The sequence below is a fragment of the Pseudomonas sp. FSL W5-0203 genome (assembly GCF_001896155.1).
In the GTDB taxonomy this organism is placed as follows: domain Bacteria; phylum Pseudomonadota; class Gammaproteobacteria; order Pseudomonadales; family Pseudomonadaceae; genus Aquipseudomonas; species Aquipseudomonas paracarnis.
In genome coordinates, this window is the sequence record NZ_MPOR01000002.1 from 1 (window position 1) to 57,671 (window position 57,671).

At 60.9% G+C, this 57,671-nt stretch carries 52 protein-coding genes, 1 tRNA gene and 1 pseudogene (1 of these 54 running past the window's edge); 28 read left to right on the forward strand and 26 right to left on the reverse strand.

All coding sequences use genetic code 11. The features are described from left to right. The first annotated feature begins 609 nt into the window (after positions 1–609). The 10 genes from BOP96_RS30010 (at position 610) to pqqE (ending at position 9,757) form a co-directional block, all read left to right on the forward strand. A tRNA-Ser gene (locus BOP96_RS30010) sits at positions 610–743 on the forward strand. 112 nt (positions 744–855) lie between these two features. Then, on the forward strand, positions 856–1,302 hold the full coding sequence (locus tag BOP96_RS02225) for an Lrp/AsnC family transcriptional regulator (protein ID WP_003194755.1): 447 nt from the start codon (positions 856–858) through the stop codon (positions 1,300–1,302). 147 nt (positions 1,303–1,449) lie between these two features. After that, the gene (locus BOP96_RS02230; protein ID WP_014720191.1) at positions 1,450–3,153 is read left to right on the forward strand and encodes a flavin monoamine oxidase family protein; all 1,704 of its coding nucleotides are present in this window, start codon (positions 1,450–1,452) and stop codon (positions 3,151–3,153) included. A gap of 10 nt (positions 3,154–3,163) precedes the next feature. Further along, positions 3,164–3,958 (forward strand): carbon-nitrogen hydrolase family protein, encoded by a 795-nt coding sequence (locus tag BOP96_RS02235; protein WP_072435431.1) that lies wholly within the window; start codon positions 3,164–3,166, stop codon positions 3,956–3,958. A gap of 48 nt (positions 3,959–4,006) precedes the next feature. Next, the gene (gene pqqF / locus BOP96_RS02240) at positions 4,007–6,382 is read left to right on the forward strand and encodes a pyrroloquinoline quinone biosynthesis protein PqqF (protein WP_073451736.1); all 2,376 of its coding nucleotides are present in this window, start codon (positions 4,007–4,009) and stop codon (positions 6,380–6,382) included. A gap of 158 nt (positions 6,383–6,540) precedes the next feature. Further along, on the forward strand, positions 6,541–6,615 hold the full coding sequence (gene pqqA, locus BOP96_RS02245; RefSeq protein ID WP_003194766.1) for a pyrroloquinoline quinone precursor peptide PqqA: 75 nt from the start codon (positions 6,541–6,543) through the stop codon (positions 6,613–6,615). 71 nt (positions 6,616–6,686) lie between these two features. Further along, positions 6,687–7,598, forward strand: coding sequence for a pyrroloquinoline quinone biosynthesis protein PqqB (gene pqqB / locus BOP96_RS02250; RefSeq protein ID WP_014720194.1), 912 nt, complete (start codon positions 6,687–6,689; stop codon positions 7,596–7,598). Between the two features lie 11 nt (positions 7,599–7,609). Beyond that, positions 7,610–8,362, forward strand: a complete 753-nt coding sequence (gene pqqC, locus BOP96_RS02255) for a pyrroloquinoline-quinone synthase PqqC (protein ID WP_019817401.1) — start codon at positions 7,610–7,612, stop codon at positions 8,360–8,362. Continuing rightward, a complete protein-coding gene (gene pqqD, locus BOP96_RS02260) occupies positions 8,359–8,634 on the forward strand; it encodes a pyrroloquinoline quinone biosynthesis peptide chaperone PqqD (RefSeq protein ID WP_003194772.1) in 276 nt (91 codons plus the stop codon). Before pqqC ends, pqqD begins: the two co-directional genes overlap by 4 nt. Further along, positions 8,627–9,757 carry a pyrroloquinoline quinone biosynthesis protein PqqE gene (pqqE, locus tag BOP96_RS02265; protein WP_073451738.1) on the forward strand — a complete coding sequence of 377 codons (1,131 nt, stop codon included), beginning with the start codon at positions 8,627–8,629 and terminating at the stop codon, positions 9,755–9,757. The genes pqqD and pqqE overlap by 8 nt, the downstream gene beginning before the upstream one ends. Before the next feature lie 5 nt (positions 9,758–9,762). Here the strand turns inward: pqqE and BOP96_RS02270 are convergent, their stop codons facing one another. The 4 genes from BOP96_RS02270 to BOP96_RS02285 all read right to left on the reverse strand — a co-directional run bounded on the left by BOP96_RS02270 (position 9,763) and on the right by BOP96_RS02285 (position 12,169). Beyond that, on the reverse strand, positions 9,763–9,921 hold the full coding sequence (locus tag BOP96_RS02270) for a YqaE/Pmp3 family membrane protein (protein ID WP_003194776.1): 159 nt from the start codon (positions 9,919–9,921) through the stop codon (positions 9,763–9,765). A 93-nt stretch (positions 9,922–10,014) separates the two neighbouring features. After that, positions 10,015–10,332 (reverse strand): helix-turn-helix domain-containing protein, encoded by a 318-nt coding sequence (locus BOP96_RS02275; protein ID WP_014720197.1) that lies wholly within the window; start codon positions 10,330–10,332, stop codon positions 10,015–10,017. Then, on the reverse strand, positions 10,316–10,681 hold the full coding sequence (locus BOP96_RS02280) for a type II toxin-antitoxin system RelE/ParE family toxin (protein WP_073451740.1): 366 nt from the start codon (positions 10,679–10,681) through the stop codon (positions 10,316–10,318). Before BOP96_RS02280 ends, BOP96_RS02275 begins: the two co-directional genes overlap by 17 nt. A gap of 225 nt (positions 10,682–10,906) precedes the next feature. Further along, positions 10,907–12,169 (reverse strand): aspartate aminotransferase family protein, encoded by a 1,263-nt coding sequence (locus tag BOP96_RS02285; protein WP_073451742.1) that lies wholly within the window; start codon positions 12,167–12,169, stop codon positions 10,907–10,909. A gap of 209 nt (positions 12,170–12,378) precedes the next feature. Between BOP96_RS02285 and BOP96_RS02290 the strand changes: the two genes are divergently transcribed. Continuing rightward, entirely contained in the window at positions 12,379–13,278 is a 900-nt protein-coding gene (locus BOP96_RS02290) for a LysR family transcriptional regulator (RefSeq protein WP_073451744.1), read from the forward strand. Positions 13,279–13,504: 226 nt separating this feature from the next. Here the strand turns inward: BOP96_RS02290 and BOP96_RS02295 are convergent, their stop codons facing one another. From BOP96_RS02295 to bioB, 10 genes are all read right to left on the reverse strand, one after another. After that, positions 13,505–15,283, reverse strand: coding sequence for an acyl-CoA dehydrogenase C-terminal domain-containing protein (locus BOP96_RS02295; RefSeq protein ID WP_069868798.1), 1,779 nt, complete (start codon positions 15,281–15,283; stop codon positions 13,505–13,507). Between the two features lie 249 nt (positions 15,284–15,532). After that, entirely contained in the window at positions 15,533–17,302 is a 1,770-nt protein-coding gene (locus tag BOP96_RS02300; RefSeq protein WP_073451747.1) for an acyl-CoA dehydrogenase C-terminal domain-containing protein, read from the reverse strand. A gap of 90 nt (positions 17,303–17,392) precedes the next feature. Further along, a complete protein-coding gene (locus BOP96_RS02305; protein WP_014720203.1) occupies positions 17,393–18,682 on the reverse strand; it encodes a GGDEF domain-containing protein in 1,290 nt (429 codons plus the stop codon). Between the two features lie 220 nt (positions 18,683–18,902). Then, positions 18,903–20,708 (reverse strand): phenylacyl-CoA dehydrogenase, encoded by a 1,806-nt coding sequence (locus BOP96_RS02310; protein WP_014720204.1) that lies wholly within the window; start codon positions 20,706–20,708, stop codon positions 18,903–18,905. A gap of 326 nt (positions 20,709–21,034) precedes the next feature. Further along, positions 21,035–21,316 carry a hypothetical protein gene (locus BOP96_RS02315; protein WP_003194792.1) on the reverse strand — a complete coding sequence of 94 codons (282 nt, stop codon included), beginning with the start codon at positions 21,314–21,316 and terminating at the stop codon, positions 21,035–21,037. A gap of 106 nt (positions 21,317–21,422) precedes the next feature. Further along, entirely contained in the window at positions 21,423–22,103 is a 681-nt protein-coding gene (bioD, locus tag BOP96_RS02320; protein WP_014720205.1) for a dethiobiotin synthase, read from the reverse strand. Next, the gene (gene bioC, locus BOP96_RS02325) at positions 22,100–22,912 is read right to left on the reverse strand and encodes a malonyl-ACP O-methyltransferase BioC (RefSeq protein ID WP_020302161.1); all 813 of its coding nucleotides are present in this window, start codon (positions 22,910–22,912) and stop codon (positions 22,100–22,102) included. The genes bioD and bioC overlap by 4 nt, the downstream gene beginning before the upstream one ends. Beyond that, positions 22,905–23,636 carry an alpha/beta fold hydrolase gene (locus tag BOP96_RS02330; protein WP_073451749.1) on the reverse strand — a complete coding sequence of 244 codons (732 nt, stop codon included), beginning with the start codon at positions 23,634–23,636 and terminating at the stop codon, positions 22,905–22,907. Before BOP96_RS02330 ends, bioC begins: the two co-directional genes overlap by 8 nt. Further along, positions 23,629–24,810 (reverse strand): 8-amino-7-oxononanoate synthase, encoded by a 1,182-nt coding sequence (bioF, locus tag BOP96_RS02335; RefSeq protein WP_020302160.1) that lies wholly within the window; start codon positions 24,808–24,810, stop codon positions 23,629–23,631. The genes BOP96_RS02330 and bioF overlap by 8 nt, the downstream gene beginning before the upstream one ends. 65 nt (positions 24,811–24,875) lie before the next feature. Beyond that, on the reverse strand, positions 24,876–25,931 hold the full coding sequence (gene bioB, locus BOP96_RS02340; protein ID WP_014720209.1) for a biotin synthase BioB: 1,056 nt from the start codon (positions 25,929–25,931) through the stop codon (positions 24,876–24,878). A 92-nt stretch (positions 25,932–26,023) separates the two neighbouring features. Here bioB and BOP96_RS02345 point away from each other — a divergent pair, with 92 nt between their 5' ends. The 5 genes from BOP96_RS02345 to rarD all read left to right on the forward strand — a co-directional run bounded on the left by BOP96_RS02345 (position 26,024) and on the right by rarD (position 31,784). Then, positions 26,024–26,761, forward strand: coding sequence for a ComF family protein (locus BOP96_RS02345; RefSeq protein WP_073451751.1), 738 nt, complete (start codon positions 26,024–26,026; stop codon positions 26,759–26,761). A 58-nt stretch (positions 26,762–26,819) separates the two neighbouring features. After that, entirely contained in the window at positions 26,820–27,584 is a 765-nt protein-coding gene (locus tag BOP96_RS02350) for a TOBE domain-containing protein (RefSeq protein ID WP_073451753.1), read from the forward strand. A gap of 79 nt (positions 27,585–27,663) precedes the next feature. Then, entirely contained in the window at positions 27,664–29,562 is a 1,899-nt protein-coding gene (locus BOP96_RS02355) for a PhoX family protein (protein ID WP_073451755.1), read from the forward strand. 161 nt (positions 29,563–29,723) lie between these two features. After that, a complete protein-coding gene (locus tag BOP96_RS02360) occupies positions 29,724–30,698 on the forward strand; it encodes a serine/threonine protein kinase (RefSeq protein ID WP_003194811.1) in 975 nt (324 codons plus the stop codon). Positions 30,699–30,899: 201 nt separating this feature from the next. After that, a complete protein-coding gene (rarD, locus tag BOP96_RS02365; protein WP_020302157.1) occupies positions 30,900–31,784 on the forward strand; it encodes an EamA family transporter RarD in 885 nt (294 codons plus the stop codon). Positions 31,785–32,006: 222 nt separating this feature from the next. On the opposite strand, the gene BOP96_RS02370 is transcribed toward rarD, so the two are convergent. Continuing rightward, positions 32,007–32,519 (reverse strand): glycine cleavage system protein R, encoded by a 513-nt coding sequence (locus BOP96_RS02370; RefSeq protein WP_003194815.1) that lies wholly within the window; start codon positions 32,517–32,519, stop codon positions 32,007–32,009. 320 nt (positions 32,520–32,839) lie between these two features. On the opposite strand from BOP96_RS02370, the gene BOP96_RS02375 reads away from it, so the two are divergent. Next, entirely contained in the window at positions 32,840–35,017 is a 2,178-nt protein-coding gene (locus tag BOP96_RS02375) for a malate synthase G (RefSeq protein WP_073451757.1), read from the forward strand. 159 nt (positions 35,018–35,176) lie between these two features. Here BOP96_RS02375 and BOP96_RS02380 read toward each other — a convergent pair whose 3' ends face one another. Continuing rightward, the gene (locus tag BOP96_RS02380; protein ID WP_019817416.1) at positions 35,177–35,623 is read right to left on the reverse strand and encodes a response regulator; all 447 of its coding nucleotides are present in this window, start codon (positions 35,621–35,623) and stop codon (positions 35,177–35,179) included. Between the two features lie 246 nt (positions 35,624–35,869). On the opposite strand from BOP96_RS02380, the gene BOP96_RS02385 reads away from it, so the two are divergent. The 9 genes and pseudogenes from BOP96_RS02385 to BOP96_RS30380 all read left to right on the forward strand — a co-directional run. Continuing rightward, a complete protein-coding gene (locus tag BOP96_RS02385; protein WP_073451876.1) occupies positions 35,870–37,792 on the forward strand; it encodes a putative nucleotidyltransferase substrate binding domain-containing protein in 1,923 nt (640 codons plus the stop codon). Further along, positions 37,789–38,496: a 3'-5' exonuclease gene (locus BOP96_RS02390; protein WP_014720216.1), complete on the forward strand. Its 708-nt coding sequence runs from the start codon at positions 37,789–37,791 to the stop codon at positions 38,494–38,496. The genes BOP96_RS02385 and BOP96_RS02390 overlap by 4 nt, the downstream gene beginning before the upstream one ends. 154 nt (positions 38,497–38,650) lie before the next feature. Beyond that, entirely contained in the window at positions 38,651–39,169 is a 519-nt protein-coding gene (locus BOP96_RS02395; protein WP_019817419.1) for an RNA polymerase sigma factor, read from the forward strand. Beyond that, positions 39,166–40,134, forward strand: coding sequence for a FecR domain-containing protein (locus BOP96_RS02400; RefSeq protein ID WP_072435419.1), 969 nt, complete (start codon positions 39,166–39,168; stop codon positions 40,132–40,134). Before BOP96_RS02395 ends, BOP96_RS02400 begins: the two co-directional genes overlap by 4 nt. A gap of 207 nt (positions 40,135–40,341) precedes the next feature. Continuing rightward, a complete protein-coding gene (locus BOP96_RS02405) occupies positions 40,342–42,771 on the forward strand; it encodes a TonB-dependent siderophore receptor (RefSeq protein WP_073451759.1) in 2,430 nt (809 codons plus the stop codon). 62 nt (positions 42,772–42,833) lie between these two features. Then, on the forward strand, positions 42,834–43,937 hold the full coding sequence (locus BOP96_RS02410) for a PepSY-associated TM helix domain-containing protein (protein WP_032902316.1): 1,104 nt from the start codon (positions 42,834–42,836) through the stop codon (positions 43,935–43,937). After that, a complete protein-coding gene (locus BOP96_RS02415) occupies positions 43,934–44,116 on the forward strand; it encodes a hypothetical protein (protein ID WP_014720221.1) in 183 nt (60 codons plus the stop codon). The genes BOP96_RS02410 and BOP96_RS02415 overlap by 4 nt, the downstream gene beginning before the upstream one ends. A gap of 161 nt (positions 44,117–44,277) precedes the next feature. Next, positions 44,278–44,907, forward strand: coding sequence for a glutathione S-transferase (locus BOP96_RS02420; protein ID WP_014720222.1), 630 nt, complete (start codon positions 44,278–44,280; stop codon positions 44,905–44,907). Positions 44,908–44,929: 22 nt separating this feature from the next. Next, positions 44,930–45,019: pseudogene (locus tag BOP96_RS30380) on the forward strand (outer membrane lipoprotein carrier protein LolA); the annotation flags it as partial. Positions 45,020–45,084: 65 nt separating this feature from the next. On the opposite strand, the gene creD reads toward BOP96_RS30380, so the two are convergent. The 4 genes from creD to rloA2 are packed head-to-tail and all read right to left on the reverse strand — an operon-like array spanning position 45,085 to position 49,102. Then, positions 45,085–46,434 (reverse strand): cell envelope integrity protein CreD, encoded by a 1,350-nt coding sequence (gene creD / locus BOP96_RS02425; RefSeq protein WP_073451761.1) that lies wholly within the window; start codon positions 46,432–46,434, stop codon positions 45,085–45,087. Between the two features lie 51 nt (positions 46,435–46,485). After that, the gene (creC, locus tag BOP96_RS02430) at positions 46,486–47,925 is read right to left on the reverse strand and encodes a two-component system sensor histidine kinase CreC (protein ID WP_020302150.1); all 1,440 of its coding nucleotides are present in this window, start codon (positions 47,923–47,925) and stop codon (positions 46,486–46,488) included. Continuing rightward, positions 47,925–48,593: a two-component system response regulator CreB gene (gene creB, locus BOP96_RS02435; protein WP_019817425.1), complete on the reverse strand. Its 669-nt coding sequence runs from the start codon at positions 48,591–48,593 to the stop codon at positions 47,925–47,927. The genes creC and creB overlap by 1 nt, the downstream gene beginning before the upstream one ends. Before the next feature lie 8 nt (positions 48,594–48,601). Then, positions 48,602–49,102 (reverse strand): retropepsin-like aspartic peptidase RloA2, encoded by a 501-nt coding sequence (rloA2, locus tag BOP96_RS02440; protein ID WP_014720226.1) that lies wholly within the window; start codon positions 49,100–49,102, stop codon positions 48,602–48,604. A 171-nt stretch (positions 49,103–49,273) separates the two neighbouring features. Between rloA2 and BOP96_RS02445 the strand changes: the two genes are divergently transcribed. Next, positions 49,274–50,170 (forward strand): acyltransferase, encoded by an 897-nt coding sequence (locus tag BOP96_RS02445; protein ID WP_014720227.1) that lies wholly within the window; start codon positions 49,274–49,276, stop codon positions 50,168–50,170. Positions 50,171–50,203: 33 nt separating this feature from the next. Here the strand turns inward: BOP96_RS02445 and BOP96_RS29385 are convergent, their stop codons facing one another. Together BOP96_RS29385 and BOP96_RS02450 are read right to left on the reverse strand one after the other, a co-directional pair. After that, positions 50,204–50,482 carry a hypothetical protein gene (locus BOP96_RS29385; RefSeq protein ID WP_130175537.1) on the reverse strand — a complete coding sequence of 93 codons (279 nt, stop codon included), beginning with the start codon at positions 50,480–50,482 and terminating at the stop codon, positions 50,204–50,206. Positions 50,483–50,655: 173 nt separating this feature from the next. Then, positions 50,656–51,228, reverse strand: coding sequence for a DUF2780 domain-containing protein (locus tag BOP96_RS02450; RefSeq protein WP_020302147.1), 573 nt, complete (start codon positions 51,226–51,228; stop codon positions 50,656–50,658). Between the two features lie 136 nt (positions 51,229–51,364). Between BOP96_RS02450 and BOP96_RS02455 the strand changes: the two genes are divergently transcribed. Then, positions 51,365–51,823 (forward strand): anti-sigma factor domain-containing protein, encoded by a 459-nt coding sequence (locus BOP96_RS02455; protein ID WP_019817428.1) that lies wholly within the window; start codon positions 51,365–51,367, stop codon positions 51,821–51,823. A 195-nt stretch (positions 51,824–52,018) separates the two neighbouring features. On the opposite strand, the gene fdhA is transcribed toward BOP96_RS02455, so the two are convergent. From fdhA to BOP96_RS02475, 4 genes are all read right to left on the reverse strand, one after another. Next, entirely contained in the window at positions 52,019–53,218 is a 1,200-nt protein-coding gene (gene fdhA, locus BOP96_RS02460) for a formaldehyde dehydrogenase, glutathione-independent (protein WP_014720230.1), read from the reverse strand. A gap of 183 nt (positions 53,219–53,401) precedes the next feature. Next, positions 53,402–54,259, reverse strand: coding sequence for a formyltetrahydrofolate deformylase (gene purU, locus BOP96_RS02465; RefSeq protein WP_073451763.1), 858 nt, complete (start codon positions 54,257–54,259; stop codon positions 53,402–53,404). 125 nt (positions 54,260–54,384) lie between these two features. Then, complete coding sequence (locus BOP96_RS02470) at positions 54,385–55,017, reverse strand: sarcosine oxidase subunit gamma (RefSeq protein WP_019817430.1); 633 nt, start codon at positions 55,015–55,017, stop codon at positions 54,385–54,387. Positions 55,018–55,153: 136 nt separating this feature from the next. Then, positions 55,154–57,671, reverse strand: partial view of a sarcosine oxidase subunit alpha gene (locus BOP96_RS02475; protein WP_014720233.1) — the 3' portion only. Its footprint extends 500 nt past the window's final position; the window shows 2,518 of its 3,018 coding nt (coding positions 501–3,018); its start codon lies off the right edge, out of view; the stop codon is at positions 55,154–55,156.

Genomic DNA, 57,671 nt, shown 5'->3' on the forward strand with positions numbered 1-57,671 from the left:
GCGTTAAAGCGTTAAAGCGTTAAAGCGTTAAAGCGTTAAAGCGTTAAAGCGTTAAAGCGTTAAAGCGTTAAAGCGTTAAAGCGTTAAAAGGTTATTTCATTATTTCGTTACGACGCCATCCACTAATCCGAATCAGCAAAAAACTAACGAAATTAAAATAGCGATTTGCCAATGATCAGAAATCAGCACTAAAGAAAAAATCAGGAGGCAAAAGCACTTTTCCCCCTCCCGCCAACGGGCATTAGGTGTTTTTTTTGTGCAAAAGGTCGACTGATGAAATACGCGGGCAAGGGCACCGTGACTGCGGCCTACGCCCTCATCTGGGTCATTTCAACATTTGGGATATTTGGAAAGGACTGGAAAGTCAGCCAAGAGAGATACCCGTTAAAACCAGGTGTATCCGATGACGCCATAGCCTTATATACCGCTTCCTCAGATGCGAAAACTTGCATATGAGGGCGTTTTGGATGTTGGACGGAGCCTACTCATCTAAGGAGTAATGCCCCGTGGCTTGAACCAACTGGACCACTACCGGACATTTTGACCAAACCGCTCCCCTATCAGGGAGAGCGCCTTATGATAGGTGTCCAAAAAGTGTCCATTTTAGGCGGATATATTGGTGAACATCGCAGCTCTAATCATCCTGAAAGCCCTGATTATATTGACCGTATCCAGCAAACACACGACCATAATGTGGACTCATAATCCCTTGGTCGTAGGTTCGAGTCCTACTGGGCCCACCACACAAAAAAAGCCGCGCATTGCGCGGCTTTTGCGTATCTGGCATCACGGTTCTTTCAGCCAGGCCAAGCCTGTACCATGCTTGCTCATTGCCCCCGCACTGGAGCCCCCCCCTTGCCCGCCCTAGACGAAATCGACCGCCAACTGATCGCCGCCCTGCAGCTCAACGCCCGTGAAAGCGTGGCCATGCTCGCCAGGCAGTTGGGCATCGCGCGCACCACCGTCACGTCGCGTCTGGCCCGCCTGGAGAAAACCCAGGTCATCACCGGTTACGGCGTGCGCCTGGGCCAGCGCGTTGCGGATGGGGGGTTGCAAGCTTATGTGGGCATTACCGTGCAACCCCGTTCGGGCAAAGAGGTGTTGCGCAGGCTGAGCGCCATGGCGCAAGTGCAGCAGTTGTGCGCGGTAAGTGGAGAGTTCGATTACGTGGCTTGGCTGCGCACCGATTCGCCAGAGCAACTGGACCAATTGCTGGACCAGATCGGCAGTGTCGACGGCGTGGAGAAAACCACCACCTCGATCATCCTCAGTAACAAATTGGATCGCGGACAACCAATCTGATCACTACCTTCGTCATATTGACTAAAACCAGTACAATCCGACGACACATTGCGTCTTATTAACGAGCGCAACGCTCCCTAAACTGGCTGCCATCTTTTCCTATACTCAACGGGCCCTCCTCCCGCCGAGCCGTCAGTAAGGTCAGCCATGAGCATTCCGTCCAGCACCCTCAGCAAGCCCAATCGCCACCCGGGCGACGGTAAGAAACCCATCACCATCTTCGGCCCGGACTTCCCGTTTGCCTTTGATGACTGGATCGAACACCCCGCCGGGCTGGGCAGTATTCCTGCGGCCAATCATGGCGCCGAAGTGGCGATCGTCGGCGCCGGGATCGCGGGCCTGGTTGCGGCCTACGAGCTGATGAAACTCGGGCTCAAGCCCGTTGTGTATGAAGCCTCGAAGATGGGTGGCCGCTTGCGCTCGCAGGCCTTTGAAGGCGCCGAAGGCATCATCGCCGAGTTGGGCGGCATGCGGTTCCCGGTATCGTCCACGGCGTTCTACCATTACGTGGACAAACTTGGACTGGAGACCAAGCCCTTTCCCAACCCGCTGACACCGGCGTCCGGCAGCACCGTGATCGATCTGGAAGGCCAGACTCACTATGCGCAAAAACTCTCCGATTTACCGGCACTGTTCCAGGAAGTCGCCGATGCCTGGGCCGACGCCTTGGAGGCCGGTTCGCAGTTCGGCGATATCCAGCAGGCAATCCGCGACCGCGACGTGCCACGGCTCAAGGAACTGTGGAACAAGCTCGTGCCGCTGTGGGATGACCGTACCTTCTACGACTTCGTCGCCACCTCCAAAGCCTTCGCCAAATTGTCCTTCCACCACCGCGAGGTGTTTGGCCAGGTCGGTTTCGGCACCGGCGGTTGGGACTCTGACTTTCCCAACTCCATGCTGGAAATCTTCCGTGTGGTAATGACCAACTGCGATGATCATCAACACCTGATCGTCGGTGGCGTGGCACAAGTGCCCATGGGCATCTGGCGCCATGTGCCAGAGCGCTGCGCCCATTGGCCGGCCGGCACCAGCCTGAGCTCGTTGCATAGAGGCGCACCACGGGCAGGCGTGAAGCGCATTGCCCACGCCGCCGATGGCCGCTTCGCCGTTACCGACAACTATGGCGACACCCGTGAATACGCAGCGGTGCTGACCACCTGCCAAAGCTGGTTGCTGACCACCCAGATCGAATGCGACGAAACCCTGTTCTCACAAAAAATGTGGATGGCCCTGGATCGCACTCGCTACATGCAGTCATCGAAAACCTTCGTGATGGTTGATCGCCCATTCTGGAAAGACAAAGACCCGCAAACCGGCCGCGACCTGATGAGCATGACCCTCACCGACCGCCTGACCCGGGGCACCTACCTGTTCGATAACGGTGACGACAAGCCGGGGGTGATCTGCCTGTCCTACTCGTGGATGAGCGACGCACTGAAGATGCTGCCCCAGCCTATCGACAAGCGGGTGAAACTGGCCCTCGATGCGCTGAAGAAGATCTACCCCAACGTTGATATCAAGGCGCGCATCATCGGCGACCCGATCACCGTGTCCTGGGAGGCCGATCCGCATTTCCTCGGGGCCTTCAAAGGCGCCTTGCCCGGTCACTATCGCTATAACCAGCGGATGTATGCGCACTTCATGCAGAAGGATATGCCCGCCGAACAACGCGGGATCTTCATCGCGGGTGATGATGTATCGTGGACGCCCGCCTGGGTCGAAGGCGCGGTACAAACCTCGCTCAACGCGGTATGGGGCATCATGAATCACTTCGGTGGCAGCACCCACCCGGAGAACCCAGGCCCAGGCGACGTGTTCGATGAAATAGGGCCAATCGCCCTGGCAGAATAAGGAGTTGAGCATGCGTGTCGCCCTGTACCAATGCCCGCCGCTGCCGCTGGATGTGGCCGCTAACCTGCAGCGCCTGCACCAGTTGGCCCATGAAGCACACGGCGCCGATGTGCTGGTGCTGCCAGAGATGTTTCTCAGCGGCTATAACATTGGCGCCGAAGCCGTTGGCGCACTGGCCGAGGCACAGGATGGGCCATCGGCGCAGGCGATTGCCCAACTGGCGCAAAGTGCCGGGCTGGCGATCCTGTATGGCTACCCGGAGCGGGCCGAAGACGGCCAGGTCTACAACGCCGTGCAGTTGATCGACGCCCAGGGCAAGCGCCTGTGCAACTACCGCAAGACCCACTTGTTTGGCGATCTTGACCACTCAATGTTCAGCGCCGGCCCCGATGATTTCCCGGTGGTGGAATTGAACGGGTGGAAGGTGGGCATGCTGATTTGCTACGACCTGGAGTTTCCGGAAAACACCCGGCGCCTGGCCCTCGCCGGTGCCGAACTGATTCTGGTGCCCACCGCTAATATGGTGCCGTTCGACTTCGTTGCCGACGTCACCGTGCGGGCGCGAGCCTTTGAAAACCAATGCTTCGTGGCCTATGCCAACTATTGCGGGCACGAAGGCGAGATTCACTACTGCGGGCAAAGCAGCATTGCCGCGCCGGACGGCCAGCGAATTGCCCAGGCCGGCCTGGATGAAGCCTTGATCGTCGGCACCCTGGATCGCCAATCTATTGTCGACGCCCGCGCCGCCAACCACTACCTGCAAGACCGTCGCGCCGAACTCTACGGCGCACTGCACAAGCCCTGACCCATTGGGTTTGCTAGCATAGGCACTTCCCACGCCTCGGAAGTGCCCATGCCTGCGCCGGTTCACCCTCATCCCCTTCACCTGACTCTCGCTAATGGCCTGCGGGTTTGCCTGCGCCATGCGCCACGCTTGAAGCGCTGCGCCGCCGTTTTACACGTGGCTGCCGGCAGCCATGACGTGCCATTGGCCTGGCCTGGCCTGGCGCATTTTCTTGAGCACTTGTTGTTTCTCGGTACCGAACGTTTCCCAGTCGGCGAAGGGCTGATGGCCTACGTGCAGCGCCACGGTGGGCAGGTCAACGCCAGCACCCGTGAGCGCACCACCGAGTTCTTCTTTGAACTGCCGGTGCCGGCTTTTGCAGACGGGCTGGCGCGTTTGGCGGATATGCTGGCTCACCCGCGCCTGGCCCTCGACGATCAACAACGTGAACGCGAAGTGCTGGAGGCGGAGTTCATCGCCTGGTCCCAGGATGCCAAGGCCCAACAGCAAGTGGCGCTGCTGCAAGGCTTGGCGGCGGATCATCCTCTACGAGGTTTTCATGCCGGCAACCGCGACAGCCTGCCGGTGGAAAGCGACGAGTTTCAGCACGCCTTGCGAGGGTTCCACGCACGCTTTTATCAAAGCGGGCAGATGACCCTGAGCCTCGCCGGTCCACAATCGCTGGCCGACCTGCAGGCCTTGGCCCAGCAGTTCAGTGACCAACTGACGCCCGGCCCATTGCACCCGCAGGCCGCTCCACCGGCCTTGATGCATGGCCCGGCACGCAGCTATCAACACGTCGCCGGCCAACACCTGCATCAGGTTATTACGTGTAACGCGCCACGGGAAGCGCTGGCGTTTCTCTGCACCTGGCTCAACGCCTCGGCCCCCGGCGGGTTGCTCGCTGAACTGCAAGCGCGACGACTGGCCACCGCGCTGCAGGCGTCCGTGCTGTACCAATTCGCGGATCAAGCCGTGCTGGATATAGACTTCACCCTCGCCAGCGAACGCGAACCGGCTACGCAGATTGAAGAGTTGCTGCACGACTGGCTGGGTTTCTTCGCACACAGCGACTGGACAGCGTTACGCGAAGAGTTCGCCTTGCTCAATGCTCGCCAGCAACAGGTCCAAGGCGCCCTGGCGTTGGCGCGCAACGATGCCCAAGACCTGTCGGAACAAGGCGTCGTAGCCCTCAAGGCCATACTCGATTCACTGCACCTGCCCGCCTCCCGGCACCCTTGGCAACTGCCGCCCAATAACCCCTTGCTTCGTGCGCCCGCCAAGGAAGAACGCGCTGGCCTGATTCGTGGCCAAACCAGCGCCCACCGTGGCTTGCGCACCTTTGCCCAGGATCGCTCACGGGGCCGACGGGAGCTGTCAGCGTTGACCTTCAGCCAGGCGTTGGCGGATGACACTGGCGAAGGCGCGCTGTACCTGCACTGGCGGTTTGACTCGGCGGTACCCACCTGGCTGGAAAGCCTGTTGCAGCCGTTGCGCGAACAGGCACGCCAGGCCGGCGTCGAGTTGTCTTGCGAAACCTGCGCCACGGATTGGCAGGTGAAGATGCACGGCCTCCACGAGCCCATGCCGGCGGTGCTCGAAGCGTTGGCGCGGTGTCTGAGTGACTCGGATGAACCTTTGCCACCGACCGCTCCCGTGCCGATGATCGCCATCCGGGAACTGCTCAAGGCGTTGCCCGCTTGCTGCGCGGGTGTTCAGCCCCAGCCTCAGGAGACGACAGCATCATGGGCTACCGCGCGCTGGCAGGCGCTGGGCGCAGGCCTGCCACCCGCCTGTGAAGCCGCGATCAAAGCCGCAGCGGTCCGGTTGCCTGGGCAACCGGCAAGCGTGCCTTCTACACCTCAGTCCCTTGACGGACGAAAGCGCTGGCACGCAGTCAGCACCGAATCCAGCGAAGCAGCGCTACTGCTATTTTGCCCAACGCCGACTCAATCCCTCGCCGATGAAGCCCACTGGCGGTTGCTCGGGCACGTGCTCCAGGGGCCGTTCTACCAGCGTTTGAGAGTCGAACTGCAAATCGGCTACGCCGTGTTCAGCGGCATCCGACATATCAACGGCCAAACCGGCCTGCTGTTTGGGGTGCAATCGCCGAGCGCCTCCCTGGACGGCATCGTCCAACAGTTGCAGGCCTTCCTAGGGCAACTGCCGTCGTTGATCGAACGCAGCCCCGACTTGGGTAACCAGGCCCTCGCACAGCAGTTCGCGGCCCAGACGCTGCCCATCAACGAAGCTGCCGACTTGCTGTGGCATGCGCACCTGGCAGGTCATTCGTCGGGTTATCTGGATCAGCTTCAACAGTTGATCCAAGCGTGCACACGCGAGGATGTGCAGCGCGCCGCGCAACAACTCAATGACGCCGCAGGCGGCTGGCAATGCGTGGCCAACGGGCCGCGTATCAGCGACGACTGGCAAGCAGCGCCGTGATCATTGCCAACCCTGCAACAGGCTTTCTCCACCGAGACAGCGCTAACTTGAATAAAATTGCGTAACATTGCGCAGCAATATCTGAACATCTCCAACAGGAGGTGGACTATATGTATTACTTGGTAGTGAACGTCCCATCCCTTGATAGGAGTAAGAATATGACCTGGTCCAAACCTGCTTACACTGATCTGCGTATTGGTTTCGAAGTCACCATGTACTTCGCCAGCCGTTGATTGGCTGAGTGATACAACGCCTCGGTTCGCCCGGGGCGTTTTTGTTTTGAGCTGTGCTTGATGGAGCGATCATGTTTGTCCAGATTCTAGGTTCCGCCGCCGGCGGTGGCTTCCCTCAGTGGAACTGCAACTGCGTGAACTGCGCAGGTTTTCGCGATGGCAGCCTGCGGGCCCACGCGCGTACCCAGTCGTCCATCGCGATCTCCGACGATGGCGTGAATTGGGTGCTCTGCAATGCCTCGCCGGATATCCGCGCGCAACTCCAGGGCTTTGCGCCCATGCAACCGGGCCGCGCCCTGCGCGATACCGGCATCAGCGCAATCATCCTGATGGACAGCCAGATCGACCACACCACTGGCCTGCTGAGCCTGCGCGAAGGCTGCCCGCACCAGGTGTGGTGCACCGACATGGTCCACGAAGACCTGAGCACCGGTTTCCCGTTGTTCACCATGCTGACCCACTGGAACGGTGGCCTGGCCTGGAACCGCATCGAGTTGGACGCTAGCTTCACCATCCCGGCCTGCCCCAACCTGCGCTTCACCCCGCTGCCGTTGCGCAGCGCCGCACCGCCCTATTCGCCGCACCGTTTCGACCCGCACCCCGGTGACAACATTGGCCTGATCGTCGAAGACCTGCGCACCGGCGGCAAATTGTTCTACGCCCCGGGCCTGGGCAAGGTCGACGCACCGCTGCTGGACATCATGGCCGGCAGTGACTGCCTGCTGGTGGACGGCACGATGTGGGACGACGATGAAATGCAGCGCCGTGGCGTCGGCACCCGCACCGGGCGTGAGATGGGCCACCTGGCACAGAACGGCCCCGGCGGCATGCTTGAAGTGCTCGAGCAACTGCCCAAACAGCGCAAAGTGCTTATCCACATCAACAACACCAACCCGATCCTCGATGAAGACTCCCCCGAGCGAGCGGAGCTGGTGCGGCGCAATGTCGAAGTGGCTTACGACGGCATGAGCATTGAATTGTAGGAGCGATCGAAATGACCGACACACCGTTGAGCAAGGCTGAGTTCGAAGCCGCCCTGCGCGCCAAGGGCGCCTTCTACCATATCCATCACCCCTACCATGTGGCGATGTACGAAGGCCGTGCCAGCCGTGAGCAGATCCAGGGCTGGGTCGCCAATCGCTTCTACTATCAAGTGAATATCCCGCTGAAAGACGCGGCGATCCTGGCCAACTGCCCAGACCGTGAAATCCGTCGCGAATGGATCCAGCGCCTGCTCGACCACGACGGCGCGCCCGGTGAAGACGGCGGTATCGAAGCCTGGCTGCGCCTGGGCCAGGCTGTGGGCCTGGACCCCGATCAACTGCGCTCCCAAGAGTTGGTGCTGCCCGGCGTACGCTTCGCCGTGGACGCCTATGTCAACTTCGCCCGCCGCGCCAGCTGGCAGGAAGCCGCCAGCAGCTCGCTGACCGAGCTGTTCGCGCCGCAAATCCACCAGTCGCGCCTCGATAGTTGGCCGCAGCACTACCCGTGGATCGACCCGGCCGGTTACGAGTACTTCCGCACCCGCCTGGGCCAGGCCCGGCGCGATGTGGAACACGGCTTGGCGATCACCCTGCAGCACTACACCACCCGCGAGGGGCAGGAGCGCATGCTGGACATTCTCCAGTTCAAACTGGACATCCTCTGGAGCATGCTGGACGCCATGAGCATGGCCTACGAACTCAAACGCCCGCCGTATCACAGCGTGACCGAACAGCGGGTATGGCATAAAGGGATTACCCTATGAGCTTTGATCGCAGCAAAAAACCGACCTGGCGCCAGGGCTATCGCTACCAGTACGAGCCTGCACAGAAAGGCCACGTGTTGCTCTACCCCGAAGGCATGATCAAGCTCAACGACAGCGCCGCATTGATCGGCGGCCTAATCGACGGCGAGCGCGACGTGGCGGCCATCATTGCCGAGCTGGACAAGCAGTTCCCCGGAGTACCGGAGCTGGGTGACGACATCGAGCAATTCATGGAGGTCGCCCGTGCTGAGCACTGGATCACCCTTGCCTGAAAAGCCAGCCATCGGCCTACCGCTGTGGCTGCTGGCCGAGCTGACCTATCGCTGCCCGTTGCAGTGCCCGTATTGCTCCAACCCGCTGGATTTCGCCGAGCAGGGCAAGGAGTTGAGCACCGAACAATGGATCAAGGTATTTCGCGAAGCCCGTGAAATGGGTGCTGCGCAGCTGGGGTTTTCCGGCGGTGAGCCGCTGGTGCGCCAGGACTTGGCCGAACTGATCGGCGAGGCTCGCAAGCTGGGTTTCTACACCAACCTGATCACCTCTGGCATCGGCCTCACCGAACAAAAAATCAGCGACTTCAAGAAAGCCGGCCTGGACCATATCCAGATCAGCTTCCAGGCCAGTGACGAACAGGTGAACAACCTGCTGGCCGGCTCCAAAAAAGCCTTCGCGCAAAAACTGGAAATGGCCCGAGCCGTGAAAGCCCACGGCTACCCGATGGTGCTGAACTTCGTCACCCATCGGCACAATATCGACAAGATCGACCGCATCATCGAGCTGTGCATTGCGCTGGAAGCAGATTTCGTCGAGCTCGCCACTTGCCAGTTCTACGGCTGGGCACAGCTCAATCGCGTGGGTTTGCTGCCCACCCGCGAGCAACTGGTGCGCGCCGAACGCATCACCAATGAGTACCGCGCCAAACTGGAAGCCGAAGACCACCCGTGCAAGCTGATCTTCGTGACACCGGATTATTACGAGGAGCGCCCCAAAGCGTGCATGAACGGCTGGGGCAGCATCTTCCTGACAGTCACACCCGACGGCACCGCCCTGCCTTGTCACGGCGCAAGGCAAATGCCCGTGCAGTTTCCCAATGTGCGCGACCACAGCATGCAGCACATCTGGTACGACTCGTTTGGCTTCAATCGCTTTCGTGGCTACGACTGGATGCCCGAGCCGTGCCGATCATGCGACGAAAAAGAAAAGGATTTCGGCGGCTGCCGTTGCCAGGCCTTCATGCTCACCGGTGACGCCAGCAACGCCGACCCGGTATGCAGCAAATCCGAGCAGCACGGCATCATCCTTCAGGCGCGGGAAGAAGCCGAACAGGCCACCCAGACCATCGAGCAACTGGCCTTTCGCAATGAGCGCAACTCAAGGCTCATTGCAAAAGGCTGAGCGCCTCAACGCTTGGCGATGATGTACACCGCGTGGATGATGCCCGGGAAGTAACCGCACAGGGTCAGCAGGATATTCAGCCAGAAGGCACCGCCGAAACCAACTTGCAGGAACACACCCAATGGCGGCAGCAGAATGGCGATGATGATACGAATAATGTCCATGGGTCAGCTCCAGAAAATCGGCTCGCGTGAGCCGTGTAGCTAATCGACCTTGGCGGTTCGTGAGGGTTCAGTGGATTCTGGCATTGGGCCATCTCAGGCCAGAATCTGCAGGCCATGTTTTTGCACGATACTCAATAACTTGAGCGCCATGCCACTAGGCCGTTTCTCTCCCGACTCCCATTTTTTGACGGTAGACGCGCTGGTGTTCAGGTAGCGGGCGAACACAGGTTGGCTGACATGGCTGCTTTCACGTAGTTGCTTGATCTGTTCGGCAGGTATTTGGTCTGGCATGGATAAGCACGCCTCATCATATTCTCGCAGAGTGGTTTTGCTGATGGCGCCGACAGCATGAAGTGCCTTGGCTGACTGGTGAATGGACTCAAACGCCTCGCTTTTATACTTCTTGGTCATGATGTATCTCCACAAACTCCTTGAGATCCAGCATTTGCTGAATCTGTGCTTCGTTTAACCTTTCATAAGTTTTGGCCAGTGATCGAAACCAAACAAGTTCGCTCTGCGTAATGTTGCCTTGATCCTTCTTCGCGAACAGCAACTGATAAACCCAATAGTGCCTACCCTTGGCCAATATGATTGAACGATGTCGATTTTGATTGAGGCGTTTTTTCCAGACACCACCGCCCAGATTATCTGCCTGCCCCCTCAGTATTTCGCCAAACGCCTCCCTCAACTCCGAATCGCAGATCCAGGCTTTGTTGGCCGCCTCGGCAAATCGCCGTGTTTTAAACAACCTGAGCTTCATGGAGGTCCCTTCCCAAAAACATACCACCCAGTGGTATAGATTAAAAGTCGAGCACGCTGTGCCCCATCGGCGGTCCTTGCCGACGTCCGCTAAGAAACCACTGTTCCCAGGGAGGCTCAATCAACGTTTTCACACCAGAAATTACCCAGACAAAAAAACGCCCCCAGCCAAAAGAATCAGGCTGGAGGCGCCGCGTATGCCGCGAGACGGTTCAGGAAACTGGGGTCAAACGGCGATGCCCTTGCGGCATTGCACTTGAGCGGTGCGCACCCGAGAAAAGGCGCGGGCAAGCCGCAGCAGCATTTCGTCGATGTGGGTTTTGCTGATGTTCAGCGCAGGGGTAAAGCGCAGGCAGTCAGGTTGTGAGGCAGTGAGAATCAGGCCTTCGTGCAGCGCGGCCTTGACCACTGCTGCGGCGCAATCGTCCGACAGTGTCAGGCCCCAAAGCAGCCCGTTGCCGCGCAAGGGCCCATGGTCGTAACGGTAGGCAAGCCGGGCAAGGCCTTCTGCGAGGTACAAGCCGGATTCGCGTAGGTGCTCGAGAAAGCCGTTCTCCAATAGAGCGTCGAGTACGGCGATACCCGCAGATGCCATCAGTGCATTGCCGTGATGTGTACCGTCCAGCTCGCCCGGTTCGAAGCAACAGGCATTACCACGCGCCACCAGCGCCGCCAAGGGCACACCGCCGCCCAGGCCTTTGCCCAGGGCAATGATGTCGGCGCGCACGCCGTATTGCTGTTCGGCGAGCAGGCTGCCGCAGCGGCCGATACCGGTTTGCACTTCGTCGAAGATCAGCAGGATCCCGAGCTCACGACACAGGCGTTCGACGCCTTTGAGGTAATGTTCTGTCGCAGGGACGACACCGCCGCCGCTTTGTATCGGCTCCAGCATGATGGCGACGGTCTGCGCATCGACCGCTGCATGCAGGGCCGGCAGATCGTTAAACGGCACTTGGCTGAAACCTGGCAACTGCGGTTCGAACCGGTTTTCGCAGGCCATGGCCGACGCCGACATAGCCCCAAGGCTCCGGCCGTGGCAGCCATTGCTTACCGTGATGATGTGGTAAGCGCCGCCACGATGCAGCTGGCCCCACTTGCGTGCCAACTTGATGGCCGCTTCACAGGCTTCGGCACCCGTGTTGAGCAAGTAGGCCTGATCACTGCCGGTGTGGTGGCACAGACGGTCGACGAGGTCCAGTTGCGCGCGGTTGTGCAAACCCAGGCCAGGGTTGATCACGGTGTGCATCTGTTCGGCAATGGCGTCGCGCACGGCCTGAGGACTGTGGCCCAGGCTGTTGGCGCCGCCGCCTTGACTGAAATCCAGATAGGCGCGGTCGTCAGCGTCCGAAAGCCAGGAGCCCTGCCCCTGCACAAACACCTGGGGCGGGCGCGCCACAGTGGGCATCAGGCACTGGCTGGAAACCTCTGCACGCGGGGCATGCACAAGCAGGTCATCCAGACTCGGCGCGAAGCGACGGAACAAGTTCACACTTCACCTCCGCTGGCAACCTGACCTTGGTCGATGCCGCCTGCCAATAAGGCCTTCAGATTTTTTGCGTTGCCTATGTAAACGCTATCAACAAAAACGCTGTTCATTGTCCGATCCGGCCCTGTAAGCCCTGCGAATAGGCGCTAGACTAGGCGCCTCGGGGGCCAGCGGCCATTTCGATTTTCCAGCTTTTTCGATAAGCAAACCTTATGGATTTCAAGCAACTGCGTTATTTCGTCGCGGTGTATGAGGAAGGCCATGTAGGCCGTGCCGCGGAGCGTCTGTCGATCTCCCAGCCAGCGTTGTCGCAACAAATTCGCCAACTGGAACAGAACCTCGACGTCGGCCTGTTCGAACGTAGCAGCAAGCGTCTGCTGCCAACGCTGGCGGCGCACACTTTATACAACCACGCGTTGCCGCTCATTGATGGGATGCAGCAAGCCGTGGAGGCACTGCGCAACTTCAAGGGCCAGGCCATGCGCACCCTGGCCATCGGCGTGCTGCAAACCGTGCACACCAGCCTGGTACCGCAGATGCTTGAGCGCGTGCGCAAAGCCCAGCCCCATCTGGTGGTGCAGATCTACGAGCTGACCGGGCTTGAGATTGAGCGGCGGTTGCTCAATGGCTCACTCGATATCGGCATCAGCTACCTGCCACCCCGTCAGCCGGGCCTGCACGGCGTGTTGCTGTATGAAGACGAGCTGAAGGTGGTGATACCCGAAGATCATCCGTTGCGCGAGTTCAAGAAAGTCTCGCTCAAACAAGCCGCCGAATTACCGATGTTGCTGCTGGGGGAAGAGTTTCAGGTTCGGCAGATCTGGCAAGGCCAACTGTCCAACCTCGGGCGGCGTCCGCAAGTGCAGGCGGAACTCAATACCATGGTGGGCATTCTCGACAGCCTGCCTCACACCCGTTTGGCGACCGTGCTGCCTGGGCGGTCCCAGGATGAACACAACAGCAAGGCGCTGCTGTGGAAACCCTTGAGCGAGCCCAGGGTACCGCTGAAAGTAGGATTGGTATGCCGCGATGTGCAACGCCAGCAGGCGACGGTGGCGTTGCTGCGCACCCTGCTGGAAGACGTGATGAATGCCCCGTCGACAACCGCCTGACTTTTTCGCGGGCAAAAGAAAACCCCGCCGAAGCGGGGCTTTGCAGACTGTTTCCCTGACATCCATTTCACTCCGCCGTCCTGGCAGAATCCTACGTGTCCGTGTTGTTGCTTTGCGCTTCCTGCGCGACGTCCATGTGAAGTAGATTATCCGTGGATCCAATGTGGCGATAGAGGACGATTAGCAGCACGTCATGTAAGAGAATGCTTACACGCCCTCCTCGCCCTTAAAACAGGGCTTCATCCATCAGGAACAGTGATTCGCTGCCAGCTTTTACCGATGCACTCAACGAGTGGATACGCGGCAACAGTCGGGCAAAGTAGAAACGCGCAGTTCCCAGTTTGCTGGCGTAGAAATCCTCTTCGCCTTCTTTGCCCAACGCCGCCTTGGCCATGCGCGCCCACATATAGGCATAGGCCATGTAGCCGAACGCATGCAGGTATTCCACCGAGGCCGCACCGATTTCATTGGCATTGCTCTTGGCGCGGTCCAGCACCCAGGCCGTCAACTCATCCAGGTTATCCACTGCCGCACTTAGCGGTTTGGTGAATTCGGCCAACTCAGGGCCCGATGCGGCGATGAACTGGCGGATCTCATCAGCGAACAAGGTATAGAACGCACCGCCGCTGCCAACGATCTTGCGGCCCATCAGATCCAGGGCCTGAATGCCGTTGGTGCCTTCGTAGATCTGAGTGATGCGCACGTCACGCACCAATTGCTCCTGGCCCCACTCGCGGATGTAACCGTGGCCACCAAACACCTGCTGGCCAAGTACGGTGGTTTCCAGGCCCAGATCGGTGAGGAACGCCTTGGCCACCGGCGTCAGCAACGCCACCAGGTTATCGGCACGCTCGCGCGCCTGGGCATCGTCGCTGAACTTGGCGATGTCCAACTGCGTCGCCACGTAGGTGGAGAACGCCCGGCCGCCTTCGTTCGCCGCCTTCATGGTCAGCAACATGCGGCGGACATCCGGATGCACGATGATCGGGTCTGCCGGCTTGTCCTTGGCCTGCGCGCCCAGCGGGGAACGGCTCTGCAGACGGTCGCGGGCATATTCAATCGCGTTCTGATAGGACCGCTCACCCGACGCCAAGCCCTGAATGCCAACACCCAGGCGCTCATAGTTCATCATGGTGAACATCGCCGCCAAGCCACGGTTGGGCTCACCGACCAGGTAACCCACGGCTTCGTCGAAGTTCATCACACAGGTAGCGGAGGCCTGGATGCCCATCTTGTGTTCAATGGAGCCGCAATTTACCGGGTTACGCGCGCCCAGGCTGCCATCGGCATTTACCAGGAACTTCGGCACCAGAAACAGCGAGATGCCCTTGGGCCCGGCCGGTGCGTCCGGCAGTTTGGCCAGCACCAGGTGGATGATGTTTTCGGTGAGGTCGTGCTCGCCACCGGTAATGAAGATCTTGGTGCCGCTGACCTTGTAGGAGCCGTCCGCCTGAGGCTCGGCCTTGGTGCGGATCATGCCCAGGTCGGTACCGGCATGGGCTTCCGTCAGGCACATGGAACCGGCCCACTCACCGGAATACATCTTCGGCAGGTAGGTAGCCTTGAGTTCTTCACTGGCGTGGGTGTTGATCGATACACAGGCGCCGGAGGTCAACATCGGGTACAGGCCGAAAGCCAGGCTCGACGAGTTGATCATCTCTTCAACCTGCGCCGACACGGCCTTGGGCATGCCCATACCGCCGTAGGTCGGGTCGCCGCCCACACCGACCCAGCCGCCTTCGGCGTAGGTGCTGTAGGCCTGGGGGAAACCGTCGGGAGTCGTCACGGCGCCGTCCGCCCAGTGGCAGCCTTGCTCATCGCCGCCGCGGCTGAGCGGGGCAATGGATTTGGCGGTGACCTTGCCCGCCTCTTCCAAAATCGCCTCGACGGTTTCGGCGTCAACGCTGTCTGCCAATGCCGGTAACTGGGCCCAAGTATCAGCGACCTCAAACACTTCGTTGAGGACGAAGCGCATATCACGCAACGGCGCTTTGTAATCAGCCATGGCAAACCTCGTGAGAACGTGAAAAGTAATTCGATAGGATCGGTTTTACAGACCCCGAGTGTACCCGAACAACTTTTCAGACACATAGGGTCCATTCGTGACCATTAAGTATTTATAAGTCACATACAAAGCATTGTGGGAACGGGCTTGCTCGCGAATGCGGCGTGTCAGTCCCTACATCTTTGACTGCACTAGCGCATTCGCGAGCAAGCCCGCTCCCACATTTTGACCCCGAGCAATCAGTGACCTCTAAAGTGCAAAGGCCTGCGCCGGTAAGCTCATCAGGCATTCGCTCCCCGCCTCCACCGCAGCACGGTGCATGGACGTACGCGGCAACAAGCGCTTGAAATAAAAGTCGCAGGTCGCAAGCTTCGCCTGGGCAAACCCTTCGTCATCCTGCGCGTGCGCCGCGATCGCCATGCGCAGCCACAGGTAGGCAAGGATGATGTAACCGCTGTACATCAGGTAATCCATCGCCGCCGCGCCCACTTCGTCAGGGTTTTTCATCGCTGCCGTGCCGACCTTCAGGGTCAGTTCGCCCCATTGCTGGTTCAGTTCATTGAGTTGCGCCACATGGGCCTTGAGTTGCGCATGCTCGGCATTGGCCGCGCAGAACTTATGCACAATCTTGGTAAACCCACGCAGCAACTTGCCCTGGCTGCCCAGGACCTTGCGCCCAAGCAAGTCGAGGGCCTGGATGCCGTTGGTGCCTTCATAGATCGGCGCAATCCGTGCGTCACGGGCCAGTTGCTCCATGCCCCACTCTCGAATATAACCATGGCCACCGAATACCTGCATGCCGTGGTTGGTCACCTCCAGGCCGGTTTCGGTCATGAAGGCTTTACAGATCGGCGTGAGGAAGGCTAACAGGTCCTCGGCTTCCTGGCGTTGGCCAGCGTCGCTGCCCAGGTGCGCGGTATCGAGCAGTTGCGCGGTGAAATAGGTCAACGCGCGGTTGCCCTCGTTGAAGGCTTTCATGGTCAGCAGCATGCGGCGTACATCGGCGTGCACGATGATCGGGTCGGCAGCTTTCTCCGGAGCCTTGGCGCCGGTCAGCGAGCGCATCTGCAAACGGTCATTGGCGTACTTGATCGCGCCCTGGAAGCTCGCCTCGCCGTTGCACAGGCCCTGCATGCCGGTGCCCAGGCGTGCGTGGTTCATCATGGTGAACATGCAGTTGAGGCCCTTGTTCGCCTCGCCAATCAAATAGCCTTTGGCGCCATCGAAGTTCAACACGCAGGTGGCCGAGGCCTTGATGCCCATCTTGTGTTCGATGGAGCCGCAGTGCACCGCATTGCGCTCGCCGGAGTCGGCATGGAACTTGGGCACGATAAACAACGAAATGCCCTTGGTGCCCGCCGGCGCATCCGGCAGTTTGGCCAGCACCAGGTGGATGATATTGGCGCTCATGTCGTGCTCGCCGGCCGAGATGAAGATCTTGCTGCCGGTGACCGCGTAACTGCCGTCTGCCTGCGGTACGGCGCGGGTCTTGATCAAGCCCAGGTCGGTGCCGCAGTGGGCTTCGGTCAGGCACATGGTACCGGTCCATTCGCCGGCGGTGAGTTTGCTCAGGTAAGTGGCTTTCTGTTCGTCGGTGCCGTGGGCGTGGATGGCGGACATCGCACCGTGGGTCAGGCCCGGGTACATGCCCCAGGAGGTGTTGCTGGAGCCGATCATCTCGCTCAACACCAGGCCGAGGGAATGAGGCAGGCCCTGGCCACCGTAGGCCGGGTCTGCCGCCACGCCGTGCCAGCCGCCTTCCACATACTGGGCAAAGGCTTGCTTGAAGCCTTTGGGCGTGGTCACCACGCCATTATCGAAATGGCAGCCCTCTTCATCGCCGCTGCGATTGAGCGGCGCGAGTACGTTTTCGCAGAATTTGGCGCCTTCTTCGAGGATCGCACTGACCATGTCCGGGCTGGCATCCGTGGCGCCCAGGGCCGCGTAGTGGCCGTGGAAATCGAATACGTTGTCGATCAGAAAGCGCATGTCGCGCAGGGGAGCTTTGTACTCAGGCATGGCAATGTCTCCGGCAGCAGATAGGGTTAACCTACTGCCGGCCATGGCCGTGGACAATCACTGTAGCGCTGCTGAATACAGCGCCATTACTCAACCGGCAGCGCTCTCCATGCGCACCGCGCCACGGCGGGTTTGCCCGGCTGCGACCACACAGTTACGCCCCGCGCCCTTGGCGGTGTAAAGCGCCTGGTCGGCGGATTTGAGTACCTCGTCGGGGCTGCGTTGCTCGGCCTGGCGCTCGGCCACGCCGATGCTTACCGTCACCGACACGCTGGACGCGCCGCTGCCCGCACGGCGCTGGCGGCCTTGATGATCGTCCTGGGGGCGGTCCGGGTTGCGCAACTTGATGTCGTAGCTGGCGATGATCTCGCGGATCTCCTCCAGGTGCGGCATGCACTCATCCAGGGTCTTGCCGGCAAACACCACGGCAAACTCTTCACCGCCGTAACGGTAGGCCCGCCCGCCTCCATTGACCTTGGACAACTTGCTCGCCACCAGGCGCAGCACCTGGTCGCCCACGTCGTGGCCGTGGGTGTCATTGAAACGCTTGAAGTGATCGACGTCGCTCATCGCCAGCACATAGTTGCGACCTAGCCGCTGCATGCGCTCGTTGAGGGCACGGCGCCCCGGCAAGCCGGTGAGTTCATCACGGAACGCCATTTGATACGCCTCGTGCGCCACGCCCGCAGCGATCATCAGCATCACTTGGCTGCACATGATGTTGAGGGTGAACGGCAGGATGAAAGTTTGCGGCAACATCCAGAACATGCCCAGCAGCCCCACCAGTTGTGCGGCGTGCAGCGGGCGCGGCTGGTACCAGTATTGAGCGGCCAGGGTGAGAAAGCCGATCAGGAACATTGGGTACGAGAGTTGGATCAGGCTCATCCAGGCGCCATGCAGCATCGGCCAGCGAATCTCCGCTAGCCAGCCCAGCAAGGCTTGGGGGAAGCTTTGTTCCAGGGCCAGCGCCACACTGCCCACCGCCAGCAGCACCGCGCAGCGGGCGACGAAGTCACGAAACAGATGGGTTTTTTCCTGCCACAGCGCATAAATGCTGAACAGCAAGGGCAACAGCAGGCAACACAGGTGGAACACCACCGCAGCGTCTTCACGCACGCGGCCATTGTCGCGGTAGAAGTCGGTCTGGGTGTCCAGCAGGAAATAGGCGACGTACACCGTGACCATCAGGAACAGTTCACGTTGGCGTCGATACACCGCGCAGTAAGCGCCACCGAGCAGCAGAACCAGGGTGGGCAGTACGTTGAACAGCGAGGTGAAGAAGACGCTGAGGTCCTTGACGTACGCAGCCGAGAGCCCGGCCAGCAACAGCAGCAGCGACGGTAGGAAATGGCTGAAACGTACAGCGGACACGCGTGACAAGGGTAAAACTCCGACCCGCAAACAAATAATGGCACTGTGCTTCTAGGCGGTCAGTTAAGCACAACCGACCGGGCATGTATCACATTGCCATCACTGTAACGGCAGCTCATCGCAATCCCTGAGTGCATTGCTGTGGTTTTTTAGACTCGCGCCTACACACGTACAAAAAAACCGCCGCGTCCCGAAGGAGGCGGCGGTTTTCAGAAGAACCCGGTAAGGCTTAGTAAGCCAGGCCGAAGTCTTCTTCTTTCATGTCCATCAGGTTGTTGGCGCCCGACAGCATGGTTGCCACGTGGGTGCGGGTACGAGGCAGGATGCGCTGGAAGTAGAAGCGCGCAGTCTGCAACTTGGCGGTGTAGAACGCCTCTTCGCTGGTGCCAGCGGCCAGTTTCTCGGCGGCCAGGCGTGCCATGTCGGCCCAGAAGTAAGCCAGGCAGGCGTAGCCGGAGTACATCAGGTAGTCCACCGAGGCAGCACCGACTTCTTCACGGTCTTTCATCGCGGCCATGCCGACCTTCATGGTCAACTCGCCCCACTCTTTGTTCAGTGCCGCCAGCGGTGCAACGAATTCTTTAACCGCGTCGTTACCTTCGTTGGCCTGGCAGAACTTGTGCACGATCTTGGTGAAGCCCTTGAGCGCTTCGCCTTGGGTCATCAGCACTTTACGGCCGAGCAGGTCCAGCGCCTGGATGCCGGTGGTGCCTTCGTACAGCATAGAAATGCGGCTGTCGCGAACGTTCTGCTCCATGCCCCACTCAGCGATAAAGCCGTGGCCACCGTAGATCTGCACGCCGTGGTTGGCCGATTCAAAACCGACTTCGGTCATGAACGCCTTGGCGATCGGGGTCATGAAGGCCAGCAGGGCATCTGCCTGTTTCTTGGCTTCGTCGTCGGTACCGTACTTGACGATGTCCACTTGCTTGGCAGTGAAGTACACCATCGCACGGTTACCTTCGGCGAAGGCTTTCATGGTCAGCAGCATGCGGCGTACGTCAGGGTGCACGATGATCGGGTCAGCAGCTTTATCTGGCGCTTTCGGGCCGGTCAGGGAGCGCATTTGCAGGCGATCACGCGCATATTTCAAGCCGCCCTGGAAGCCGATCTCGGCGTGAGCCAGGCCTTGCAGCGCGGTGCCCAGGCGAGCGGTGTTCATAAAGGTGAACATGCAGTTCAGGCCTTTGTTCGCCGGGCCGATCAGGAAACCGGTGGCCGCGTCGAAGTTCATCACGCAGGTGGCGTTGCCGTGGATGCCCATCTTGTGTTCCAGGGAACCACAGGTGACCGCGTTGCGCTCGCCCACCGAGCCATCGGCGTTGGGCAGGAACTTGGGCACGATAAACAGCGAGATGCCTTTGGTGCCAGCCGGTGCATCCGGCAGGCGGGCCAGTACGATGTGGACGATGTTGTCGGCCATGTCGTGTTCACCGGCCGAGATGAAGATCTTGGTACCGGAGACTTTGTAGGAACCGTCAGCCTGAGGCTCGGCCTTGGTGCGCAGCATGCCCAGGTCGGTGCCGCAGTGTGGCTCGGTCAGGCACATGGTGCCGGTCCATTCGCCCGACACCAGCTTGGTCAGGTAAGCGTCTTGCTGCTCGGGAGTGCCGTGCTCGGAAATGGTATTCATCGCGCCATGGGACAGGCCAGGGTACATGCCCCACGACCAGTTGGCCTCGCCGACCATTTCACTCACAGCCAGGCCCAGGGATTCCGGCAGGCCTTGGCCACCGTGCTCCACGTCGTGGGCCAGGCTTGGCCAGCCGCCTTCGACGAATTGTTTGTAGGCCTCTTTGAAACCCGCAGGGGTCTTAACGCCTGACTCACTCCAGGTACACCCTTCGATGTCGCCCACGCGGTTCAACGGTGCCAGTACTTGCTCACAGAACTTGGCGCCTTCTTCGAGGATGGCGTCGACCATGTCCGGGGTAGCGTCCTGGCAAGCCGGCAGGCTCTGATAGTGCGCTTCATAACCGAGCAGTTCGTCACGAACGAAGCGAATATCACGCAAGGGGGCCTTGTAGTCAGGCATAGCGATAAACCTCTGCTGATGTAACTGGGATGAACAACCGCGTGGATTTGTTATGGCGGTCAAACAGGTGTTTGAAACATACGTTTACCACCCAGGGTTGTCAAGCGTCGGCCAGATGCCGTTTGTCTTGACGCGGGTCAGCCAGGCACGGCGAGGCCTGCGGCGGGATGCCTCATGATTTAAGGAAAGCAGAATGTCGCGGAACGACTGTGGGAGCTGGCTTGCCTGCGATGCAGACGCCAGGGTGTATCTATCAGGCAGTATGCGTTGATGCTATCGCAGGCAAGCCAGCTCCCACAGAGAGGAGCGGGCAAGCGATAGAGAAGTTAAGCGTAGGTATCGATCAAGGTACCGAGCATTTCGTCCGAAGCCTTGGCGACTTTCGCCCCCAGCTCGACTTGAAACTTGCCCTGGGCCATTTCCACCATGTTGCTCGCCGAATTGGACGCTTGGGCGCGGTCATTGGCTTGCAGACGGTCGCTTTGCGCGGCCGATGGCTGGGTGGTTCCGGCGCTGGCAATCTTGCCGGCCGCCTGGTCGACACGGTTCTGCCCGGTCTGAATAGTGCTCAGGCCCGAATAAAACGCGCTGCTTCCAGAGATGTCCATGGCGTAAGCCTGCCTTTAGAGAATCGTGAAGCCCGATTGAACCAGACATCCTGGCAAAAGGCCCGTCAAAAACACTAATGGCATATTGCCTTAGCGATAGCCAAAATCAGTCAAGCAGGTCCAGCTCCAAGTACTCGGCCACCGCGGCAGCCCCGGCATGCTTGAGTTTAGGCACTCGCCCCAGGCAAGGCGCGGGCAGGCGCTCAGCCAGGGTGGCGAGGTTTTCTTCCAGACGAGAGGTCTTGGGGTCGATGATATTTGCCACCCAGCCCGCCAGCGGCAAGCCATCCCGTGCGATGGCTTCGGCGGTGAGCAACGCGTGGCTGATGCACCCAAGGCGCACGCCTACCACCAAGATCACCGGCAGCTTGAGCGCCATGGCCAGGTCCGACAGGTTGGCCTGGTCGGCCAAGGGCACGCGCCAACCGCCTGCCCCTTCGATCAAGGTGAAGTCCGCGCCCCGTGCCAAGATCTGCTGCATCGGTTTGAGCAGCGATTGCACCGTGAGCCCGACGCCCGCCTCGCGCGCTGCCAGATGCGGCGCGATAGCTGGCTCGAAGGCCACCGGGTTGACCTCGGCATAACTGAGCGGCACGGAACACTCGGCCAGCAACGCCAACGCATCGGCATTGCGCAGGCCCTGGGCCGTCAGTTGGCAGCCCGACGCCACCGGCTTTCCGGCGGCCGTGCTTTTGCCGCAAAGCCTGGCCGCATGCAACAGGCCGGCGGCGATGGTGGTCTTGCCAACATCGGTGTCTGTACCGGTGATGAAGTAAGCGGCGCTCATAACGGTTTCTCCAGTACGGCATACACCACCTGGTACGTGGCGGGCAGGCCCTGGGCCTGGCGGAACTGCTCGTAGGCCTCTACCAGCGCGACAATCCGCGCACGGCCCGTCAACCCTCCCGGGCGGCCTGGGTTGAGGTTATGGGCGCCCAGTGCCTTGAGTTCATGGGTCAGGCTGCGCACATCCGGGTAATGCAACACATGGGGCTTTCGCTCCAGGCTGATCACGCGCAAACCACTGGCCGCACACAGTTGCTGATAAGCCTCGAAGGTGCGGAAGCGATTGACGTGGACCAGGCCATCCGCCGCCCGCCAACTCTCGCGCAACTCATCCAGGGTGCCTACGCACAGGCTGGCAAAGGCCAGCACGCCACCTGGTCGCAGCACGCGCCGGGCTTCGCTGAGCACCGCATCAAAATGGGCACACCACTGTACCGCGAGGCTGGAGAAGAGCAGCTCAACGCTGTCAGCTGCAAGCGGCAAGCGTTCTGCATCACCGGCTATAAAGTGCGCGGCGCCGCCCAGCGGACGCGCGTGGTTGAGCATGCCCTCGGCAATGTCCAACGCCACACCTTGGCTGCCGGGCAAACGCTTGCCCAATACGCGGCTGAAGTAACCCGTGCCACAGCCCATGTCCAACCAACGCTGGGGCACCAGGCCGTGCGGCAAGCGGCTGAGCAGTTCATGCCCGACCGCACGCTGCAACTCGGCCACGCTGTCGTAACTGGCCGCCGCACGGGAGAACGAGGCTGCGACCTGGCGCTTGTCCGGCAAGCCCCCAGGCAAGGGCGGGTGGGATAGGTCAGTCATCGACACACTCATGCAAAAAAGCCTGGATAGCCCCGGCTACTCCGTGAGGGTCTTCCAGAAGAAACGCGTGACCGGCCTGTTCAATCAGGCCGATTTCTACATCGGGGAGCATGGCCAGCAGATCACTGGCGGCTTCGGCAGGCACCAACCCGTCCAGGCCGGCAAACAGGTGCAACTGCGGCCCGCGAAAAGCCTGCAAGGCCGCCCGCGTATCCAGTTGGGCCAGCAGCTCCAGGCCGGGCATCAAGACGCTGGGGGAGGTATTCGGCGCACCGCTGACCAACAACCGCGACAAGCCGCGCGGGTCTTCGGCACCCTTGGCGCACAACAGGCCAAAACGCTTGAGCGTGACCTGGGAGTCGGCGTGGCAGCCGGCCAGAAATGCATCGAAGGTTTCAGCAGGCATCCCATGGGGCCAGCCGTCATGGGCGACGAAACACGGGTTGCTCGCCAGGGTCAGCAAGCCGCAGCACCGCTCGCCACGGCGCGCCGCCAACTCGGACGCGAGCATGCCGCCCAGCGACCAGCCCCCGAGCCAGGCATTGTCCGGCAGCGTCGCATCGAGTTCATCGAGCCACTCACCGAGTTCGCTGGCTTGCAGCGCCGGCAAGGGTTCGATCTGTACCTGCAAATGCTCGTTCAGGCCGTGCAGCGCAGCGGCCAACGGCTCCAGCGGGGACACACCCAGGCCCCAGCCCGGTAGCAATATCAGTCGATTACGCATGGCCGGGCTCCGAGGCGTCTAACAAGCGAAAACACGCTTGCAACCCATCTAACAATAGCTGCACCTGCGCCTCGCTGTGGGCCGCCGTCAATGTCACCCGTAGACGGGCACTGCCGGCGGGCACGGTCGGTGGGCGAATGGCAGTCACCATCAGGCCACGCTCGCGCAGCATCTGCGACAGGCGCAGTGCCCGGGCGCTGTCGCCAATCAGGATCGGTTGGATCGGCGTAAAGCTGTCCATCAAGCCCAGGCCGATCTGCTCGGCGCCATGACGGAACTGGCGGATCAACGCGTTGAGGTGCTCGCGTCGCCAATGTTCGCTGCGCAGCAGTTCCAGGCTTTTGAGGGTGGCGCAGGCCAGTGCCGGTGGTTGGCTGGTGGTGTAGATATACGGGCGGGCGAATTGGATCAGGCTCTCGATCAAGTCCTCACTGCCGGCCACGAAGGCCCCGGCGGTGCCGAACGCTTTGCCCAAGGTGCCAACCAGCACGGGCACGTCGTCCTGGCTCAAACCGAAATGCTCGACGATACCGCCGCCATTGGCGCCCAGCGGGCCGAAGCCATGGGCGTCATCCACCATCAGCCAGGCACCTTTGGCCCGGGTTTCACGGGCCAGCGCGGGCAGGTCGGCGAGGTCGCCATCCATGCTGAACACACCGTCGGTGACCACCAAGGTATTGCCGGTGGCTTTCTCCAGGCGCTTGGCCAGGCTGCCTGCGTCGTTATGCAGGTAGCGGTTGAAACGCGCACCGGACAGCAAACCAGCATCCAGCAAGGACGCGTGGTTAAGCCGGTCTTCCAATACCGTATCGCCCTGCCCCACCAGCGCCGTGACCGCGCCAAGGTTGGCCATGTAGCCGGTGGTGAACAGCAAGGCACGCGGGCGACCGGTCAAGTCAGCCAGACCTTCTTCCAGCTCATGGTGCGGTGTGGCGTGGCCCACCACCAAATGCGAAGCGCCACCGCCCACGCCCCAGCGGGACGCACCGGCGCGCCAGGCTTCGATCACTTGCGGGTGATTGGCAAGGCCCAGGTAATCGTTATTGCAGAAGGCCAACAACGGTTGCCCGTCCACCACCACATGCGGGCCTTGGGGGCTCTGCAGCAAGGGGCGCTGGCGGTAAAGATGGTCGGCACGGCGAACAGCGAGGCGCGCGGCGAGATCGAAAGACATGCTGGCCTCGATTTAACAGGTTCAACTCAATCCACTGGAGGAGCTGGAATGCATTCCAAAGGTGGTTACACCACAGCGTTGTAGAACTGCTCGCTGCTCTTTTGCTCCACCAACGCCTGCTCGATCGCCGCCTGGTGCACTTCATCGGCATGCTCTTCACGGGCTTCGGGCAGGATGCCCAGGCGTGCGAAGAGTTGCATGTCCTTGTCAGCCTGGGGGTTAGCGGTGGTCAGCAGTTTGTCGCCGTAGAAGATCGAGTTGGCGCCGGCAAAAAACGCCAGGGCCTGCATCTGCTCGTTCATGGCTTCGCGGCCGGCCGACAGGCGCACGTGGGACTGCGGCATCAGGATGCGCGCCACCGCCAGCATACGGATGAAATCGAAGGGGTCGATGTCATCGGCGTTTTCCAACGGCGTGCCCGCTACCTTCACCAGCATGTTGATCGGCACCGACTCCGGATGCTCCGGCAGGTTGGCCAGTTGGATCAGCAAGTTGGCACGGTCGTCGAGGGACTCGCCCATGCCGAGGATACCGCCCGAGCAGATCTTCATCCCCGAATCACGCACATAGGCCAGGGTTTGCAGGCGCTCGCTGTAGGTGCGGGTGGTGATGATCGAGCCGTAGAACTCCGGCGAGGTGTCGAGGTTGTGGTTGTAGTAGTCAAGGCCGGCCTGGGCCAGGGCTTCGGTCTGGTCCTGGTCGAGGCGTCCGAGGGTCATGCAGGTTTCCAGGCCCATGGCCTTCACGCCTTTGACCATTTCCAGCACGTAGGGCATGTCTTTGGCCGACGGATGTTTCCATGCCGCGCCCATGCAGAAACGCGTCGAACCGATGGCCTTGGCACGAGCGGCCTCCTCGAGGACCTTCTGCACCTCCATCAACTTCTCTTTTTCCAGGCCAGTGTTGTAGTGGCCCGACTGCGGACAATATTTGCAATCTTCCGGGCAGGCGCCGGTCTTGATCGACAGCAGGGTCGAGACCTGCACGCGGTTGGCGTCGAAATGCGCGCGGTGCACGGTCTGCGCCTGGAACAACAGGTCGTTGAAGGGCTGCACGAACAGGGCTTTGACTTCAGCTAAAGACCAATCGTGACGCAGGGTGGCAGAGGTGCTGGCGCTCATGGGCGATTCCTTGATTATGCTTTGGCAAGCGCTGTGGGAACGGCAATATCCACAGGCACGACACGGATGCTCGGCATATTTAAGGAAGATTCATGCACTGTCAACCTGAGCACAAACACCAAGTTTACATCTGGTTAAAAAGCATACAGACCTGTTTGATTTGCGATGAGTGCACCGACTCGGCCGAGGCCGTGTGCAACGCCTGCGAAACAGAATTGCCATGGCTGATGGAACAATGCGAGCGCTGCGCACTGCCCTTGCCCATGGATGGGTTGATCTGCGGCCAGTGCCAAAAACAGCCTCCGGCCTTTCACCAAGTGATCGCGCCATGGACCTATAGCTTTCCAGTGGACACCCTGATCAGCCGCTTCAAGCATCAGGCGCGTTGGCCGCTGGGGCATCTGTTGGCGCGCCTGCTGGGGCAGCACTTGCAGCATCGCTTCGATAACGCCGAACTGGAGCGCCCCGACTGCCTGCTGCCCGTGCCCATGGCGCGTAAACGCCTGCGCGAACGCGGCTTTAATCAAGCGTTGATGCTGGCCCGCTGGCTCAGTCACGCCTTCGACATTCCCTTTGATGAGCATGCGCTGTTGCGCCCCCATGAAACCGTGGCGCAGCAAGACCTCGATGCCAAGACCCGCAAACGCAACCTGCTCAACGCCTTCGCACTGGCCCCCGGCATCGGAGTTGCCGGGCAACATGTGGCGCTGGTAGACGACGTCCTCACCACCGGCGCCACCGCCCACAGCCTTGCGCGCTTGTTGATAAATGCCGGCGCACGCCAGGTGGACGTGTATTGCCTGGCCCGTACGCCCAAACCCGGCAGCTGACTTGACTCCCCTGCGCCAGCGCGGCAACGTCGGCGCATCTCACCCAAGCGTATCTGCCATGTCTGTGCCCAGCCCTCTCAGCCAACACATCATCCGCCGCCCCCAGCGTATTGCCTTGCTGGGGCATATCGCCGAGCAGGGCTCCATCACCCGTGCGGCCAAGAGTGCCGGGTTGAGTTACAAGGCCGCCTGGGACGCCATTGATGAGCTGAACAACCTGGCGCAAAAACCGCTGGTGCAACGCAGCGTCGGTGGCAAGGGTGGTGGCGGCGCCAAACTGACGCAGGAAGGGGAACGGGTCCTGCGCCTTTATCAGCGCCTGCAACTGCTTCAGGCCGAGATCCTTGGCTCGGACGAAGCGGCCAGCGACTTCAGCCTGCTGGGCCGCTTGATGCTGCGCACCAGCGCACGCAACCAATTGCACGGCCAGGTCAGCACCATAGAGAGCCATGGCCACAACGACATGATCCGCCTGCAATTGGCCGGCGGCCTGCACCTCGACGCACAGATCACCCACGACAGCACCCTGCGCCTGGAACTGCAGACCGGCGTGGAAGTAGTGGCCCTGATCAAGGCCGGGTGGCTTGAATTACTGGTGGACGGGCAAGCTGAAACACTTGGACACAATTGCCTGGAAGGCAGGATCGAGACCATTCTCGCCGCCGAAGACGGCCCCAGCGAGGTGCGTATTGCCCTGCCCAACGGCCAAGTGTTGTGCGCGCTGGCGCCGCCCGTCGCGCTCAAGGCCATTGATGCAGCGCAAGGCCAGCCGATCCGCGTGCAGTTTGCACCCAGCCATGTATTGCTTGGCACCCCGGTGTAACGGGCGCGCGTCTTCAAGCTGCAACAATTCGGTCACAAGCGCTGCTTAAGGTGTCTGCAAAAACCTTAAGGAGCCTGTGATGAGCCTATTAGAAGAAAACCAAGCCACCGACCTTGAACAGATGGTGGGGCTGACCCGCCGTCGTTTTATCGGCGCAGGCGCCCTGTGCGGCGCCGCGATGTTCCTCGGCGGCAACCTGCTGAGCCGCAGCGCCCTGGCCGTGAATGCCGCTACCGCCAGCCCGTTGCTGGGGTTCACCAGCATCGCCGCCGCCACCAGCGACACCATCACCCTGCCACCGGGCTACAGTGCTTCGGTGTTGATCAGTTGGGGCCAGCCCCTGCACAAGAACGCCCCGGCTTTCGACCCGTCCGGCCATGGCACCGCCAAGGCTCAGGAACAACAGTTCGGCGACAACAACGACGGCATGAGCCTGTTTCCATTCCCCGGTGACGACAACCGCGCGCTGATGGCGATCAACAACGAATACACCAACTATCGCTACCTCTACGCCCACGGCGGCGCGCCACAATCGGCCGAAGACGTGCGCAAGGCGCTGGCCAGCGAAGGCGTGTCGGTGATCGAAGTACGCCGCAAAGGCGACACCTGGCAGTTCGTCCAGGATTCACGCTACAACCGGCGCATCCACGGCAATTCACCGATCCGTTTGAGTGGCCCTGCCGCCGGCCATGACTGGCTGAAAACCACCGCCGACAAGACCGGCAAAAAAGTCCTCGGCACGTTCCAGAACTGCGCCAACGGCAAGACGCCGTGGGGCACCTACCTGACCTGCGAAGAAAACTTCACCGACTGCTTCGGCAGCAGCAACCCGCAGCAAACCTTCGACGCAGGGCAGAAGCGCTACGGCGTGGTGGCCGCCAGCAAGGACATTAACTGGCATCAGTACGACCCGCGCTTTGATATGGCCAAGAACCCCAACGAACTCAATCGCCATGGTTGGGTGGTGGAAATCGACCCGTTCGATCCGCAATCCACCCCGGTAAAACGCACGGCCTTGGGCCGCTTCAAGCACGAGAACGCGGCCCTCGCCGAAACCCGTGACGGCCGCGCCGTGGTGTACATGGGCGACGATGAACGCGGTGAATTCATCTACAAGTTCGTCAGCCGCGATCAGATCAACCACAACAACCCGAAGGCCAACAAAGACCTGCTCGACCACGGCACCTTGTACGTGGCGATCTTCGACGCGGGCGACGGCAACGCCGACCACCCCAAGGGCAAAGGCCAGTGGGTCGAACTCACCCATGGCAAAAACGGCATTGACGCCAGCAGCGGTTTCGCTAACCAGGCCGAGGTGCTGATTCATGCGCGCCTGGCCGCCAGCGTGGTGAAAGCCACACGCATGGACCGCCCGGAATGGATCGTGGTCAGCCCTACCGATGGCCAGGTCTATTGCACCCTGACCAACAACGCCAAGCGCGGCGAAGAGGGCCAGCCGGTGGGCGGCCCCAACCCACGGGAGAAAAACGTCTACGGTCAGATCCTGCGCTGGAAAGCCGAAGCCGATAACCACGGTGCCACGGACTTCACCTGGGACCTGTTCGTGGTGGCCGGCAACCCCGGCGTACATGCCGGCAACCCCAAGGGCGGCTCGTCCAACATCAACCCGCAAAACATGTTCAACAGCCCCGACGGCCTGGGCTTCGACAAAGCCGGGCGCCTGTGGATCCTGACCGATGGCGACTACAGCAACGCCGGCGACTTTGCGGGCATGGGCAATAACCAGATGCTGTGCGCCGACCCGAGCACGGGTGAAATCCGTCGCTTCATGGTGGGGCCGGTGGCGTGTGAAGTGACGGGGATCAGCTTTTCGCCGGACCAGAAAACCTTGTTCGTGGGCATTCAGCACCCAGGGGAAACCGGTGGTTCGACCTGGCCGGAACACCTGCCCAATGGCAAACCCCGGTCTTCGGTGATGGCGATTCGGCGGGATGATGGCGGGATCGTAGGCGCCTGATAGACCGCTATCGCAGGCAAGCCAGCACCCACATTTCGATGTGTAAATACATGCCAGTGTGGGAGCTGGCTTGCCTGCGAAGGCATCCGCACAGCCACCGGCTATCTATGCTGTTACCATACCCGGCCGGACGCGGCGCCCTGCTGCGCGCAGGAGTTCGCATGGCCCACCCGTTTGAAACACTCACCCCAGACCTGGTGCTCGACGCCGTCGAAAGCATCGGTTTCCTCAGCGACGCGCGGGTTCTGGCGCTCAACAGCTACGAAAACCGCGTGTACCAAGTGGGCATCGAAGACGCCGAACCGCTGATCGCCAAGTTCTATCGCCCCCAGCGCTGGACCAACGAGGCGATCCTGGAAGAACACCGCTTCACCTTCGAACTGGCCGAGTGCGATGTACCGGTGGTCGCCCCCTTGGTCCACAACGGCGAGAGCCTGTTCGAACATGCAGGTTTCCGCTTCACCCTATTCCCCCGCCGTGGCGGCCGCGCGCCGGAGCCGGGCAACCTCGATCAGCTTTACCGGCTCGGGCAACTGCTGGGGCGTTTGCACGCGGTGGGCTCCACCCGCCCGTTCGAACACCGCGAAGCCCTGGGGGTGAAGAATTTCGGTCACGACTCCCTCACCACCTTGCTTGAAGGCAACTTCATTCCCAAAAGCCTGTTGCCGGCCTACGAGTCCGTGGCCCGCGACTTGCTCAAGCGTGTGGAAGAGGTTTACAAGGCCACGCCGCACAAGAACATCCGTATGCACGGTGACTGCCACCCCGGCAACATGATGTGCCGCGACGAGATGTTCCATATCGTCGACCTGGATGACTGCCGCATGGGCCCAGCGGTGCAAGACCTGTGGATGATGCTGGCTGGCGACCGCCAGGAATGCCTCGGCCAGCTCTCGGAGCTGATGGATGGCTACCAGGAATTCCACGACTTCGACCCGCGCGAACTGGCGCTGATCGAGCCGCTGCGCGCCCTGCGCTTGATGCACTACAGTGCCTGGCTCGCACGACGCTGGGACGACCCGGCGTTTCCCCATAGCTTTCCGTGGTTTGGCAGCGAACGGTATTGGGGTGACCAGGTGCTGGCGTTGCGCGAGCAACTGTCGGCGCTCAATGAAGAACCGCTGAAGCTCTTCTGACCTGGCCCTGCCTCCTGTGGGAGCTGGCTGTCCATGCTCGCCCCCACGCTCTGCGTGGGCGCTGTGACGCTCCGCGTCACGATTTAAGAGCAGACGCAGAGCGTCCAAGGCGGCGTTACCACGCAGAGCGTGGGAACGAGCGTTGTCTGACAAATATCCTTACAATTGCGCTTTGTTAGCTGCCTGAGCAAGGATTCTGCAATGCAAGCCGCCAACCCCCGCAAGGGGTACATCCTGGGCCTGAGCGCCTATGTCATCTGGGGTCTGTTCCCGCTCTACTTCAAAGCCATCGCCAGCGTGCCCGCCGCCGAGATCATCGTGCACCGCGTGTTGTGGTCGGCCCTGTTCGGTGGGCTGTTGCTGATGGTGTGGAAACATCCCGGCTGGTTTCGCGAACTGCGCGACAACCCCAAGCGCCTGGCGATCCTGGCCCTCAGCGGTTCGTTGATCGCCGCTAACTGGCTGACCTATGTGTGGTCGGTGAACACCGGGCGCATGCTTGAAGCGAGCCTGGGTTACTACATCAACCCGCTGGTGAATGTGCTGCTGGGCATGCTGATCCTCGGCGAGCGCTTGCGCCGTTTGCAATGGGTAGCGGTGGGGTTGGCAGCGATAGGTGTGGCGCAGCAGGTGTGGCAAGTCGGTAGCCTGCCGTGGGTGTCGCTGGCGCTGGCGCTGACGTTCGGCTTCTACGGTTTGATCCGCAAGCAGGCGCCGGTCAAGGCGCTGCCAGGGCTGGTGGTGGAAACCTGGATGCTGGTACCCATTGCCGTCGCCTGGTTGTTGTTCAACCCGACCGCCCACAGCGCGCAACTGGCGTTCTGGAGCACCTCAGAGGCCTGGTGGCTGGTGGCCGCAGGCCCGGTGACGCTGATTCCCCTAGTGTGCTTCAACGCCGCTGCACGGCATTTGCCCTACACCGCCCTGGGCTTTTTGCAGTATGTGGCGCCGACGCTGGTGTTGCTCGAAGCCGTGCTGTTGTTCGGTGAACACCTGGCGCCGAGCACGCTGATCGCCTTCGCCTTTATCTGGGCCGGGTTGGTGGTGTACAGCCTGGATGCCTGGCTGACCGTGCGTAAACGCTGATCAAATAACGTACAAACCTCTACAAGCCACGGCTTTCGTGGCTTGTAGCGTTCGACCCCAAGGTTATCCACAACCTGATCCCCGCCATTTGTGCACAAGCCCTTGAAACTGCTCGTTTTTTGCTCAACTTGCGCAGAAGGCCGGCGGACGTGGCCTGGCGTCGGGTCTCTACAGGTTATCCACAGGCCCATGCAAGATTTCCCTGCATAACCTTGTGGATCGTTATTCCTCCTGACGCAACTCCACCATCAAGTCATCGGCCAAGGTTTCCAAAGCCTCTTGCAGGGTTTCCAGCGAAAGCGTGGCCGGCACTTGCAACAACGCCTCGGCGTTGAACAGCGGATCACCGCTCATGGGCGCCGGGCGCACATCGGTGCTCAGGCGTTCCAGGTTGACGCCCTGCTGGCTCAGCAGCGCGGTGATCTCACGCACGATGCCCGAGCGGTCATTGCCCACCAGGGTCATCAGGATCGGCTTGGACGCCGATGCCTGGCCGCTGCTGCCCTCACCCACCAACACGCGAATGCCATGGGTGGATAAATCCTCCAATGCCCCCACCAATGCCTGGCGCTGCTCGCTCGGCACGCTGACCCGCAGGATCCCGGCAAACTGCCCGGCCATGTGCGCCATGCGGCTTTCCAGCCAGTTACCACCATGACTGGCAATGTTCTGCGCGATGCGTTCAACCAGGCCGGGTTTGTCGGCGGCGATAATAGTGAGTACAAGATGGTCCATGGCGCAGTCCCTCGGTTGGTTGATCCTCGATTATAGACATGCCGCGTTTATCCAGAAGGGACGCGTGATCGTTAACGTCCATAGCAGGCAAACCAGCTCCCCCAGACAAATCGTGTACCATTTTTATATTTATCTGGAACAATCCAATAGTTTTTTGAGAACATCCGGTTCTCCGCTGTGACCGTACGACCAAAGTGGGTCGCTAAACGACGTATTTAGTCTAATTTTCACAACCGCAAGTCATCATGTAGTATGCCCAACCGTGCACTACATAATGAAAATCTGATAAAGCGCATAAGCTCCGCAGAGTGAGGCAAGCAATGACTGAACACGTTCAAGTCGGTGGCCTGCAGGTCGCCAAAGTCCTGTTCGACTTCGTGAACAACGAAGCCATTCCCGGTACCGGCATCACTGCCGACCAGTTCTGGGCCGGTGCCGACAAGGTCATCCATGACCTGGCCCCGAAGAACAAAGCCCTACTCGCCAAACGCGACGACTTCCAGGCGCGGATCGATACCTGGCACCAGACCCACCCCGGCCAGGCCCATGACCCGGTGGCCTACAAAGCCTTCCTGCAAGACATCGGCTACCTGTTGCCAGAAGCCGCAGACTTTGAGGCCTCGACCCAAAACGTCGATGATGAGATCGCACGCATGGCCGGCCCACAGCTGGTCGTGCCGGTGATGAACGCCCGCTTCGCCCTCAATGCCTCGAATGCGCGCTGGGGCTCGCTGTACGACGCGCTCTATGGCACCGACGCCATCAGCGAAGCCAACGGCGCCGAGAAGGGCAAGGGCTATAACAAAGTGCGTGGCGACAAGGTGATTGCCTTCGCCCGCGCTTTCCTCGACGAGGCCGCACCGCTCAGCGCCGGCAGCCATGTCGATTCCACCGGCTACAAAATCGTCGATGGCAAGCTGATCGTCAGCCTCAAAGGCGGCAGCAACAGCGGCCTGCGTGACGATGCCCAGTTGATCGGTTTCCAGGGCCCTGCGGCCGAGCCGATTGCGATCCTGCTCAAGCACAATGGCCTGCACTTCGAAATCCAGATCGACGCCAGCACCCCAGTCGGCCAAACCGACGCCGCAGGCGTCAAAGACGTGCTGATGGAAGCCGCGCTGACCACCATCATGGACTGCGAAGACTCTGTGGCCGCCGTCGACGCCGATGACAAATTGGTGATCTACCGCAACTGGCTCGGCCTGATGAAGGGCGACCTGGCCGAAGAAGTGGCCAAGGGCGGCCAGACCTTCACCCGCACCATGAACCCTGACCGCGTCTACACCGGCGTGGATGGCAGCGACGTGACCCTGCACGGCCGTTCGCTGTTGTTCGTGCGCAACGTTGGCCACTTGATGACCATCGACGCGATCCTCGATAAAGACGGCAACGAAGTACCCGAAGGCATCCTCGACGGCCTGATCACCAGCCTGGCGGCGATCCACAGCCTCAACGGCAACAACACCCGCAAGAACAGCCGTACCGGTTCTGTGTACATCGTGAAACCGAAGATGCACGGCCCGGAAGAAGCCGCGTTCACCAACGAACTGTTCGGTCGCATCGAAGAGGTGCTGAACCTGGCGCGCAATACCCTCAAGGTCGGGATCATGGACGAGGAGCGCCGCACCACGGTCAACCTCAAGGCCTGCATCAAGGCGGCCAGCGAGCGCGTGGTGTTTATCAACACCGGTTTCCTCGACCGCACTGGTGATGAAATCCACACCTCCATGGAAGCCGGCGCGATGGTGCGCAAGGCGGCCATGAAGGCGGAAAAATGGATCGGCGCCTATGAGAACTGGAACGTCGATATCGGCCTGAGCACCGGCCTGCAAGGGCGTGCACAAATCGGTAAAGGCATGTGGGCCATGCCCGACCTGATGGCTTTGATGCTTGAGCAGAAAATCGCCCACCCGTTGGCCGGTGCCAACACCGCCTGGGTACCGTCGCCGACCGCTGCGGCCCTGCATGCGTTGCACTACCACAAGGTTGATGTGTTTGCCCGCCAGGCCGAACTGGCCAAGCGCGAGCGCGCTTCGGTGGACGATATCCTCACCATTCCTCTGGCCAGCAACACCGATTGGTCCGAAGAAGAGATCCGCAACGAACTGGACAACAACGCCCAGGGCATCCTCGGCTATGTGGTGCGTTGGATCGACCAGGGTGTGGGCTGCTCCAAGGTGCCGGACATCAACGATGTCGGCCTGATGGAAGACCGCGCCACCCTGCGCATTTCCAGCCAGCACATCGCCAACTGGCTGCGCCACGGCATCGTCAACGAAGCTCAAGTGATGGACAGCCTCAAGCGCATGGCGCCGGTGGTGGACCGCCAGAATGCCGGGGATGCGTTGTACCGCCCACTGGCTCCGGACTTCGACAGCAACATCGCGTTCCAGGCAGCGGTGGAGTTGGTGATTGAAGGGACCAAGCAGCCCAATGGCTATACCGAGCCGGTGTTGCATCGCAGGCGTCGGGAGTTCAAGGCCAAGAACGGCCTGTAATGGAAAAAAGCCCTGATCGAAAGATCGGGGCTTTTTTATCAGGTGTGTCAGTTAGACCGCGTTGCCTGAATCGCAGGCAAGCCAGCTCCCACAGGGGGATGCATTTCAAATGTGGGAGCCGGGCTTGCCCGCGAAGAGGCCAGGCCAGTCACCCCACATTCAGGGCACCATCCCCAACTCCCGCTTTACCAACTTCGCCAACTTCACGCTATCAATCGGCTTGAGCAAGAAATCCACCACGCTCAAATGCATCGCATCAATCACATCCGGCGCTTCCGCGTCTCCAGACATGATGATGATCGGCAACGCCGCACGGGTGGACTCACGCACCTGGCGGATCAATTCCAGGCCATTGCTGGGCGCCATGCGCAGGTCGGTGATCAGCAAACCGATGGAACTGCTCGTCTTCAACAAATCCCACGCAGCCTCGCCACTTTCGGCAGTCATGCAGCGAATACCATCGAGCCCAAGGATTTCCGCCAGCAATTCACGCGCGTCCTTGTCGTCGTCCACGATCAAAACGCGTTGGGGGGGTAAATCGGGCTCCAGCATCACGGCGCTCAGCGCCTCGCGCTCGGCATCACTCAAAATATCGTGGTCGGACATACGTTTCTCAGCAGTTCTCATCAATCTCCCAGCACACTCGTCAGACATCTGCGGAAGGGCGAACAATGTGCACTTCGTCGGAAAGTTTGCCTAGTGGGCTTTCTACGGGTTTTGGACGATTGTCATGTAAGGTTTTTCCCTAGTTTTGCGCGGTATTCCTCGACCTAGACTTACGTCCAATGGGCACCCACTGCGCAGGAGTCGACCATGCAGCACGATAACGACAAAAACACCGCGGTCACTGTTATGAGTAAAGCTGATGCATTCGCACAGGCGGGTAAAACCGCTGTGTTGCAGAACATCCACGGCACCCTGCAATTCCTGCAACGCTTCCCGCCGTTCAACCAGATGGAACAGGCGCACCTGGCCTTCCTGGTGGAACAGTGCCAACTGCGTTTCTACGGCCCCGGCGACAGCATCCTCAAACCGTCGGGCGGCCCGGTCGAGCACTTTTATATCGTCAAGCAGGGGCGGGTCGTGGGTGAACGGCCAGACTCGGCAGACACCACCTTTGAAATCGCCACCGGCGAATGCTTCCCCCTCGCCGCCTTGCTGGGTGAACGCGCGACCCGTACAGAACACAAAGCCGCTGAAGACACCTTTTGCCTGCAATTGAACAAACCGGCCTTTATCAAGCTGTTCGCCCTGTCCAGCCCGTTTCGTGATTTCGCCTTGCGCGGGGTCAGCAGCCTGCTCGACCAGGTCAACCAGCAGGTACAGCAAAAAGCCGTGGAAACCCTCGGCACCCAATATTCCTTGAATACCCGCCTGGGTGAATTGGCCATGCGCCACCCGGTCACCTGCAGCCCGCACACAGCGTTGCGCGAAGCGGTGACCTTGATGCACGAACAGCAAGTCGGCAGCATTGTGATCGTCAACGAACACAAGGCGCCCCTGGGCATCTTCACCCTGCGCGATCTGCGCCAGGTGGTCGCCGATGGCACCAGCGACTTCAGCCAGAGCATTGCCGGGCACATGACCCAGGCGCCGTTTTACTTGAGCCCGGAGCACAGCGCGTTCGACGCGGCCATCGCCATGACCGAACGGCATATCGCCCATGTGTGCCTGGTACAAGACCAGCGCCTGTGTGGCGTGGTCTCCGAGCGTGACTTGTTTTCCTTGCAGCGTGTGGACCTGGTGCACCTGGCCCGTACCATCCGCAACGCGCCCCGGGTGGAAAACCTGGTGGCGATTCGCGGTGAAATCGGCCAGTTGGTAGAGCGCATGCTCGCCCATGGCGCCTCATCCACCCAGATCACCCACATCATTACGCTGCTCAACGACCACACCGTGTGCCGGGTGATCGAGCTGACCCTCGCGGAAAAAGGCGACCCCGGCGTGCCCTTCAGTTGGCTGTGTTTTGGCAGCGAAGGCCGCCGCGAACAAACGCTGTACACCGACCAGGACAACGGCATCCTGTTCGAGGCCAAGGACGCCGTCGAAGCCGCCGAAAGGCGTGAGCTCTTGCTACCGCTGGCGCAGCACATCAACCAAAGCCTGGCGCTGTGCGGCTTCAGCCTGTGCAAGGGCAATATCATGGCCGGCAACCCCGAGCTGTGCTTGTCCCGCGTGGAGTGGGCGCGGCGCTTCGGCGCGTTCATTCGTGAGGCGACGCCGGAAAACCTGCTGGGCTCAAGCATCTATTTTGACTTGCGCGTGGTGTGGGGCGAAGAGCGCGGTTGCGAGCAACTGCGCCAGGGCATTCTCGATCAGGTGGCGGATAACCGCTTGTTCCAACGCATGCTGGCCGAAAACGCGCTACTACGACGCCCGCCGGTAGGGCGTTTTCGCGAGTTCGTGCTGACCCGCAAAAATGGCGAAAAGGCCACCCTCGACCTCAAGGTGCAGGGCCTTACGCCTTTTGTAGATGGCGCGCGCCTGTTGGCCCTGGCCAATGGCATCCACGCCAACAACACCCTGGAACGCCTGCGCCAGTTGGTGGACAAGGCCGTGATCGACCCCCTGGATGGCGCCGCCTATGAAGAGGCCTACCACTTTATCCAGCAGACCCGCATGCAGCAGCACCAATTGCAGACCCGCGAGAACCTGCCCTATTCCAACCGCGTCGACCCCGACAGCCTCAACCACCTGGACCGGCGCATCCTGCGTGAGTCCCTGCGCCAGGCCCAACGCCTGCAAAGCAGCCTGAGCTTGCGGTATCAGCTATGAGTTTGTTTGGCTGGCTGCGCGCGAAAAAGCCCGGGCTCAACGCTGCGCAACAGCAGCGCCTGGAGCATTTACCCAAGCCCGCCGAACTGGGCAACGGCCCATTGCGCAGCCAGCGCTGGGTAGTGGTGGACCTGGAAACCAGCGGCCTGAACCTTCACCGCGACCAGGTGCTGTCCATCGGCGCCGTGGTCATCGAAGACGGTGCGGTGGATTTCTCCCAACTGTTCGAACGCACCCTGCAGCGCACCGACACCAAGCTCAGCCCCAGTGTGCTGATCCACGGGTTGGGGCCCAGTGCAATTGCCGCCGGCAGCGACCCGGCCGAGGCGTTGCTGGATTTCATGGCGTTCGTGGGCGACAGCCCTCTGCTGGCTTTTCATGCGCCGTTTGATCAACACATGCTGTGCCGGGCGCTCAAGGACAGCCTGGGGTATCGCCTGGCCCATCCATTCCTGGATGTGGCAGACCTGGCTCCGCTGTTGTGCCCTGAGGCGCATATCCGCGAGGCCGGGCTGGATGATTGGCTCAACCACTTCAGGCTACAGGCTGGCGAACGCCACCATGCCAGCGCCGATGCACTGGCGACGGCAGAGCTGATGCTGATCCTGTTCAGCCGTGCGCGGCAGCAACAGATAGACACGCCCCAGACGCTGCAAGAGCGTTTGGCCCAATGGAAACGGCGCAAACAGTCCCCTTCCCTTTAACGCTTCGCGCCCGACGCGGAGCATCGCGGGATGCATTCCCACGCCGAGCGTGGGAACGATCACCCGACAGACGCCAATTGCGCCCACCCCACGCCTCTGCGACAATCGCGAATAATTCTCGTTAGTTTAAACCTCTTGTTTATTCGGTGATGCCTTGTCGTCGGTCCAGACCCCACGCAGTGAGCTTGTTGGTGCGTTATATCGCGACCACCGTGGCTGGCTGTTGGCTTGGCTGCGACGCAACGTGGGGTGCCCAAGCCGCGCCGAAGACCTGAGCCAGGACACCTTCATGCGCCTGCTGGGCCGTGACGAGTTGCGCGAGCCCCGCGAACCGCGGGCGTTCCTGGTGGCCATCGCCAAGGGTTTGCTGTTCGACTATTTCCGACGTGCGGCCCTGGAACAGGCCTACCTCACCGAATTGATGCTGATCCCGGAAAGCGAACAGCCTTCGCCGGAAGCCCAGCAACTGATCCTCGAAGACCTCAAGGCCATCGACCGCCTGCTCGGCAAACTGTCGAGCAAGGCCCGCGCCGCGTTCCTCTATAACCGCCTCGACGGCCTGGGCCATGCCGAAATCGCCCAGCGCCTGGGCGTGTCGGTGCCCCGCGTGCGCCAATACCTGGCCCAGGGCATTCGCCAGTGCTACATCGCACTGTATGGCGAGCCGTCGTGACCGCGATCGGCTCCAAACCGGTGTCGTCGCGCGTGCTGGATGCCGCGATTGCCTGGCAGCTGTCCCTCGACTCGGGCGACGGCAGCGCGGTGGAACAGGAAGAGTTCAGCAAGTGGCTGGCCAGTGATGAGGAACACGCCCGCGCCTGGCGCCAGTTGGGCATGCTCGACCAGCGTTTCAGTGTGGCCTCGGGCCCGGCTCGGGCGGCGCTGCTGCAGTCGCGCCACGGCATTCGCCAGCGCGTGCGCAAACTGGGCCGGGGCTTGGCCAGTATCGTGCTGGTGTGCGGCCTGGCGCTGTTTGCCGGTGAGCGTTACGTGCCTATTCACTATTGGCTGGCCGACCAGCGCACCGCCACCGGTGAACAGCGCACGCTGAAGCTGGCGGACGGCACGCGGATCAACCTCAACACCCACAGCGCCATTGATGTGCGCTTCGACGAAACACGCCGCTTGATCGTGTTGCAGGCAGGCGAAATTCTCGTCGAAACCGGCCACGACGATTCACGCCCTTTCTACGTGCAAACCCGCGACGGCAGCCTGCGGGCGCTGGGTACTCGGTTTATCGTCAAGCGCGAAGACGACGCTACGCGCCTGAGTGTGTTGCAGTCAGCCGTGGCCGCCCAGCCCGAGGCGTTGCACCACGAACAGGTGTTCAAGGCGGGCCAGCAGGTGCTGATGCGCAGCGACGGCCTTGGCCCGTTGCTGGCCGTCACCCCGGCCACCGATGCCTGGACGCGCGGCATGCTGGTAGTGGACAACGCTCGGCTGGGGGATGTGATCGAGGAGTTGGCGCGCTATCGCACCGGCTACCTGGGGGTGGATAACAACGTGGCCGACCTGCGCATCACCGGCAGTTTCCCGCTGCATGACACCACGTTGGCATTGAATGCGCTGTTGCCGACTTTGCCGGTGCAGATCGAGCAGCACACGCCGTGGTGGGTGACCGTCAAGGGTAAGCCTTAGGTCCTGCAGCGCCTGGGCGATTGCTATCGCAGGCAAGCCAGCTCCCACATTTCGAATTGCGAACACCTTCAACTGTAGGAGCTGGCTTGCCTGCGATGAGGCCCTCAAGCACACCTGCGAAAAATATTTTCACTCACCCCTATCACTTTTCGATTCTCGCTCGGCACCTAGGCAATTGAGAAATATTTCCATTCAGGAGCCGCCCTTATGTCCCGCACGCTAGACACCTTGTTGCGCCCCAGCCTGTTAGCCATGGCGATCGCCCTCAGCGCCCCGCTCGCCAGCACCCCGCTGATCGCCGCCGAACAAGCCTCCAGCGTGCGCGCCTATAACCTGCCCGCTGCGCCCCTGGCCACCACCCTGAACCAGATCGCCAGCCAGGCCGGCCTGGCGCTGACCCTCAACCCCGCACTCGCCGCCGGCAAGACCTCGGCACCGGTCAAAGGCCAGTTCGATGCGCAGGGCGCGTTGCGGGAAGCCTTGCGGGGGACGGGGTTGCAGTTGGAGCAGAGCAGTGCGGGCACTTACACCCTGATGCCGGTCCCGGAGGGCGTCGTTGCCTTGCCGACCACCAACATCACCGGCCAAGGCAGCTATGAAAGCGCTTGGGGGCCGGTGGAGGGATATGTTGCAAAGCGCACCGCCGCCGGCACCAAAACCGATACTGCGCTGGTCGAGGCACCACGCTCGATCTCGGTAGCCACCCGCGAGCAAATGCAGGACCGTAACGTGCAGAACCTCGACGATGCGGTCAAATACATGCCCGGTATCGTGTCTGCCAGCTACGGCAGCGACACCCGTTACGACTGGATGCGCGTACGCGGCTTCGAGCCGACGCAATTCCTCGATGGCCTGCCACTGCCCCGTGGCGTGTACGCCAACCCGAAAGCCGAAACCTGGAACCTCGACCGCCTCGCCCTGCTGCGCGGTCCGGCTTCATCGGTTTATGGTCAAACTCCACCTGGTGGCTTGCTGGACATGGTCAGCCGCCGTCCCAGCGCCGAACAGAGCAGTGCTATCCAGGTGCAATACGGCAGTGACAACCACCGCCAGATCAATTTCGAAAGCACTGGCAAGATCGATGATGAGGGCCAGTTTCTCTACAGCGTTGGCGGCGTGGTGCGCGATGCCGGTACCCAGGTCGATCACATTGACAACAAGCGGTACAACATCGCACCGAGCTTGACCTGGAATATCGACACCGATACCAAGTTGACCTTGCTGTCGCAGTTCACCCGCGACGATACCGGGGCGACCAGCCAGTTCCTGCCGATAGTCGGCACCAAGATCAAGTCGCCACTGGGTGACGTTTCGCATCATAAAAACCTGGGCGATCCGGACTACGAGTTCTACGACCGTACCTATTACGCACTCGGCTACGCATTCGAGCACCGCTTCAACGATACCTGGCAGTTCAAACAGAATCTGCGTTACACCAAATCAGAATTGTCGTTCCAACAATTGACCGTGGGCGCCTTTGCCTGGGCACCGGTCGACGCCGAAGGCAATATGGACCGTTCTTCGACCAACGTGGACGAGAACATCGGACAATTGGCGGTAGATAACAACTTTCAGGCCGACTTCTCCACCGGCGACGTCACCCACACCCTTCTACTCGGGCTTGACCACCAGCGTACCGATACCTCGTACCTGTCGATTTACGGGCAGGCCGGACGAGTCAACATCTTCAACCCGGTCAACACCACGCCAGTTGAACGCCCCGCACGCTCCGGCGCTTTCTACGACTACAATCAGAAAACCGTCCAGACCGGCCTCTACGTCCAAGACCAGATGGCTCTTGATAACTGGCGCTTGACCCTGGGTGGCCGTGAAGACTGGGTGCACCAAGGCACTACGTACCTCAACAAAAACGACGCGACCAATACTGACCGCAGCAAGAATTTCAGCGGTAACGCGGCACTGAGCTATGTGTTCGACTCGGGCTTCGTACCGTATATCTCCTACGCCGAATCTTTCCAGCCGGCGAGCAACGCCAGCGCCTCTCCTACAGAATCCTATAAGCCCACCGAAGGCAAGCAGTGGGAATTGGGGATCAAGTACCAACCGCCGGGTTCGAACACGCTACTCAGTGCCGCGCTGTATGACCTGACCCAGAAGAACGTTCTGGTCAGCAGCTTCCAGTCCGGTGGTGTTTCTGTCACCGACCAGACCGGCGTAGTGAAAGTCAAAGGCCTGGAGCTGGAAGCCGTATCTGACGTGACCGAAAACCTCAAAGTGATCGCTGCCTACACGTTGGCCAAATCCGAAGTGCAAAAAGGCGAGTTCAAAGGCAACCGCCTGCAACTGATGCCTAACCAACAAGCATCCTTGTGGACCGACTACACCTGGCACACCGGCGCCCTCGACGGTTTCGGTATCGGCTTCGGCGCCCGCTACACCGGCAACACCTATGGCGACCAGGCCAATACCTGGGCCGGCAAGGCCAACGCCTACACCGTGTTCGACGGCGCGGTGCATTACGACCTCGGTCGCCTGGACAACAGCCTCAAGGGCGCGTCGGTGAAAGTGAACGCGACCAACCTGTTCAACAAAGACTACATTTCCACCTGCGATGGCTCCTATTGCTACTTCGGCGACCAACGCAGCGTAGTCGCCAGCGCCACCTACCAGTGGTAATCAGCTGAGCTAACCACCAGGCCGCCCAACAGGGCGGCTTTGGTGCATCTGAAGGCTAGACAATGAAAAGCAAAACCATCCGCCGCTGGTCCTTCATCCACACCTGGACCAGCCTGATCTGCACCGTATTCCTGCTGCTGCTCGCCCTCACCGGCCTGCCGTTGGTGTTTCACCACGAGATCGACCACCTGCTGGGCAATGAACCCGAACTGGCGCAGATGCCTGCCGATACGCCCCGGCTCAACCTTGAGCAGCTTGTGGCTAAAGCCCAGGCCCATCGCCCCGGCGACGCCATGCAGTACCTTGCCTGGGACGAAGACGACAAGAACGGTGTGATCGCGATCATGGCCGCCACAGCCGGTACCGAGCCGAATTCGTCGCACACCTTCATGCTCGACGCCCGCACTGGCCAAGCAGTGGAAACCCCCGCAGCCAATGGCGGGCTGACCCTGTTCCTGCTGCGCCTGCATGTGGATATGTTTGCCGGGTTGCCGGGCAAGTTGTTGCTGGCGTTCATGGGCCTTCTGTTTGTGCTGGCGATTATCTCGGGCACGGTGTTGTACCTGCCGTTCATGCGTCGCTTGAAGTTCGCCACGGTGCGCCAGGACAAGTCCACTCGCCTGCGCTGGCTCGACCTGCACAACCTGATCGGCGTGGTCACTTTGACCTGGGCGTTGGTGGTGGGGGTAACCGGCGTGATCAGCGCCTGCGCCGACCTGATCATCGCCGCCTGGCGCCAGGACAGCCTCAGCGCCATGATCGAACCTTACAAGAACGCCCCGCCGCTGACCCAACGCGCGCCCGCCACCGAGTTGTTGAGCATTGCCGCCAAGGCCGCTCCGGGTATGGAGCCAGACTTTATCGCCTTCCCCGGCACGCGTTTTTCCAGCGAACATCACTACGCCGTGTTCATGAAGGGCAGCACCCACCTGACCTCCCATTTGCTGACCCCGGTGCTGATCGACGCCAGCACCCTGGCCGTCACCGCCATCGCCGAACGGCCTTGGTACATGGACGCCATGGGCATGTCCCAACCCCTGCATTTCGGTGATTACGGCGGCATGCCAATGAAGGTCCTGTGGGCGGTGCTGGATGTGTTGACCATCATCGTGCTGGTGAGCGGCATTTACTTATGGATCGTACGGCGCAAGGCGGCCAAGGTATGAAGCCGCGGCAGTCGAATGTCTGGAAGGTCTTTGCCATACCGCTGGGGATCGGCCTGCTCAGTGCTGCCGGGTTGTTTGCGGCGTTGCTGGGCGATGGGTGGTGGGATTCGTTGAGTTGGATCGGGCTCGGGATACCGGCAATGATGGGGGTATGGGGGTTGGTTAAACGGCGCGCCTGAGGTCGCTATCGCAGGCAGGCCAGCTCCCACATTTTGACCTGTGAACACAGCCCAATGTGGGAGCTGGCTTGCCTGCGATGAGGCCCGCAAAAACAACGCGGCCCCTCGCCAGGCACCGCACAACCCTCTAGGCTAGCCACACTTCACCTCGAGGAATGCCCATGTCCGCCCCCAGCATGACCTTGTTCCACAACCCCGCTTCGCCCTTCGTGCGTAAAGTGCGCGTGCTGCTGATCGAGACCGGCCAGCAGGATCGTGTGGCCCTGCACGCGTGCCTGCCCACTCCGGTCAACCCGGATGCCGAAGTGCTGCAAGGCAACCCCGTGGGCAAGATCCCGGCCCTGCGCCTGGCCGACGGCTCGGTATTGCACGACAGCCGGGTGATTCTCGATTACCTCGACCACCAGCATGTCGGCAACCCGCTGATCCCCCGCGACGGCTCGGCCCGCTGGCGGCGCCTGACCCTGGCCTCGATGGCTGACGGCATCATGGATGCCGCCGTGCTGGTACGTTACGAGACCGCCATGCGTCCGCCAGAAAAACACTGGGCTCCCTGGCTGGATGAGCAGCGCAACAAGATCCGCCGCGCCCTCGCCGAGCTGGAGCGGGACGCCATTGCTGAACTGGCCAGCCACTTCGACGTCGCCGCCATCAGCGTGGCCTGTGCCCTGGGCTATATCGACTTTCGCCATCCGGATATGCAGTGGCGCTCGGACACTCCCAAGCTCGCCGCCTGGTACGCCGAAGTCAGCCAGCGGGCTTCGATGCAGCAGACCCAACCCCCGGTTTGACCAGCCCCCTGTAGGAGCGAGCTTGCTCGCGAAAATCGTCAACGATAACGCAGGTCATCTGGTTAAACGCGGGGTCCTTGCGTTCTTCGCGAGCAAGCTCGCTCCTACAGTGAGAGACGGTGTGATTGAGGAAGTTGACCATCCTCGCTTTCATCCGCTGATCTTCGCGCAGCCCGATCATTGCACTTCCCCCACCTTACGCTTGCCCACCCCATACCAATCCAGTTTGCGCGTCAGCACCATCACCGTACCCAGCAGGCCAAACAGCAGCAGCGAGCCCATCAACAGTGCGTAATCCTCGGCACTGAGCAAGCCGTACAGCAAGCCATACAACGCCGCCAACCCTGCCGAAAACCCCAGGCCGTGGGCGACGCTGCGCAGCACATGGCACACGTAGAAGCCGATCAACACCACACAGGCGCTGGCCGATATCAGATAGGCCAGGGCAAAGCCCAGATGCTCGGACAACGACAACAGCAACAGATAGAAGAACGCCAGCGCCACGCCCACCAAGGCGTACTGAATCGGGTGCACCGCCAGACTCTTGAGCACTTCGAACAGAAAGAAACCAGCGAAGGTCAGCGCGATAAACAACAACGCATATTTGATCGCCCGGTCGCTCTTGAGGTACTGGTCTACCGGGTCGATGAAGTTCACACCAAAGCTGCGGTTGCTGAAATCTTCACAGCCTTGCCCGTCCAGGCAGTTCTGCAGGGCTTGTTCCAGGTTGGTGGAGAAGAAGGACGTCTGCCAGTTGGCGCTGAAGCCTTGGTCGGTAACTTCACGCTGAGCCGGCAGGAAGTTGCCGATAAAACTCGGGTGCGGCCAGTTGGACGCCAGTGATACCTGGCTGGTCTTGCCCACGGGCACCACTTGCAGTTGTTCGGTGCCTTGCAGGCGCAGGTCGAAGGCGAAGTCCAGCACGGCCGCTTTCTTGCCGTCTTGCGCAGGCAACGTCACATGCACGCCCTCACCCAGCCAGTCCACTTGCGAACCCGGCGAGAACTCCAGGCGCTGATCGCCCAGTTCCAGCTTCAACGCGTTTTCAATACCACGAATATCGCTGATCCCCACCGCCAGAAACGCTGGTTCAAAGCGGTAGTCGGCAAAGTCTTCGGTGATCCCCAACTGCGCCGGCAACTCGAAACGCCCGCTGATACGGTTGTCGGCATGGAACAGCCGCGCCTGGTAAATGCCGCGCGCACGCAGTTCGGTTTGCACTTTGCCGTCGAGCTCAAAACGGTCCGGCAGGAAATACAGACGGCCGCGTTCTTCACGGGTTTCTTCGTAGCGCTTGTTGAGCTTCTCATTGAGCTTCCACTCGCGCACCGTCTTGCGAAACGGCACCACCATCACCGGCCCGGTGAGGCGCTGGGCAAAGCTTGAGCTGCGGGCAATGTTCATCAGTACGCCGTCGCGCAGTTGCTGACGGTCGCTGATGATGCCGTTGATCATCAACAATGGAATCAGCAACAGCAGGATCAGCAGCGCAATCGCGCCCAATTTGAAAAGCAGGTTGCGGTTCATGGGTCTCTCCCTGTTTTGATGGGGAGAGTCTGCCCAGTCGGTATGGGGAATTTATGTGGGCAATGTGGAGACTGTGTGGAGATGCAGTACCGCTTGCACGCCGCCCGGTACGTTGCCGATCTGCAACGAGCCGCCGTGCAGCTTCATCACCTCCTCGACAAAGTTGAGCCCCAGGCCCGTACTTTTGCGCCCGCTGGCCGGGCGCGGCAGCGAGTAGAAACGCTCGCTCAGGCGCGGCAAGGCGTAGTCGGGAATCGCCTGCGCCTGGTTGAACAGGCTGACCTGCACCTCGTGATGCCGCACCAGCGCGCTGAACCTCAGCGTGCCGCCGGGTGGGGTGAAATCCAGAGCGTTGTCGAGCAGGTTGCCCAGGGCCTGGCGCAGCAGGAAAGGTTCGCCAAATACCCGCACATCGGCGGCGATGGCCTGCTCGACGTGCAAGCCGGCGCCTTCGACCCGCGCACATTGAGCCTTCAACACATCCTCAACCAGGGCTGCCAAAGAAATGCTCGACTGCTCTTCCAGACCTTGGCGCTGTTCCACCTGGGCCAGGTTCAACAGGCGCTCGATCAGCTGTTGCAGGCGCGCACTTTCGCTGTCGATATTGCCGACAAACCGCTGCTGCTGCTCACGGCTCATGTCGCCCTGCAACAGCTCCGCCGCACCCCGAATCGCCGCCAGCGGGCTCTTCAATTCATGGGTCAGCGTATGCACGTAGCGCTCTACGTAAGCCTTGCCTTCCAGCTGCGTGCGCATGTGCTCCACGGCGGTGGATAACTGCTTGAGCTCGCCGCCGCGATAATGCGGCAACTCGGCGCGGCGGCCCTCGCTCACGGCTTCGGCATAGGCGGTAAGGCGTCTGAGGGCCGCCGTCAGCCACCACGACAATAGCGCGCCCAGCAGCAGCCCGAGGGTGACCAGCCCGGCGCCGTACCACAGCAGGCGCCGCTCGGTGCGATCCACGTAGGGTTGCAACGAGCTGTTGGGCTTGGCTACGGTGACCACGCCGATGATCTGCCCGTTGTCACGAATCGGCGCCCCCACGTGCATCACCGATGAGGTGGGGTCGTCTGCGTCGCTGCGGGTGGAGCGCGCACCGTATTCGCCGCGCAGGGTCAGGTACACGTCGTTCCATTTCGAATAGTCCTGGCCGACTGCTTCACCGCTGGAGTCGAGCAATACCCTGCCTGTGGCGTCGGTCACGTAGATGCGATGGTTGACCTGGTTTTTCGGCAGGCCCCAGATCGTCGCTCCCGGCTGGCGACTGCCATAAGCCTTGAGCAATTCGGGCCAATGGCTCTGGCCGAGGGTGCCGTTTTTAACGTCTGCACGCAGGATTTCAGCCAGCAGGTTGGCGGTGTCCACTAATGTTTCTTCGGTGGACTGGCGCACGCCGGGGCGGATTTCCTTCATCACGGTGTTGAGCACGAAGTAGCCGGTCAGGCCGATAAACAGCGCATACACCAGGAAAATCCGCAGCCCAAGGCGCATCAGCTGTGGCTCGGGCTGTAGCTGTAGCCGAGGCCGCGATGGGTCTGGATCGGCTCGGCATCCGCCGCCACACTCCTGAGCTTGCTGCGCAGGCTCTTGATATGGCTATCGATATTGCGCTCATAACCGGCATCAAAGGGTACGCCCACCGCATCCAGCAGTTGTTCGCGGCTGAACACGCGCTCGGGTTGGTCCAGCAGACTTTGCAGCAGGCGGAACTCATGACGCGTGAGGCTCAAGGGTTGGCCACGATAGAGAATCTGCATGCGTTCCAGATCCACTTGGAACAGGGTTGGCGCCACACCCGGGCCGACCCGCTTGAGTATCGCCCTGACCCGCGCCGCCACTTCCCGCGGGCTGAAAGGCTTGACCACATAATCGTCGGCACCGATCTCCAACCCCACCACCCGGTCGATCTCCGCATCCCGCGCACTGAGGAACATCACCGGCACTTCACTGAAGCGGCGCAATTGCTTGCAGGTTTCAAAGCCGGTGATGTCCGGCAGGCCGATGTCGAGAATGATCAGGTCAGCCGGGGTCTGGCGCTGATGCTCCAGCGCCGCCTGGCCGAGCGTCAGCCAGGTGGTGGTGAAGCCCTCGCCTTGCAGGGCAAAGATCAGCGTGTCGGCTATCGCCGCTTCGTCTTCGACAATCAGGATGTGCGGCATGGGTTCGATCAGCAGTCCGGTTTGTCGGCAGTGTAGCGACGTGCCGGGTTTACCGCAGCGCCAAATTCACGCAGGGCCTTGGCGCCGATCAGCAGCGGGTAGTTGAAGCTGCTGCGGTCGGTGAGGTTGACCTCGACGGTGCGCTTGACGTCGCCCAGGCACATCTCCAGATCGATCACCGGGCGCTTGGCCACGCTGGCTTCGTCCTTATCATCGTCTTCGTCGGCGCGGCTCTTGATCTTGCTGATGCGCGACACCTTGTGCTCATAGACCTTGTTACCCGCGTCTTCACCGCCGAGGCGGAAGCGCACCCAGTCATCGCCGTCGCGCTGAAAGGTTTCGATGTCGCGCGCCGACAGCGAGGCGGTCAGCGCGCCGGTGTCCATCTTGGCCTTGAACGTCTGGCCGATCTCCGGCAACTGGATGTATTCGTAGCGACCGTAGAGCGTGGGCTCGGCCGCCATGACAGGGACGGCAACCAGAGCGAACGCAGCAAGGAGTAATTTCACGGCAGGATTTCCTCGAAAGAAGTGGGCGGAGTCTAGACCGCAAACACGGCACTTAGTTGGCTGAGCGAGCATATCGCGCACAGTGTGAAACATTCGTGCGGCATTTTGCGATTTGGCCTCTAGACTCACCTTGCTTATCATGGCCCGCCCACAGAATTCCAAGAGTTGCTTATGCGCCGCCTGCTCACCGGCTGTCTGGTTACACTGCTGCTGTTAGTCAACACGCTGATCCTGATCGGCCCCTTGATGGTCTTCGCCCTGCTCAAGCTGGTGGCGCCAGGGCGCTCGCGTGACTATGCCTCATGGGCGGTGATGTGGATCGCCGAAACCTGGGCCGAGATCGACAAGCTGATCTTCGCCGCGTGCATCCCCACCCAATGGGATATTCGCGGTGGCGAAGACCTGCGCGGCGATACCTCTTACCTGGTGATCAGCAACCACCAATCCTGGGTCGATATTCCCGCGCTGATCCAGGCATTGAACCGGCGCACGCCGTTCTTCAAGTTCTTCCTGAAAAAAGAACTGATCTGGGTGCCCTTCCTCGGCCTGGCCTGGTGGGCGCTGGATTACCCCTTCATGAAGCGCTACACCAAGGCATTCCTGGCCAAGCACCCGGAGCTGGCGGGGCAGGATCTGAAAATCACCAAAGAGGCCTGCGAGCTGTTCAAGCGTCAGCCGGTGACGGTGGTCAATTACCTGGAAGGCACGCGGTTCAGCGAGGCCAAGCGTGCGCAGCAAAGTTCACCCTTTACTCGACTACTCAAGCCCAAGGCAGGCGGCGTGGCGTTTGTGCTGGCAGCAATGGGTGAACAGCTGGACGCGGTACTCGACGTGACCGTGGCCTACCCACAACAAAAGATTCCAGGGTTCTGGGACCTGATCAGCGGCGCGGTGCCGAAGGTGATCGTGGATATCCGCACCCGCGAGCTGGACCCGGCGTTGTGGCAAGGGGATTACGAGAACGATCCGGCGTTTCGCCAGACCCTCCAGAACTGGGTCAACCAGCTCTGGAGGGAAAAGGACCGTCGAATTCACGAACTGCTGGAAAACAGTGGGGAGCAACGATGACCGCCTGGCCCCGCAAGATGCTACGAAACCTGACTATAGACAGCGGAAAGCGTGCTTTCGGGCAAGGCCGTTGAACAGAGCTGTCGCTGACCAAGCATTATCAATTCCACCCAGCACAATAGAACGAAGCCCAGGCGACAGATCTTCGTCATTTTTTTTGAAGCGACTCGCCGATGCTGTGTAGCTGTCAGAGTGAATCCCCATCTCTTCCAGGCGCGAGCGCAACGCTTGATCATCAGCGCCACTGCGTGAAAGAGGAGGCGGACTGAAATAGTTTTTGATGTCTGGAGTTTGTGTCCCGTTGATATTCAAAACGCCACCACTCATAGGTCATTAATGAAACCTTCCAAGGTCGTCGTAAACGAGACCTTGGAAGGTACCTTTATTGTGGTGTCTTGCTTCTTACGGTTCCCTACAACCTTGTGATATTTACCGGTATGACATTTCAGTCTTGCTCGTTATAAAAACGACCTTTGCGCAGGTAACTAGCTACCGGTTCCCCAGGCTTGAGCCAATTTGCCCAATACGGAGCTGCTGGCGCCCTCGCCGCCGAGGTATTTCAGGATTACCGGGGCAAACTGGCCGATCATGCCGCTGTCCATGCCCAAGGCGCTGAAGGCGGTGTTCAAGTCATTGGTGCTTTTCACATTGCCCAATAGGCCGTCCAGGCCGCTGGTCTTGCTGCCGCCGGTTTGGCCGAGCATCCCGCTCAGGGCACCGAGGCTGCCCAATGCGTTATTACCTGACAACTTGTCGAGACCCGGCACAGTGCTGCTCAACTGCGAGAAGTCGTTGCCGCTGAGTTTGTTCTTGGCCAGGCCCAGCATGGCGCCCGTGCCGCCCACCGCTTGCTCGGGGGTGATGTTCAGTTGCGAGGTCAAGGCCGTCAGCAGGTCGGCCGTCTCCGACGTAGGCGCGGCGGCAGCGGCCTTGTTGTTGCCACCCTGCATGCCGGAAATGGCGTTGGCTGCATCGCCAAGGCTGAAACCTGCTGCGAACACCGGGCCAGCGGCCACGGTCAACAGGCAGGACAGGGCAAAACCGCGTGAAATCTTCATCGAAACAACCTCTGGGTATAGGGGTAAAAGCAGGCGTTGGACTGGGTAACCCGTCGGTTGTTCCGGAGCCCCTCAGGAACCCATCGAGGATAAGCGGGTCCATGAACTGACTATAGAATTTGTCGAGAAGAGACTTATGACTGCGATCCAACCCCCAGTGATTGAGCACAAGCCTGCGTTCTGGAGCCGCCCTCGCCTGTTCATCGGCGCCTGCGTGGTGGTGGTTGCCGGTATCGGCGGCGCGCTCTACACCCAGGACAGCGTCAAATCCGCGGCGACATTGGTGACCACGACCCAACAGCCGGCCGCACAGATCATGGCCCACAAGGACTACCTGGAAGTAGAACCGATTGCCTCCACGGCACCAGCACCGGACCAGAGCCTTGAACTCTGGGCGATTCCCAAAGACGGCACACCGGTGTCCCTTGGACTGTTGCCGGAGGATGGCAAAGGCATCATCGGCCTGAACCCACGCCAACAGGAAACCATCAGCAAGCCGGTGGAATTGATGGTGAGCTCGGAAACCAAGGGTGGTTCGGTGAGCAAGCAGCCAACAGGCCCGACCGTCTACCAGGGTGCATTGGCCACTCGCTGATCGGGCCGCACACTCGTTTCAAACTGTGGGAGCGGGCTTGCCCGCGATTGCGGTGGGTCAGCGACATAGATGTCGACTGATTAGCCGCTATCGCGGGCAAGTCCGCTCCCACATTGGCTCATCAGTGCGTTGAAAATTGGCTCCAGGCAACGAATAAGGGCGACCCATGGGTCGCCCTTTTCATTTGGCCAATGCTTATGCAGCGCTGAACAACTTGTGCGGATCAATCACAAACTTCTTCGGCACACCCGCATCGAACTCGCCATACCCGCGTGGCGCATCATCCAGGCTGATCACCTGCACACCGACGATTTCGGCGATGTTGATACGGTCCCACATGATCGCCTGCATCAGTTGACGGTTGTACTTCATCACGGGCGTCTGCCCGGTATGGAAGCTGTGGGATTTGGCCCAGCCCAGACCAAAGCGGATGCTCAGGCTGCCCATTTTCGCGGCGGCATCGACCGCACCTGGATCTTCAGTCACGTACAGACCTGGGATACCGATCTTGCCCGCCACGCGCACCACGCCCATCAGCGAGTTGAGCACCGTGGCAGGGGCTTCGGCCTTGACGCCGTCGTGGCCGTGGCCGCGTGCTTCAAAGCCCACGCAGTCAACGGCGCAGTCCACCTCCGGCTCGCCGAGCAACGCGGCGATCTGTTCGTGCAGCGGGGTGTCAGTGGACAGGTCGACCACTTCAAAACCCTGGGCCTTGGCGTGGGCCAGACGGATCGAGTTGACGTCGCCGATGATCACCACCGCTGCACCCAGCAAGCGAGCGGAGGCGGCAGCCGCCAGACCCACCGGGCCGGCACCGGCGATATAGACAGTGCTGCCTGGGCCGACGCCGGCAGTAACAGCGCCGTGGTAGCCGGTGGGCAGGATGTCGGAGAGGCAGGTCAGGTCACGGATTTTCTCCATGGCCTTGTCGCGATCCGGCAGTTTCAGCAGGTTGAAGTCGGCGTACGGCACCAGCACGTACTCGGCCTGGCCACCGGTCCAGTCGCCCATGTCGACGTAGCCATAGGCACCACCGGCACGGGCCGGGTTGACGGTCAGGCACACGCCGGTGTGTTGTTCCTTGCACGAGCGGCAGCGCCCGCAAGCAACGTTGAACGGCACGGAGACCAGGTCACCGATTTTCAGGTTCTCTACGTCGCTGCCCTTCTCGATCACTTCACCGGTGATTTCATGCCCCAGCACCAGGCCGGTCTGGGCCGTGGTGCGGCCGCGCACCATGTGTTGGTCGGAGCCGCAGATGTTGGTGGAGACCACGCGCAGGATGACGCCGTGCTCAATCTTCCTGCCGCGCGGGTCCTGCATTTTGGGATAGTCGATTTTCTGTACTTCGACCTTGCCGTTGCCGAGATACACGACACCACGATTACCAGACATGCTTTCACCTCGCTGTTGTTTTTATGGAACTGCGTTGCCCTTGGGGCAGCGCGTTAAGTGCTCGGGTACAGATGCTGTTTCTTGTGTTGCTTGTAAGGGCCTCATCGCAGGCAAGCCAGCTCCCACCGTGGATCGGGTTCACACATCCAGGAATGTGGGAGCTGGCTTGCCTGCGACAGCGATCTAGAGAACGACGGTGCGATTGGCATTCAGGAACACCCGCCGCTCGATGTGATACCCCACCGCCCGCGCCAATGTGAGCCCTTCGATATCCCGCCCCTTGGCAATCAAATCTTCGGGATAGTGGCTGTGATCTACCACCTCCACGCCTTGGGCGATGATCGGCCCTTCATCCAGATCGTTGTTGATGTAATGCGCCGTTGCGCCCACCAATTTCACGCCCTTGTTGTACGCCTGGTGATAGGGCTTGGCGCCCTTGAAGCCCGGCAGCAACGAGTGGTGAATGTTGATGGCCTTGCCGTCCAGCTTGCGGCACAGCTCTGGTGACAGCACTTGCATGTAGCGCGCAAGGATGACCAATTCGGCGCCGGTGTCTTCAATCACCTGCCACACCTGACGTTCCTGGGACGGTTTATCGTTGGGGTCCAGTGGGAAATGGTAGTAGGGAATCTGGTGCCAGTCGGCCAACGGTTTGAGATCAGGGTGGTTGGACACCACCGCGACCACGTCCATCGACAATTGGCCGATGCGCTGGCGATACAGCAGGTCGTTCAGGCAGTGATCGGCCTTGGAGACCATGATCACCACTTTGGGCCGGTAGTTCGGCGCCGTCAGTTCGAAGATCATGCCAAAGGCTTCACCACGGGTGGCCAAGCCATCGCGGAACGCCTGCTCGTCAAAGCCGTCAGGCTGACGGAACTCAACACGAATGAAAAACCGACCCGAGAGGCGGTCATCAAACGAATGGTGCTCGGTGACGTAGCTGCCTTGCTCAAACAGGTAGCGGGTGACCGCGTCCACCGTGCCGAGCACGCTGGGGCAGTCGGCGGTCAAAATCCATGTATCGGGTGCGCGGCTCATGGGTCACTCCTCAGGCTGATCGTTCCCACGCTTTGCGTGGGAATGCCGCCATGGACGCTCTGCGTCCGCTTTTGGGACGCGGGGCGTCCCGGTATGCATTCCCACGCGGAGCGTGGGAATGATCATCATGCGACAACGCTCAGGCCGAACTCAGCCGAGGCATCCTGCAACCACAACCACCAGTAATCCGAGAAGCTGCGGCGGATCAGCAGTTCCCAGGTGTCTTCAGCCGTATGACGGATCACCAGTTGCGACTTGGCGAACACCGTACCCACGGCTTTGCCAACCGGAAAGTTGTTGGGGTGTACGTCGTAGCTGGTGGACTTCATCAGCACATCGCGCACGTTAGGGCCGCTCAGTTCAAGAATCTGCTGGCCGCCGCTGACGTTGACGATCTGGATATGCAGGCCGCCCAGGGCGGCACGCAGGTTCTGTTCGGCGGCGAATTCTTCACCGCTCGGCACGATCAACAGCCACTCGTCCGGGCCGAGCCACTGAAGGCTGGTTTCACCTTTGAAGACCACACTCAGCGGGCCGGGCAGTTCAATGCCGACGGCCTTGTGTACGCCAGCGGCGAAGGCGGCGTCGTGGCCATCGCCACGGATAGTCAGATGGCCGAGGAGTTTCTTTTCACGCACGGTCACGCCGGCATTCTTGCGGCCCTTGCCGACCAGGCTGGCGAGGTCGGCATGGTGCAGCGACGACTCTGCCTTGGCGCCGGTGGTGGGGCGTTGTTGGTAAACATTGGCTGCTGTCATAAAGCACCTGTTCTGAATTCTGTTGATCGTTCCCACGCTCTGCGTGGGAATGCCGCCATGGACGCTCTGCGTCCGCCCTTGGGGCGCAGAGCGCCCCGGAATGCATTCCCACGCGGAGCGTGGGAACGATCAGGTGTCAGATGTTCTGCCGATCACCTTTCGGGTCAAAGAACACCGAAGACACAATCTCGGCCTCGATCACGCTGCCATCCGCTTGCGGCGAGAACACTCGCTCACCGATGCGCTTCAAGCCGCCCTTCACCACACCCATGGCAAACGAATAGCCCAGGGAGTTATGCGCATAACTTGAGGTAACGTGACCCACCATCTTCATCGGAATCGTCTGCTTCGGATCGAACACCAACTGCGCGCCTTCCGGCAGCCACACATTCGGATCAATCGGTTTGAGCCCCACCAACTGCTTGCGCTCTTCACGCACGCAGTCTTCACGGTTCATCCCGCGCCAGCCGATCCACGAGAACGGCTTGGTCCGGCCAACGCACCAGCCCATGTTCAGGTCGTCCGGGGTCATCGAGCCGTCGGTGTCTTGCCCGACGATGATGAAGCCCTTCTCGGCGCGCAGTACGTGCATGGTCTCGGTGCCGTACGGGGTCAGGTTGTACTGTTTGCCGGCCTCGACGATTTTTTCCAGCACGCCCATGGCGTAGTCGGCCTGCACGTTGACCTCATACGACAACTCACCGGTAAACGAGATACGGAACACCCGTGCCGGCACGCCACCCACAAGGCCTTCCTTCCAGGTCATGAACGGGAAGCCGTCCTTGTCCAGGTCGATGTCGGTGACTTCACTGAGCAGCTTGCGGCTGTTGGGGCCCGACAGGGTCATGGTTGCCCAATGGTCGGTGACCGAGGTGAAGTACACCTTGAGGTCCGGCCATTCGGTCTGCTGGTAGATTTCCAGCCACTGCAGCACGCGGGCGGCGCCGCCGGTGGTGGTGGTCATCAGGAAGTGGTTGTCGGCCAGACAGGCAGTGACGCCGTCATCGAACACCATGCCGTCTTCCTTGCACATCAGGCCGTAGCGCGCCTTGCCCACGTCGAGCTTGGTCCAGGCGTTGGTGTAGATACGGTTGAGGAACTCGCGGGCATCCGGGCCCTGAATGTCAATCTTGCCGAGGGTGGACGCGTCCAGCAGGCCGACGCTGTCACGCACCGCCAGGCATTCGCGCTTCACCGCGGCGTGCAGGTCTTCACCGTTGCGTGGGAAATACCATGGGCGTTTCCACTGGCCGACGTCCTCAAACTCGGCGCCGTTCTTCACGTGCCAGGCCTGCAGGGCGGTGTAGCGCACCGGCTCGAAGATATGCCCACAGTGACGGCCCGCTACGGCGCCGAACGTCACCGGCGTGTAGTTGGGACGGAACATGGTGGTGCCCATCTGCGGGATGGTCACGTTCAACGAACGGGCGGCGATGGCCAGGCCGTTGACGTTACCCAGCTTGCCCTGGTCAGTGCCGAAGCCCAGCGCGGTGTAGCGTTTGACGTGCTCCACCGACTCGAAACCTTCGCGGGTGGCCAGTTCGATGGCGGCGGCGGTCACGTCGTTTTGCAGGTCGACAAATTGCTTTGGCGCCCGTGCGGTAGCTTTTTCGTGGGGCACCTGGAACAGCGCCAGGGTCGGTTCTTCCAGACGGCTCAAGGCTTTTGGCAGCGTGCCTTCAACCGGGGCAAAACCGGCTTCGCTGGCTGCACGCACGCCGCCTTCAAAGCCATCGGCGAGGGAATCGCCAAGGCCGTAGACACCGTTGATGCCGCCCACGCACACGCGTTTTTGCGGTGCTTCGCCGGGTACAAACCCGAGGATATCTTCACGCCAGGTCGGTTTGCCGCCCAGGTGCGAGGCCAGGTGCACCACCGGGCTGTAACCGCCGGAGCTGGCGACCAGGTCGCAGTCCAGCCACTCGCCGGGGCTGGTGACTTTGTGCGCCTTGACGTCGATGGCTGCCACGCGGGCACCGGTCACGTGCTTACTGCCACGGGCCTCGATCACGGCGCTGCCGGTGAGGATGCGAATGCCTTTGGCGCGAGCTTCTTCAACCAGTGCCCCGCGTGGGTTGTGGCGCGCATCGGCCACCGCAACAACGGTGAGGCCCGCATCGAACCAATCCAGCGCAACGCGGTAGGCATGATCGTTGTTGGTCGACAGCAGCAGCTTTTTACCCGGTGCCACGCCGTAGCGACGCACGTAGGTAGACACCGCACCCGCGAGCATATTGCCCGGCACATCGTTGTTGCCGTACACCAGCGGACGCTCGCACGCACCGGTGGCCAGCACCACACGCTTGGCGCGTACGCGGTGAATACGCTGACGCACCACGCCAATCGGCGCACGGTCACCGAGATGGTCGGTGAGACGCTCGTGAATGGTCAGGAAGTTATGGTCGTGGTAACCGTTGACGGTGGCGCGGGGCAGCAGCACCACGTCCGGCAGGGCTTTCAATTCGGCAATGACGCCGGCAACCCATTCAGTGGCGGGCTTGCCGTCGAGGCTTTCGCGGGAATCGAGCAGCGAACCACCGAACTCTTCCTGCTCGTCGGCGATGATCACCCGAGCACCGCTGCGCGCAGCGGCCAGCGCAGCCGCAAGGCCCGCAGGGCCTGCGCCCACGACCAGCACGTCGCAATGACGGTTG

Excerpts from the sequence above, each read along its gene's own strand:
- BOP96_RS02230 (WP_014720191.1), top strand. The coding sequence starts at position 1,450 with ATGAGCATTCCGTCCAGCACCCTCAGCAAGCCCAATCGCCACCCGGGC.
- BOP96_RS02235 (WP_072435431.1), top strand. The coding sequence starts at position 3,164 with ATGCGTGTCGCCCTGTACCAATGCCCGCCGCTGCCGCTGGATGTGGCC.
- pqqF (WP_073451736.1), top strand. The coding sequence starts at position 4,007 with ATGCCTGCGCCGGTTCACCCTCATCCCCTTCACCTGACTCTCGCTAAT.
- pqqB (WP_014720194.1), top strand. The coding sequence starts at position 6,687 with ATGTTTGTCCAGATTCTAGGTTCCGCCGCCGGCGGTGGCTTCCCTCAG.
- pqqC (WP_019817401.1), top strand. The coding sequence starts at position 7,610 with ATGACCGACACACCGTTGAGCAAGGCTGAGTTCGAAGCCGCCCTGCGC.
- pqqD (WP_003194772.1), top strand. The coding sequence starts at position 8,359 with ATGAGCTTTGATCGCAGCAAAAAACCGACCTGGCGCCAGGGCTATCGC.
- BOP96_RS02270 (WP_003194776.1), bottom strand. The coding sequence starts at position 9,921 with ATGGACATTATTCGTATCATCATCGCCATTCTGCTGCCGCCATTGGGT.
- BOP96_RS02275 (WP_014720197.1), bottom strand. The coding sequence starts at position 10,332 with ATGACCAAGAAGTATAAAAGCGAGGCGTTTGAGTCCATTCACCAGTCA.
- BOP96_RS02280 (WP_073451740.1), bottom strand. The coding sequence starts at position 10,681 with ATGAAGCTCAGGTTGTTTAAAACACGGCGATTTGCCGAGGCGGCCAAC.
- BOP96_RS02290 (WP_073451744.1), top strand. The coding sequence starts at position 12,379 with ATGGATTTCAAGCAACTGCGTTATTTCGTCGCGGTGTATGAGGAAGGC.
- BOP96_RS02295 (WP_069868798.1), bottom strand. The coding sequence starts at position 15,283 with ATGGCTGATTACAAAGCGCCGTTGCGTGATATGCGCTTCGTCCTCAAC.
- BOP96_RS02300 (WP_073451747.1), bottom strand. The coding sequence starts at position 17,302 with ATGCCTGAGTACAAAGCTCCCCTGCGCGACATGCGCTTTCTGATCGAC.
- BOP96_RS02310 (WP_014720204.1), bottom strand. The coding sequence starts at position 20,708 with ATGCCTGACTACAAGGCCCCCTTGCGTGATATTCGCTTCGTTCGTGAC.
- BOP96_RS02315 (WP_003194792.1), bottom strand. The coding sequence starts at position 21,316 with ATGGACATCTCTGGAAGCAGCGCGTTTTATTCGGGCCTGAGCACTATT.
- bioD (WP_014720205.1), bottom strand. The coding sequence starts at position 22,103 with ATGAGCGCCGCTTACTTCATCACCGGTACAGACACCGATGTTGGCAAG.
- bioC (WP_020302161.1), bottom strand. The coding sequence starts at position 22,912 with ATGACTGACCTATCCCACCCGCCCTTGCCTGGGGGCTTGCCGGACAAG.
- BOP96_RS02330 (WP_073451749.1), bottom strand. The coding sequence starts at position 23,636 with ATGCGTAATCGACTGATATTGCTACCGGGCTGGGGCCTGGGTGTGTCC.
- bioF (WP_020302160.1), bottom strand. The coding sequence starts at position 24,810 with ATGTCTTTCGATCTCGCCGCGCGCCTCGCTGTTCGCCGTGCCGACCAT.
- bioB (WP_014720209.1), bottom strand. The coding sequence starts at position 25,931 with ATGAGCGCCAGCACCTCTGCCACCCTGCGTCACGATTGGTCTTTAGCT.
- BOP96_RS02345 (WP_073451751.1), top strand. The coding sequence starts at position 26,024 with ATGCACTGTCAACCTGAGCACAAACACCAAGTTTACATCTGGTTAAAA.
- BOP96_RS02350 (WP_073451753.1), top strand. The coding sequence starts at position 26,820 with ATGTCTGTGCCCAGCCCTCTCAGCCAACACATCATCCGCCGCCCCCAG.
- BOP96_RS02355 (WP_073451755.1), top strand. The coding sequence starts at position 27,664 with ATGAGCCTATTAGAAGAAAACCAAGCCACCGACCTTGAACAGATGGTG.
- BOP96_RS02360 (WP_003194811.1), top strand. The coding sequence starts at position 29,724 with ATGGCCCACCCGTTTGAAACACTCACCCCAGACCTGGTGCTCGACGCC.
- rarD (WP_020302157.1), top strand. The coding sequence starts at position 30,900 with ATGCAAGCCGCCAACCCCCGCAAGGGGTACATCCTGGGCCTGAGCGCC.
- BOP96_RS02370 (WP_003194815.1), bottom strand. The coding sequence starts at position 32,519 with ATGGACCATCTTGTACTCACTATTATCGCCGCCGACAAACCCGGCCTG.
- BOP96_RS02375 (WP_073451757.1), top strand. The coding sequence starts at position 32,840 with ATGACTGAACACGTTCAAGTCGGTGGCCTGCAGGTCGCCAAAGTCCTG.
- BOP96_RS02380 (WP_019817416.1), bottom strand. The coding sequence starts at position 35,623 with ATGTCCGACCACGATATTTTGAGTGATGCCGAGCGCGAGGCGCTGAGC.
- BOP96_RS02385 (WP_073451876.1), top strand. The coding sequence starts at position 35,870 with ATGAGTAAAGCTGATGCATTCGCACAGGCGGGTAAAACCGCTGTGTTG.
- BOP96_RS02390 (WP_014720216.1), top strand. The coding sequence starts at position 37,789 with ATGAGTTTGTTTGGCTGGCTGCGCGCGAAAAAGCCCGGGCTCAACGCT.
- BOP96_RS02405 (WP_073451759.1), top strand. The coding sequence starts at position 40,342 with ATGTCCCGCACGCTAGACACCTTGTTGCGCCCCAGCCTGTTAGCCATG.
- BOP96_RS02410 (WP_032902316.1), top strand. The coding sequence starts at position 42,834 with ATGAAAAGCAAAACCATCCGCCGCTGGTCCTTCATCCACACCTGGACC.
- BOP96_RS02415 (WP_014720221.1), top strand. The coding sequence starts at position 43,934 with ATGAAGCCGCGGCAGTCGAATGTCTGGAAGGTCTTTGCCATACCGCTG.
- BOP96_RS02420 (WP_014720222.1), top strand. The coding sequence starts at position 44,278 with ATGTCCGCCCCCAGCATGACCTTGTTCCACAACCCCGCTTCGCCCTTC.
- creD (WP_073451761.1), bottom strand. The coding sequence starts at position 46,434 with ATGAACCGCAACCTGCTTTTCAAATTGGGCGCGATTGCGCTGCTGATC.
- creC (WP_020302150.1), bottom strand. The coding sequence starts at position 47,925 with ATGCGCCTTGGGCTGCGGATTTTCCTGGTGTATGCGCTGTTTATCGGC.
- creB (WP_019817425.1), bottom strand. The coding sequence starts at position 48,593 with ATGCCGCACATCCTGATTGTCGAAGACGAAGCGGCGATAGCCGACACG.
- BOP96_RS02445 (WP_014720227.1), top strand. The coding sequence starts at position 49,274 with ATGCGCCGCCTGCTCACCGGCTGTCTGGTTACACTGCTGCTGTTAGTC.
- BOP96_RS02450 (WP_020302147.1), bottom strand. The coding sequence starts at position 51,228 with ATGAAGATTTCACGCGGTTTTGCCCTGTCCTGCCTGTTGACCGTGGCC.
- BOP96_RS02455 (WP_019817428.1), top strand. The coding sequence starts at position 51,365 with ATGACTGCGATCCAACCCCCAGTGATTGAGCACAAGCCTGCGTTCTGG.
- fdhA (WP_014720230.1), bottom strand. The coding sequence starts at position 53,218 with ATGTCTGGTAATCGTGGTGTCGTGTATCTCGGCAACGGCAAGGTCGAA.
- purU (WP_073451763.1), bottom strand. The coding sequence starts at position 54,259 with ATGAGCCGCGCACCCGATACATGGATTTTGACCGCCGACTGCCCCAGC.
- BOP96_RS02470 (WP_019817430.1), bottom strand. The coding sequence starts at position 55,017 with ATGACAGCAGCCAATGTTTACCAACAACGCCCCACCACCGGCGCCAAG.